45 protein-coding genes, 1 pseudogene and 1 other annotated feature are annotated in these 44,778 nt (G+C 57.7%); of the genes and pseudogenes, 13 read left to right on the top strand and 33 right to left on the bottom strand.

What is annotated here, in order from left to right; translation table 11 throughout:
• The first annotated feature begins 483 nt into the window (after nt 1-483).
• Nucleotides 484-1,245 (top strand): lytic transglycosylase domain-containing protein, encoded by a 762-nt coding sequence (locus AAC01S_RS10190; protein ID WP_067621590.1) that lies wholly within the window; start codon nt 484-486, stop codon nt 1,243-1,245.
• A gap of 21 nt (nt 1,246-1,266) precedes the next feature.
• Here the strand turns inward: AAC01S_RS10190 and AAC01S_RS10185 are convergent, their stop codons facing one another.
• Entirely contained in the window at nt 1,267-2,151 is an 885-nt protein-coding gene (locus tag AAC01S_RS10185; RefSeq protein WP_067621589.1) for a LysR family transcriptional regulator, read from the bottom strand.
• 96 nt (nt 2,152-2,247) lie between these two features.
• Here AAC01S_RS10185 and AAC01S_RS10180 point away from each other — a divergent pair, with 96 nt between their 5' ends.
• Nucleotides 2,248-3,327: a citrate/2-methylcitrate synthase gene (locus AAC01S_RS10180; protein ID WP_067621588.1), complete on the top strand. Its 1,080-nt coding sequence runs from the start codon at nt 2,248-2,250 to the stop codon at nt 3,325-3,327.
• On the opposite strand, the gene gpr is transcribed toward AAC01S_RS10180, so the two are convergent.
• Complete coding sequence (gene gpr / locus AAC01S_RS10175; protein ID WP_370670821.1) at nt 3,317-4,360, bottom strand: GPR endopeptidase; 1,044 nt, start codon at nt 4,358-4,360, stop codon at nt 3,317-3,319. The two genes, AAC01S_RS10180 and gpr, sit on opposite strands and share 11 nt — an antisense overlap.
• 117 nt (nt 4,361-4,477) lie before the next feature.
• Between gpr and rpsT the strand changes: the two genes are divergently transcribed.
• The gene (rpsT, locus tag AAC01S_RS10170; RefSeq protein WP_067621587.1) at nt 4,478-4,750 is read left to right on the top strand and encodes a 30S ribosomal protein S20; all 273 of its coding nucleotides are present in this window, start codon (nt 4,478-4,480) and stop codon (nt 4,748-4,750) included.
• A 14-nt stretch (nt 4,751-4,764) separates the two neighbouring features.
• Here the strand turns inward: rpsT and AAC01S_RS10165 are convergent, their stop codons facing one another.
• The 5 genes from AAC01S_RS10165 to AAC01S_RS10145 form a co-directional block, all read right to left on the bottom strand.
• A complete protein-coding gene (locus AAC01S_RS10165; protein ID WP_067621586.1) occupies nt 4,765-5,082 on the bottom strand; it encodes a small, acid-soluble spore protein, alpha/beta type in 318 nt (105 codons plus the stop codon).
• A 36-nt stretch (nt 5,083-5,118) separates the two neighbouring features.
• Nucleotides 5,119-6,132: a DNA polymerase III subunit delta gene (gene holA, locus AAC01S_RS10160; protein ID WP_067621585.1), complete on the bottom strand. Its 1,014-nt coding sequence runs from the start codon at nt 6,130-6,132 to the stop codon at nt 5,119-5,121.
• Between the two features lie 107 nt (nt 6,133-6,239).
• Entirely contained in the window at nt 6,240-7,421 is a 1,182-nt protein-coding gene (locus AAC01S_RS10155; protein ID WP_157071123.1) for an NAD(P)/FAD-dependent oxidoreductase, read from the bottom strand.
• A 115-nt stretch (nt 7,422-7,536) separates the two neighbouring features.
• Complete coding sequence (locus AAC01S_RS10150) at nt 7,537-9,216, bottom strand: ComEC/Rec2 family competence protein (RefSeq protein WP_083511679.1); 1,680 nt, start codon at nt 9,214-9,216, stop codon at nt 7,537-7,539.
• Entirely contained in the window at nt 9,138-9,932 is a 795-nt protein-coding gene (locus AAC01S_RS10145; RefSeq protein WP_067621583.1) for a ComEA family DNA-binding protein, read from the bottom strand. Before AAC01S_RS10145 ends, AAC01S_RS10150 begins: the two co-directional genes overlap by 79 nt.
• A gap of 229 nt (nt 9,933-10,161) precedes the next feature.
• On the opposite strand from AAC01S_RS10145, the gene mntR reads away from it, so the two are divergent.
• Nucleotides 10,162-10,569: a transcriptional regulator MntR gene (gene mntR / locus AAC01S_RS10135; protein WP_174520846.1), complete on the top strand. Its 408-nt coding sequence runs from the start codon at nt 10,162-10,164 to the stop codon at nt 10,567-10,569.
• 24 nt (nt 10,570-10,593) lie between these two features.
• On the opposite strand, the gene AAC01S_RS10130 is transcribed toward mntR, so the two are convergent.
• From AAC01S_RS10130 to AAC01S_RS10100, 7 genes are all read right to left on the bottom strand, one after another.
• The gene (locus AAC01S_RS10130; protein ID WP_067621580.1) at nt 10,594-11,319 is read right to left on the bottom strand and encodes a class I SAM-dependent DNA methyltransferase; all 726 of its coding nucleotides are present in this window, start codon (nt 11,317-11,319) and stop codon (nt 10,594-10,596) included.
• A 1-nt stretch (nt 11,320) separates the two neighbouring features.
• Nucleotides 11,321-11,683: a ribosome silencing factor gene (gene rsfS / locus AAC01S_RS10125; protein ID WP_067621579.1), complete on the bottom strand. Its 363-nt coding sequence runs from the start codon at nt 11,681-11,683 to the stop codon at nt 11,321-11,323.
• A 73-nt stretch (nt 11,684-11,756) separates the two neighbouring features.
• The gene (gene yqeK / locus AAC01S_RS10120) at nt 11,757-12,338 is read right to left on the bottom strand and encodes a bis(5'-nucleosyl)-tetraphosphatase (symmetrical) YqeK (RefSeq protein WP_245630164.1); all 582 of its coding nucleotides are present in this window, start codon (nt 12,336-12,338) and stop codon (nt 11,757-11,759) included.
• A gap of 9 nt (nt 12,339-12,347) precedes the next feature.
• Entirely contained in the window at nt 12,348-12,971 is a 624-nt protein-coding gene (nadD, locus tag AAC01S_RS10115) for a nicotinate (nicotinamide) nucleotide adenylyltransferase (RefSeq protein WP_245630163.1), read from the bottom strand.
• 50 nt (nt 12,972-13,021) lie between these two features.
• Nucleotides 13,022-13,864, bottom strand: a complete 843-nt coding sequence (locus AAC01S_RS10110) for a shikimate dehydrogenase family protein (protein ID WP_067621577.1) — start codon at nt 13,862-13,864, stop codon at nt 13,022-13,024.
• Nucleotides 13,861-15,057, bottom strand: a complete 1,197-nt coding sequence (yqeH, locus tag AAC01S_RS10105; protein ID WP_067621576.1) for a ribosome biogenesis GTPase YqeH — start codon at nt 15,055-15,057, stop codon at nt 13,861-13,863. Before yqeH ends, AAC01S_RS10110 begins: the two co-directional genes overlap by 4 nt.
• Nucleotides 15,047-15,607: a YqeG family HAD IIIA-type phosphatase gene (locus AAC01S_RS10100; protein WP_245630162.1), complete on the bottom strand. Its 561-nt coding sequence runs from the start codon at nt 15,605-15,607 to the stop codon at nt 15,047-15,049. The genes yqeH and AAC01S_RS10100 overlap by 11 nt, the downstream gene beginning before the upstream one ends.
• 217 nt (nt 15,608-15,824) lie before the next feature.
• On the opposite strand from AAC01S_RS10100, the gene AAC01S_RS10095 reads away from it, so the two are divergent.
• Nucleotides 15,825-16,226 (top strand): PilZ domain-containing protein, encoded by a 402-nt coding sequence (locus tag AAC01S_RS10095; protein WP_067621575.1) that lies wholly within the window; start codon nt 15,825-15,827, stop codon nt 16,224-16,226.
• Nucleotides 16,227-16,363: 137 nt separating this feature from the next.
• On the opposite strand, the gene sigK is transcribed toward AAC01S_RS10095, so the two are convergent.
• The 8 genes from sigK to AAC01S_RS10055 form a co-directional block, all read right to left on the bottom strand.
• Nucleotides 16,364-17,095, bottom strand: coding sequence for an RNA polymerase sporulation sigma factor SigK (sigK, locus tag AAC01S_RS10090; protein ID WP_067621574.1), 732 nt, complete (start codon nt 17,093-17,095; stop codon nt 16,364-16,366).
• Between the two features lie 111 nt (nt 17,096-17,206).
• Nucleotides 17,207-18,241 carry a sensor histidine kinase gene (locus AAC01S_RS10085; RefSeq protein WP_067621573.1) on the bottom strand — a complete coding sequence of 345 codons (1,035 nt, stop codon included), beginning with the start codon at nt 18,239-18,241 and terminating at the stop codon, nt 17,207-17,209.
• Nucleotides 18,231-19,673, bottom strand: coding sequence for a penicillin-binding transpeptidase domain-containing protein (locus tag AAC01S_RS10080; protein WP_067621572.1), 1,443 nt, complete (start codon nt 19,671-19,673; stop codon nt 18,231-18,233). The genes AAC01S_RS10085 and AAC01S_RS10080 overlap by 11 nt, the downstream gene beginning before the upstream one ends.
• Before the next feature lie 141 nt (nt 19,674-19,814).
• A complete protein-coding gene (mltG, locus tag AAC01S_RS10075) occupies nt 19,815-20,897 on the bottom strand; it encodes an endolytic transglycosylase MltG (protein ID WP_067621571.1) in 1,083 nt (360 codons plus the stop codon).
• Between the two features lie 11 nt (nt 20,898-20,908).
• Nucleotides 20,909-21,340, bottom strand: a complete 432-nt coding sequence (ruvX, locus tag AAC01S_RS10070) for a Holliday junction resolvase RuvX (RefSeq protein ID WP_245630161.1) — start codon at nt 21,338-21,340, stop codon at nt 20,909-20,911.
• Nucleotides 21,303-21,581 (bottom strand): IreB family regulatory phosphoprotein, encoded by a 279-nt coding sequence (locus AAC01S_RS10065; RefSeq protein WP_083511676.1) that lies wholly within the window; start codon nt 21,579-21,581, stop codon nt 21,303-21,305. Before AAC01S_RS10065 ends, ruvX begins: the two co-directional genes overlap by 38 nt.
• A gap of 58 nt (nt 21,582-21,639) precedes the next feature.
• Nucleotides 21,640-24,279, bottom strand: a complete 2,640-nt coding sequence (gene alaS / locus AAC01S_RS10060) for an alanine--tRNA ligase (protein WP_067621569.1) — start codon at nt 24,277-24,279, stop codon at nt 21,640-21,642.
• Between the two features lie 83 nt (nt 24,280-24,362).
• Nucleotides 24,363-24,573 (bottom strand) — a binding site (T-box leader).
• Nucleotides 24,574-24,645: 72 nt separating this feature from the next.
• Complete coding sequence (locus tag AAC01S_RS10055; RefSeq protein ID WP_067621594.1) at nt 24,646-25,707, bottom strand: AI-2E family transporter; 1,062 nt, start codon at nt 25,705-25,707, stop codon at nt 24,646-24,648.
• A gap of 203 nt (nt 25,708-25,910) precedes the next feature.
• Between AAC01S_RS10055 and crcB (AAC01S_RS10050) the strand changes: the two genes are divergently transcribed.
• Together crcB (AAC01S_RS10050) and crcB (AAC01S_RS10045) are read left to right on the top strand one after the other, a co-directional pair.
• Nucleotides 25,911-26,312 (top strand): fluoride efflux transporter CrcB, encoded by a 402-nt coding sequence (crcB, locus tag AAC01S_RS10050; protein ID WP_067621568.1) that lies wholly within the window; start codon nt 25,911-25,913, stop codon nt 26,310-26,312.
• Nucleotides 26,309-26,686 (top strand): fluoride efflux transporter CrcB, encoded by a 378-nt coding sequence (gene crcB, locus AAC01S_RS10045; protein WP_067621567.1) that lies wholly within the window; start codon nt 26,309-26,311, stop codon nt 26,684-26,686. Before crcB (AAC01S_RS10050) ends, crcB (AAC01S_RS10045) begins: the two co-directional genes overlap by 4 nt.
• Before the next feature lie 128 nt (nt 26,687-26,814).
• Here crcB (AAC01S_RS10045) and AAC01S_RS10040 read toward each other — a convergent pair whose 3' ends face one another.
• The 6 genes from AAC01S_RS10040 to hisS form a co-directional block, all read right to left on the bottom strand.
• Complete coding sequence (locus AAC01S_RS10040) at nt 26,815-27,006, bottom strand: YrzR-like zinc ribbon domain (RefSeq protein ID WP_067621566.1); 192 nt, start codon at nt 27,004-27,006, stop codon at nt 26,815-26,817.
• Nucleotides 27,007-27,264: 258 nt separating this feature from the next.
• The gene (locus AAC01S_RS10035; RefSeq protein WP_245630160.1) at nt 27,265-28,416 is read right to left on the bottom strand and encodes a cysteine desulfurase family protein; all 1,152 of its coding nucleotides are present in this window, start codon (nt 28,414-28,416) and stop codon (nt 27,265-27,267) included.
• Nucleotides 28,417-28,438: 22 nt separating this feature from the next.
• Complete coding sequence (cymR, locus tag AAC01S_RS10030) at nt 28,439-28,849, bottom strand: cysteine metabolism transcriptional regulator CymR (protein ID WP_083511675.1); 411 nt, start codon at nt 28,847-28,849, stop codon at nt 28,439-28,441.
• On the bottom strand, nt 28,846-30,126 hold the full coding sequence (locus AAC01S_RS10025) for a replication-associated recombination protein A (protein ID WP_067621565.1): 1,281 nt from the start codon (nt 30,124-30,126) through the stop codon (nt 28,846-28,848). Before AAC01S_RS10025 ends, cymR begins: the two co-directional genes overlap by 4 nt.
• A 193-nt stretch (nt 30,127-30,319) precedes the next feature.
• Entirely contained in the window at nt 30,320-32,086 is a 1,767-nt protein-coding gene (gene aspS / locus AAC01S_RS10020) for an aspartate--tRNA ligase (RefSeq protein ID WP_174520845.1), read from the bottom strand.
• Between the two features lie 57 nt (nt 32,087-32,143).
• Nucleotides 32,144-33,403, bottom strand: a complete 1,260-nt coding sequence (gene hisS / locus AAC01S_RS10015) for a histidine--tRNA ligase (protein ID WP_067621563.1) — start codon at nt 33,401-33,403, stop codon at nt 32,144-32,146.
• A 716-nt stretch (nt 33,404-34,119) separates the two neighbouring features.
• Here hisS and AAC01S_RS10005 point away from each other — a divergent pair.
• Nucleotides 34,120-35,421 (top strand): glutamate-1-semialdehyde 2,1-aminomutase, encoded by a 1,302-nt coding sequence (locus AAC01S_RS10005; protein ID WP_067621561.1) that lies wholly within the window; start codon nt 34,120-34,122, stop codon nt 35,419-35,421.
• Between the two features lie 107 nt (nt 35,422-35,528).
• Here the strand turns inward: AAC01S_RS10005 and trxA are convergent, their stop codons facing one another.
• The 5 genes from trxA to AAC01S_RS09980 form a co-directional block, all read right to left on the bottom strand.
• Entirely contained in the window at nt 35,529-35,849 is a 321-nt protein-coding gene (gene trxA, locus AAC01S_RS10000; RefSeq protein ID WP_083511674.1) for a thioredoxin, read from the bottom strand.
• A gap of 65 nt (nt 35,850-35,914) precedes the next feature.
• A complete protein-coding gene (locus tag AAC01S_RS09995; RefSeq protein ID WP_245630167.1) occupies nt 35,915-37,018 on the bottom strand; it encodes a sodium:calcium antiporter in 1,104 nt (367 codons plus the stop codon).
• A gap of 55 nt (nt 37,019-37,073) precedes the next feature.
• Nucleotides 37,074-37,913, bottom strand: a complete 840-nt coding sequence (locus tag AAC01S_RS09990; protein WP_245630166.1) for an ABC transporter permease subunit — start codon at nt 37,911-37,913, stop codon at nt 37,074-37,076.
• The gene (locus tag AAC01S_RS09985; RefSeq protein WP_067621557.1) at nt 37,913-38,845 is read right to left on the bottom strand and encodes an ABC transporter ATP-binding protein; all 933 of its coding nucleotides are present in this window, start codon (nt 38,843-38,845) and stop codon (nt 37,913-37,915) included. Before AAC01S_RS09985 ends, AAC01S_RS09990 begins: the two co-directional genes overlap by 1 nt.
• Before the next feature lies 1 nt (nt 38,846).
• Nucleotides 38,847-40,874: a DUF8725 domain-containing protein gene (locus tag AAC01S_RS09980; protein ID WP_067621556.1), complete on the bottom strand. Its 2,028-nt coding sequence runs from the start codon at nt 40,872-40,874 to the stop codon at nt 38,847-38,849.
• 1,146 nt (nt 40,875-42,020) lie between these two features.
• Here AAC01S_RS09980 and AAC01S_RS09975 point away from each other — a divergent pair.
• From AAC01S_RS09975 to AAC01S_RS19715, 5 genes and pseudogenes are all read left to right on the top strand, one after another.
• Nucleotides 42,021-42,560, top strand: coding sequence for a hypothetical protein (locus tag AAC01S_RS09975; protein ID WP_067621555.1), 540 nt, complete (start codon nt 42,021-42,023; stop codon nt 42,558-42,560).
• A 66-nt stretch (nt 42,561-42,626) separates the two neighbouring features.
• Nucleotides 42,627-43,019, top strand: coding sequence for a hypothetical protein (locus AAC01S_RS09970; protein WP_067621554.1), 393 nt, complete (start codon nt 42,627-42,629; stop codon nt 43,017-43,019).
• 127 nt (nt 43,020-43,146) lie between these two features.
• Nucleotides 43,147-43,689 (top strand): GNAT family N-acetyltransferase, encoded by a 543-nt coding sequence (locus AAC01S_RS09965; RefSeq protein ID WP_067621553.1) that lies wholly within the window; start codon nt 43,147-43,149, stop codon nt 43,687-43,689.
• A gap of 343 nt (nt 43,690-44,032) precedes the next feature.
• Nucleotides 44,033-44,404, top strand: a pseudogene (locus AAC01S_RS09960) (RNA polymerase sigma factor); the annotation flags it as partial.
• Nucleotides 44,385-44,778 (top strand): hypothetical protein (locus tag AAC01S_RS19715; RefSeq protein WP_217997827.1); only part of this gene is annotated, 394 nt, incomplete at its 3' end. The pseudogene AAC01S_RS09960 and the gene AAC01S_RS19715, both read left to right, overlap by 20 nt.

The raw sequence follows: 44,778 nt of genomic DNA, 5'->3' as shown, positions 1-44,778 counted from the left end.
TCTGGGGACGCTTATTTGCCTCCTCTGCCTCCTCTGCCTCCTCTGCCTCCTCTGCCTCCTCTGCCTCCTCTGCCTCCTCTGCCTCCGGCTCCCGCGACCACCTGGCGTCACTTTGCGGGAAACCCTCGACAGCCGCGCACCCTATCCGCCGCCACGAGAGAGAGGCGCATCAACCTGCATCAACCAAATGAAAAGGTCGAATGAATTGACTGAACGACTCGCCCGACTACGATCCCACCCAGCTTCTATCTCCTTTGCCTCTATCCGTCCCCGCCTTCGTGTACTCGTATGATTCTCCGCACGTTCGATCGATGCGAGTGCAGGAAAGTCGTCAGTGGAGGCCGAATTTGAAATTAGGTGAATTACGTCCATCCAACCACTTCGCTACATTGATTTCCGAGATTTCGGCGAGCCGAATTCGCCAGTTTACATTCTTGAAACGCATTCTTGAAATACATTTGTGAAACGCGAGGTTTTTGGACCATGACGACCACAACGGGGATTGGCGGCGTCGGATCGACAAACGCCATCCAAACGGCCCCTTCGAGTGTGCAGGGTACCGCTTCCGACACAGCGTTTGACGAGTTGCTTGCGGAGATTGTCGATGAGATGATGCTCCAGGACACGGTGTCCCTTGCGTCTTCCATCGGCCAAGGGGGCGATGGGTCCGACGGCATGGACGGAACGGACGGGTCATCGTCGTCTTCCAGCCTGTTGGGCAGCGATGCGCAATCACTCTCATTCTCTTCGATCGCGCCGCTGTTATCGATGCTGCCGAACTATTCTGGAACAGCCGGAGCGGCGACCGACACGGCGACGGCAACTTCGCCTGGCCTTGAGACGGCCTCGCCCGATGGCGTGGAGGCGTTGGTCGCGTCCGCTGCGTCGAAGTACAACCTGCCTTCTTCGCTGTTGAACGCTGTCATCCAGCAGGAATCGGGGTTCGAACCGGACGCGGTGTCGAGCGCGGGCGCTATAGGGTTGATGCAGTTGATGCCGAGCACGGCGGAATCGCTCGGGATCGACAATCCGCTGGATCCGGCTCAAAACATCAATGGCGGCGCCAAATACCTGTCGCAGCTGCTGAAGGAATTCGACGGCAGCGTGCCGCTCGCGCTGGCCGCCTACAACGCTGGCCCCAACGCTGTCAAATCGTACGGCGGTGTTCCGCCGTACAGCGAGACGCAGCAATACGTGCAGAACATCTTGGCCATGAGTGGTTTGACAGATACAAGCACCATCTAGCTGCGACATGTGGCGTGGTCGTCAACGCCCACTCATGTATGTCCGCACAAGCCCGCGAAAGGAGGACGCCGCTTCGCGGGCTTCTTCGTGCCACAGCATGTAGGTATGTGTCATTGGAAGGACCAGCCCCGATGACTCGATTTCCACCACTCTCCCCAGCGACAACGAACTCCGGACGACGCTGAGCGGCAGGATCGACGCCGCCAAGCCTTGCTCGACGAAGTGCAACGTAATGTCGGTTCGACTCACTTCCATCGTGCGAAACCATGGAAACCGTCGACGCAACTGAGCCAACACGTCAGGCCAGATCAACGGGTGATTGCCTGTGACAAGCGTGTATCGCTCCAGAACGTCGGCCATCGTGATCAGCGGCCCGTCGTGGTCCCACGCGTCGGCCGGAGCGACGAACACCGTCGGGTCTTCGTACAGCACCTCGGTGTGGATGGAGGCGGCCTGACCGCCGCGCCGGGCAAATCCGATGTCTGCGCGCCGGGAAATCACCCTGTCCCACACGTCGTCCGATTCGGCCACCTGGACAGCCGCCTGAATGTGCGGCAATTGCGCATGCAATCGATGAATCCAGCGCGGCAGGTATGTGTGCGCCACGATGGGCGAGGCGGCGATGATCAGGCGATCTCGATAGCGCTCACGCCACATGGCCAGTGAAGACTGGCTGTCTTTGAGCGCGCTCAGAATTTGCTGGGCAAACGGCACAGCTTCGACGCCAGCGGCGCTCAAGCGAACGCCGCGGCCGTCGCGATCGAACAACCGCACGCCCCAGTACGCCTCCAACTTGCGAATGTGCAACGAAACAGTTGGCTGCGCGAAATTCAACCGCTCGCTGGCGCGATGAAAATTTCCTTCCTCGGCTGCAATCAAAAACGTTTCAATCCACTCGATATCCATAGGATTCATCCAATCACGATTCATAATCAGTTAGATAATTTTTAATCATTATACATTTCTATTTCTGCGATTTACACTTGGAACGAGGTGATGGAGATGGTTCAAGTTCATTCGCTGCGCGACGTGATCGCGGCAGAGACAGCGTTGTCAGACGTGGATGGCGAACATGGCCGGCTGACGTATCGCGGTCGGGCCGTCGGTGATTTGGTGGAGCGCCATTCATTCGAAGAAGCTGCGCATCTGCTTTGGACGGGACGGTTGCCGACCGCCGAGGAGAGCGAGTGGCTGCGAGCGGCTTTTGCGAAGGGGCGGAGTTGGGCTGCGGAGGTGTTCCCCGTGATCGACAGGCTGCCGACCACAGTCAACGCCACGGACGCTGCCTCCGTCGGACTGCTCAGCCTGCCTGAGCCGAACGCGACGACGAACCAAGTTGAACAGGCGGCGATGCACTGTGCGGCCTTGGCAACGTTCGTCTTGCGTCACTTTGGGAATCAACACGGCCAGGACTATCGGCCGCCTGAGACAGAGGAAGGTTACAGCAGCGCGTTCCTCAGGGGATTGCATGGGGTGAAACCGTCGGCGTCCCAGGTCACAACCTTGGATGCGTACTTCATCTTGACCATGGAACACAGTTTGAACGCGTCGACGTTTGCGGCTCGCGTGACAACATCGACACGTGCGACGATGAACAGGGCGTTGGTCTCCGCGATCGCGACAATGAGCGGGGAACTGCACGGCGGTGCGCCGAAGGAAGTGATCGGCATGTTTGAAGCCATTGGCACCGCCGACGCGGCACCTGAATGGATGGAGCAGCAGCTCGCGCAAGGAAAGCGAATCATGGGTTTTGGGCACCGGGTTTACCGGACGATCGATCCACGCGCCGCTGCCTTGAAACACATGCTGCTCTCCGAGCGCCCGGACGATCCCGAAGTGCGCTTTGCCCTTTCCGTCGAGCAAGCAGCCCAGCTTGCGCTGCAACAACACAAGCCGGGCCGTTCGCTGTATCCAAACGTTGAGTTTTGGGCCGCGTGCCTCTTGCGATCGCTCGGGATCCCCAAGTCGCTGTACACGGCGACGTTTTGTTGCAGCCGCGTCGTCGGCTGGACGGCCCACATCATGGAGCAGGCCGCCTGCGATACCTTGATTCGCCCCAAGGCCGTGTACGTCAATGCGTGACCAAATCGGCATCGTCCATCGTCATCGATGGATGAAGCGCCACATTGAGTCCTTTGGCGACCACGTACGCCACATCGTCCATGAAGTCGTCCACCTCTTTGGGCGTGACCACCAGATTGTTCTCGACAGGTTCCAGGACCTCCCGCACCAGATGCCACTTTTCGGCTGACGACAGCTGATCAAACAGCGCTGTCGCCGCGTTGCCAGGCACTTGCTTGCGCAATTGATGCAGGACCAGTTCGATGGCGTCCCCCGCAATCGTCGCCGCTTCCACGACAGTCGGGACACCGACGGCGATGACGGGGATGCCGAGCGTTTCAGCGTCCAAGGCCTTGCGGTTGTTGCCAACGCCGGCGCCGGGTTGAATGCCCGTGTCCGACAACTGAATGGTGGCGTTGACCCGCGACAGCGATCGCGACGCCAACGCGTCGACCGCAATCACAGCGTCGGGTTTGACGCGTTCGACGATGCCTCGAACAATTTCACTGGTCTCGATGCCAGTCAATCCGAGCACGCCGGGTGCAATGGCCGCGATCGAACGATAACCGTCGCCGCCCCCAAGGACTTCCGGCATGTAGTGAAACAAATGACGGGTGACAAACAACTTGTTGACCACCATGGGGCCGAGGGCGTCGGCAGTGACGTGCTCGTTGCCAAGCCCAATCACGAGCACGGAAGCGCCAGCAGGCAAATTCAGAAGGCCTTTGAGTTCGTTGGCGAAAATCTCTGTGACACGTTCCTGCAAATCGATATCTCGATGGCGAAGCCCCGGCACATCGAGTGTAATGTAGGTGCCTTTACGCTTCCCGAGTTTGCGTTCCGCGACCTTGGTTCGCACTTTCACGCGCGTCACGGTGATTCCGTCGAACTCTTCGCGCGTCTCGTCCACCCCTGTCATGGTGCGGCCCTTTCGGGTTGCAAGCTCGTGCGCTTCCATTGCCAGGTCGGTGCGCGGACTGTATCGCGTCAGGGACTGATGTCTCTCCTGAAGTGGAACTCGACGCCAGGTCGAGCAATTCACGTGCAGTTTCATCGACTCACTCCTTATCGAATAACGAGCGTTCTCCAGTTGCGGCGACGTCCAGACTGTGTTACACTCTCATTCGTCTGTAATGGATCACGGTTAGGTGCCCTGGGAGGTGAACCACAGATGCCAAATATCAAATCCGCTAAAAAGCGTGTGCTGATTGCAGAACGTAACGCGTTGCGCAATACGTCCATGAAATCCGCACTCCGCACGACCATTCGCAAGTTCGAAACCTCCTACAGTGCTCAGGATGTCGAACTGTCGAAGGAAACCTTACAAAATGCGCTTCGCGCTTTAGATAAGGCTGTCACCAAGGGATTGATTCACAAGAACGCGGCAGCTCGAAAGAAGTCGCGTCTGACCAAACGCTTCAACGCGTTGGCAAACAACGGCTAAATCGATATCGACGTTTAGGACATCGGCGACTCGGACGAGTCGCTTTTTCTTTTCCGTTCAAGCAGTTCATCCACGTGCGACTTGGCCATCTCCGTTCTCGCCAACGCCACCAGTTTGGCCACCATGGGACCTCCCAGGTGCCCGCCTATTTCTCCGGCTTGTTTGGACGTCATCTCGCCGTTGTCGCCTTCGGCCGCATATGAAACATGAAGTTTCTCAGCAACCAACTGTGCAGCCGACGGCGCTTCTTCCGGCGCTGTGAACGGAACGACCCGAATCTGGCCGTCGCTGCCAATGGTCTTCACCGTTCTTCCACGTTGCGATTGAACCACGCCAACGCACCCCCTGACATTTAAAATGCCCGAGGGTCACCCCGCGTACTCCTTGCGAGCCGCTTCCTTCGAAGCTGTCAGAATCAACAACTCGAGTGCATGAATCCCATCTCTGCGACCGCGTTTGATGTCGTACTCACAGTCCGCAGCCAGCAGCAGCAAGCGCTCCAGACCTCGCTCGGAAAACGCGCCAGACTGGCGTATGGCCACCTTCATCGCGAACGGGTGGACTTTGCCGATCTTCGCCATCTCCTCTGGGGACACGCGGCGCGCGGAAAGCTCTTTGGCCAGGCACATCATGCGGATTTGCCGAACGAGCATGGCGATCAGCGCCAAAGCGTCATAGCCCTGTCGCGCAAGCGACTGCAAACTGTTGATGGCTGCGGCGACATGGCCTTGCACGACGTGATCCACCCAGTCGAACACCGTCTCTTCGATGGTCTGCGGGACAAGTTTCTCGACATCTGCCGCTGAAATCGTCCGCGCCAAAGCGTACACGGAGAGCTTCTTCAATTCACTGAGACACTGCGTGATGGTTTGACACTTTCGCCAGAGCGTTTCGACGGCAGCGTCGTCGATGGCGATTTGCTGCCGTTTGGCTTCCCGTGCCAAATAGTTACGGGCAATGTTGCCCTTTGGCGTCTGGCATTGGATCAGCATGTGACGCTTTGCTTCCTTGGTGATTTTTTTACGCTCGTCCAATTTATCCGCGGCAGCCGTCAGCACAAGTGTCCGCCCTGGTGCCGGGTTGCTCAGGTAGGCAAGGAGTTCATCCCCTTGTCCCGATGTTTTTCCCTGGCTCAAAAATGCAGTGCAATTTCGAATCAAGACAATGGTCGGTTCAGCGAACAACGAGAACGTATCAAGATCCAACAGAGCCTGCTCGACCCCGTCTTCCTCATAGTCGTAACGGCTCACGCGTTGCGCGGGCGATTGTTCCACCAGACGATTGACAAACATATCCATCAAGCCAGTCTCCGTTCCGTACAGGACGTAGACGGAAGCCAGCGAAGCTGCTGAAATCTGTTCGTAAGCCTGAAAAAAATCCAAAAACGACGCCCCCCAATGACCAGTATACGGTCTTCGGGGAGCGTCGTCGAATGCGACATCCGAACAAGACAAAGTCTGTCCAGTTGGAAATCTTTTCGGACCCGTTCTTACAGCTTCATCACTTTCTTGCCGCGGTTGCCAGCCAAACGAACGCCACCGAGTTCCCAGAGGTATTTCGCCTTGCTGCCTTCCTTGGCGAGTGCACCCATGACACCCTTGATGGGAACACCCATGAACGAACCGACGCCGACTTCCTGGCCCAATGAACACAAGGTACCCCAATCGCGCGGGTTGAACGGCTCCATCGGACGGCGGCGTTCGCGCAACAGAATATTTTTCGCAGCCAAGACGCCCATTTGCTCAGCGTTCTGAGCGGTTGGAGGATACGGACGACCCTCCGCGTTTTCTGCCCATGCACTGTCGCCAGCGATGAAAATGACTTCGTCGTCAACCGATTGCATGAACTCGTTCACTTTCGCGCGTCCACGGCGATCGACCGTAAATCCAGCGTTGGTCAGCAACGGGTTCGCGCGAACACCACCTGTCCAAATGATGGTGCCTGCTTCCACTTTCTCGCCGCCGTCGAGATGGACGACGCCAGCGGTAACCTCGTTGATCTTCGTGCCGGTCCGCAACTTGCCGCCCTTTTTGGTAATCGTTTCGACGACAAACGGGCGAAGGTGTTCCGCAACCATCGGCAGGATGGTCGGCATGGCTTCGATGCACTGCAGATCCACTTTTTCAAACGGAATGTTGAGCGACTTGCAGAGCTTCGGAAGATAATCGAGCAATTCGCCCATCAACTCGATACCAGTCAAACCAGCGCCGCCAAGGGCGATACGAAGATGTCTCTCGTCCCCGTCTCGCGTGTACGCCTCAAATTGCCCTTTGATATGTTCGTGAATCTGAATTGCCGAATCCAGATTGGTGATGCTCATGCTATGTTCGTCGAGGCCCTTGATGCCGAAGTATTCTGAAACCCAACCGAGGCTGTAGATCAAGTAGTCGTAGGAAATATCTCCGGTCGACGTCTTGACCGTGCGGCTCGACTTGTCGATTCCAGTTACTTCTGCAACGACCAGTTCCGAGGTATCCTTGCGGAGCACTTCCTTGATGGGGATTGCGTAGTTTTCTCCCGCATCGCGTCCACCTGCGGCTTCGTGCAACAGGATGGTTAGATAGTGGTAATCGTGGTTGTTTACGATGGTAAACGGGACGCCCTCTCTGTCCAGATGAGCGGCAGCCATCATACCAGCGTAGCCGGCGCCGACAATAACGATTTTGCTCATGCTCGTCCTCTCCACTTCCGAATATCCTAGATTCAGTTGCTCTCAGTTGCTCTTTGAGCCTATCACAGTCCGCTCCGGCATGCCGGAGACCGACATCTTCCAATATCCAATCATATCATAACGTTTCTCGTTTGACACGCTCTCTGCGCATCACATGGGGAAAATGATGGGGAAGACGAACTCTCCGCCATGCGGCCATCGCAAGAAACATCCCGACTGCCATAGAAAATGGCAAGTTCGGTAGAGCAATCAGACTGTCGCTTGACGCGGCGATGACAGAAAGCCCGTCGGTCGACCACCCCAGGCCGCGCACGGTCATCTCCCCAAAACCTTTCGCCAAATCCAGCAGCAAACCGTTGCCAAGCAGGGCGGCCAGCCAGGCTGCCGTACCCCAAGCGATGGTCAACGGGATCAAACACGCCACCACAGGCTCCATGAACGCGGTCGACAGTGCCCCAAAGGGTGTGATTTGGCCAAACATCCACCAAGTGATCGGCAGCAAGTACGCGTCCACAATCAAACTGAGGAGAAAAAGTTCCTTGGTCCGTCGAGCCGCGATCGCCGCCAAGCCCAAGCCCTTCGTCAGAACCCTGCGCAACCTCTTCCTGTGAGTGGGCTGCTGCGCACCGCGCCTCCTCGGCCATGTTTCGTCGCTTCCCTGCGACAGCGAACTTGCCTCGAACACAGCGAACGTCGCGATCAGCGACAACAGTCCACTCGGCTCAAACAAATCGATGGGGCGCGTCACGGCAAAAAAGAAACTGGACACGGTCAGGGCGACCAGGCCGCCAACGGATCGACCAACGGCTCGGCCAACCAGGAGATATGACGTGAACAGAGCGGCGCGGACGATGGGTATCGTGCTGCCGCACAACACCACAAATCCCCACAGAAGAGACATGAGTACCGCACAGTCGATCCAGGGAGCGAGCGGCGACGAAATCCTCCGTATCGGCCGCAGCAAGATGCTCGCGCTGCGTACGACCAACGCCACATTTGCACCGCTCGCGACCAACAGGTGTGTAACGCCGCCTTCGAGAAACAGCTGCTGAATCGATGCCGGCAGTCCGAGTGACCTGCCAATGACCATGGAGAGGGCGAGATCGACATTGGCTTCGTTCGCAGGGGCGACGGTTCGGAGCATATCCTGCCGAACCGCATCCACCTTCGACGCCATGCCCTGGTGATTCTGCGCCTGCACAGTTCCTTCAAACAGCCAGATGGGGGCCAATCGATCCAGTGCTGTCGACGTCTCAGTGGACTGGATGTATATGCCCGAAGCCTCGACCGTTTCCCCACTCGCCAGCAGGCTTGCATTCGACGATCGCGCCAGGACAAGCGCGTAAAACGCGCATCTCCATCTCGTCGATTCCTGCCGCGTGACGCGGACCACGTACTCCTCTTCCGAGGCTTTGTGTTTCACGCTCTGCAGTTGACCGACGATCGTCGTTTCGACTCCAGGCGTCACCGCTGGCCGCGAAGGGCAAAACCACTGGTACCACACGCCATACGCCCCTCCGAGTACCGCGACGAGGACGATCCCGAGCCAGTGCGTGATCGCGCGCCGCACGCCCGTCCACCGCATTCGTATCATCGCGATGCTGGCCGCAGCGAGAACGAACATCGCCGCAACCGCGACAGCCGGGCCGATGCGATACGCATACTCTTCGGCGCCGACAAACAGCGCTGCACCGAGACATACCCGAGTCGAACGGTTCACTGGCGCCCAGATCCGATGCCAGTACCCGTTGTCGTTGGCGCCGGCGAGTCGCTGAAGATGAGCAGGTTGCTCCATTTTGCGAGCGTCTTCGGCCCAATTCCGCGGATGTTGCCCAGTTGTTCCAGCGAGGAGAATGGCCCATTCGTTTGACGGTAGCTGAGAATGGCATTGGCTCGTTTCGGACCTACCCCGGGCAACGTCTCCAGCGTCGCCAAATCGGCTGTGTTGATGTCGATCCGCTCTGAGTCAGCCGTGGGCAAGTCGTCCGTGGCCGGATCTGCCGTCGAGCTGTTTGTCACCGCATTCTGGGCGTTCGACACCTGTTCGCCACCGGATGCGACAGGCGACGGGACATCCACTTCCTGCCCATCCCACAACACGCTCGCCTGGTTGACGACAGCAGCGTCCTGCGCGTGGACGAAGCCGCCTGCCGCACGAATGGCATCCGCCACCCTGTCGCCTTGGGCCAGCGTCACCACGCCAGGATGTCGGACGTCTCCGTGGACGTCCACCTCGATCTCGGAGGTAGAACCGTTCGTGTCGCCGCTCCCTGACACGTTGTTGCTCGCAGCGACAGACGTGGGCGAAGCAGGTGACTGCCCACCTGCTGGCTGGCCGCTTGGCGACTGACCTCCGTGATTCTGAACGATGCCAATTGCTGCGGCCGCGCCAGCGATCACCAGGATGCCGCATATCCGCCCCCAACGATTCAGCACCCGCAGATACCAACGCCGTTTGCCCGGCGGGTCTGCCGCCTCACCGTCCTGCACCAACCAGAGATGCTCACGCATGTGGATCGCCTCCGTATACGCTTTTTGGAATACGTCAAAACTTCGCGATCGACCGCTGCTGAGCCTGTTCCCTGGCGGCAAACATTCATACAATGTTGTATCAGACGGAATCCGAACCAGCATGGGGCAACTGGAGGAATCTCACAAAAATTCATTTGTCGAGTGCCTTGCAGGTCGTGTAAACTGAGATTGATTCGACGATGGAGGTATTCACTTGCTTACACCCAGCATGGAAGATTATTTGGAAAAAATCTATGAATTGATGAACGAGAAGGGTTATGCTCGTGTTTCCGATATCGCGAGTTCCTTGGCCGTGCAGCCAAGTTCCGTCACCAAGATGCTGCAGAAATTGGACGAGAACAAATACGTGAGTTACGAAAAATACAGAGGCATTATGCTTACTGCGAGAGGTCAGCGCATGGGGCGCCTGATGAAGGAGCGGCACGCCATGTTGGCAGAGTTTCTGCGGATGTTGGGCGTCGCGGAAGAGACCTTGCAGAAGGATGTCGAAGGCATCGAACATCACGTGAGTCCGAAGACGCTGGAATCGCTGCAGGCGCTCGTCGTCTTTTTCCAAGACAACCCGAGCGCGCTGGAAGCATTTCTGGCGTTTCAAAGCCGCACTTCGGAGAGTTGACCCAAGCGCAGGAACTGCTGAATCTCAGGTTTTTCTGGCTATGCATACGAGGCGGTCCGCCTCGTCGACCGCCGATTGACCAAAATCCCCAACGAACTGGACATCGCCAAAACCACATTTGGCCAAAAGCCCATGGAGTTCCGAAGTCGAATAGTATCTCTGCTGGTGACACTCCTCGATCCGGCGATACAGACCGCTTGGATCTTGAATAAAACCGGTAACGTCGTGCGTGATCAAGCGTGCTTCAACGTCGGTTTCGTGTAAAATCACAAACTCGTCATCGATGATATGCCAGTATCCATCCTGCAGCATCCGCACACGCGACGGACCAATGACGTCGAACGCCAGCCGTCCGCCCGGCTTGAGACTCGCGATAACCGCCCGAAACGACTGCTCAAGCGCCTCCGGCGCAGTCAGATAATTGAACACATCGCACGTTGCAAAGGCCAAGTCGACCGGATTGGACATCCGGAAACGGGAAATGTCCTGCAGCATCCAGGTGACTTTCACCCGCGCGTCGAAGGCCCTGGCTTGGGCTCGAACCAGCATTTGTTCGGACGCGTCCACCCCAGTGCAGGTGCGGGCCGCCTGAGCGAGCCACACGGTTAACACACCTGTGCCGCAGCCGAGATCGACCACGTCCATGCCTGACAGGTCGAGGTGCTCCGCCAGCCACGTTTTCCATGCGTCGTACGGGGCGTCCGACATGACGAGATCGTAAAGCTCCGCGAACGAATCGTAGATGCCCATATCAGACGCTCGTTTCACCAAGTGTGACGATCTCAGCGTCACCCCAAAGCCGCTCGATATGGTAAAACTCGCGTTCTTCAGGCCGGAACACGTGAACGACGACGTCCCCGAAATCGAGCAATACCCAGCGGGCCTCTTCCATCCCTTCGACGCCTCTGCACGACACGCCAACGCTTTCCAAATCGTCGCGAACAGCTCTCGTCACAGCCTCCACTTGAGGTCTGGATGTCGCCGAACAAATCACAAAAAAATCCGCCATCGGCGTCAACGCTTGAACATTCAGCACCACGACGTCCGTCGCTTTCTTATCCTGCGCCGCAGCCGCGGCCTTGCGGGCAATTTGTTCGATTCGCTCTATCTCCATGCGCATGCCTCCTAAACCCATGTAGGCCGCCGATCAGCGACATCCATCGCTGCAAAGCGGCCTCATCGCAATGTCAGGCTTCTCGCAGTTCCGCGCCTAACAGGCTGTTGCGCGCCTCCACAGTCAACCGCACGATAGGCCGCTTGGCGTCCAACATGAACCGCAATGTTCCGTCTATACTGATCCGAGCCGCTTCCTCCAGACTTCGCTGTGAAGCTTCTCGTATTTCTTCCACACCACCGTAGGTTCGGCCAGGTTCAATTGCGTCCGCTACGAATAAGACCAGATCTAAAGGCGTCATGTTCGGCCGCCCTGTCGTGTGATACCGAACCGCGTCGAGGATATCCTCTTCTAATATGCCAAACTGGGTCTTGCCAATATGCGCCGCAATGGGCCCATGCAACAGAGCTGGGACGTCTTCGAAACCGTCTGGAAGCGGGAATGTTCGGACGGTGGACAGCAATTGTTCGCGAGGCCACTCGCGAGCGAGATCGTGCAGCCATGCCGCAGTCCTTGCCTTGCGAACGGAAACGCCGTACTTTTGCGCCAACTGCTCAGCCGATGCGACGACACCTTCAACGTGTTGAAACCGTTGGACAGAGAGCGTTCGCTTTAACTCGCGAACCAGAGCATCGTCCACACTTTGTTCAGGCATCGCAACGCTTCACTCCATTCCCTTTGGACCAACGTGCCAAACGTCAAGTACTTGCGGCGGAATCAAATGACACACGCTTCGCCCCGTCTCCAGACGCTGGCGCAGCCAAGTCGACGAGATGTCAAGCAGAGGCATTTCAATCCCGCGGATCCGGATGGACGGGAGCTCCCTCATCACTTGCTCAATCGTGTCCGTGCGCGGAAAACCCTCACGGACCGCGACAACGAAATCGATGCGTTGACTCAGTTCCTCGGCCCCGTGCCATTGCGGTAACCCCGCGAGGGCGTCCGTGCCAAGGAGGAACGAAAACTTCACCTGCGGATACCAAGTCTGCACCGCCCGAACCGTATCGATGGTGTAAGACGGTCGTTTCAAAAATGCTTCGAGCGGCATGGCCCGCAATCCCTTGCAATCGGAGATCAAGGCTCCCACCATGCGGAGCCGCCACTCAAACGTGTCATCCGACACATCCAGCTTGTGCGGCGGGCTGGGCGCAGGCAAGAACCATACTTCGTCGACGCCTGTCTGTTCAAGCGCAACCTGGGCCATCGTCAGATGGCCTACATGAGGCGGATCGAACGTGCCGCCGTACAGCAAAACCGTCTGAGCATCCGTCGGTGGTGGTTCCGTCATCGCCGATCCACGATCTTGGCCATAAGTATACCACACGTGATCTTCCCCGTTCATAACGCCTGTTCCTTTCGCAACGCCTCATAGACCGTCGATGCCATGACATCGGCCGGCGCCTCGCGGCCCAACCACCATTCGTAGGCGTCCACGCCTTGGCCAATCAACATCGTCGCACCGTCGATCACCCTCGCGCCGCCGCTTCGCGCGCACGCCAGAAATCGGGTCTCGAGCGGCCGGTACACGATATCCTGCACGACTTGCCCGGGCTGGAAGACGCCTGCGTCGTCAATCGCCGCTTCGTCCACTCGCGGCCACATTCCAATGGGCGTGCATTGAACGACGACCCACGCTTTGGCCACCGCGTCCGCGCGCTTCTCCCATGCCGCGTGCCGAATGTTCAGACTGTCGGCGAAATGCGCCTGAAGGCGCGAAACCGCCTCCGCATTTCTGGCAATCACCTCGACGACTGCCTCTGGACGATGCATGCTCAGTGCTGTCAGAATGGCTTGAACCGAGCCCCCTGCCCCGAGAATGGCGACATCCACAGGCCCTTCCGGCACTGCGTCGGCAATTGATCGCCACCATCCGCTCACATCCGTGTTGTGCCCGACGGATCCGTGCTGATCAAAGCGGATCGTATTCACAGCGTTGGCCGCGACCGCTTCGCGCGTCCGCGAACCCACCCAATTGAACGCGGCGATTTTGTGGGGAATCGTCACATTGACACCCTTCGCGCCAATCGCTCGCAATCCACCTAGCGCGATCTCGACCTCGCCCGCGTCGACGCGAAACGGCAAATACACCGCAGGTTCACCTTGCGCGCGAAACGCCGCGTTCATCATCGCGGGCGAGATCGAATGTCCAACCGGATCGCCGATGAGTCCAAAGAGATTCACAGGACGTCACCGCCTTGCCCAACTCGCCGTGAAATGTCGCCAATCAGCCGCGGCCGGGCCACCGCGTGCAGCCAGTCAGGGATGGATAGCACGCCTTCAAACGCGGCCCCGGAGAGTGTAATCCAGCCCAATCCCGGGATCACGATGTCGGAACCTCTACCTGATACCGCGATGCTGCCGGGGGCCGCTTTCTCATCTCGCCGAAGGCGCTTCAACCGATATTGGCGCCAACGTTCAAACGTCGGCCGACATTTCTCGCAAGGAACCTGCAGCAAATCGTCCCGGTGCCTTTCCCATATATCGTCTGCGCGCGACAGCTTCGTCCGATGGATGGGCAGCTCGTTGCTGACATACAGCACCACAGGCTGTCTGTCGCCGCGAACGAAATCCAGTCTCGCGATACCCGCCAAAAAAAGCGTCTGTTCAGGGTTCAACTGATAGACCTTCGGCCGCAATCGATTTCTTGGAATCACCGTCGTCAAACAATCCGAGCAAAGTTTCTCGACGACGCGCGCTTCATACATCAATCCAGGCGTGTCAAACACATGAACCGGCCCGCGCGGGCCGTCCAGGATCAGTTCGGACAACGCGAGCGTCGTCCCCGGTTGCCGCGACACGGTGTACGGCTCGGCGAGCGTCCTGTCGGCGCGGGCCGCGATCCCGTTGAGCAGCGTCGACTTCCCGGTGTTCGCCATACCTACCACGTAGACTGGCGAGTCGACCCGATCAAACACGAGTTGCAGCAACTCGTCCATTCCGTGTCCTCTCGCCGCGCTGACGAACAGGACATCGTCAACAGGCACGCGGGTCTTCTCCACGCGAGATCGAATCCAGTCGCCAAGGCCCTCGTAGGACACGCCTTCCGGCAGCAAGTCGACCTTGTTGACCACGACGACCACATCGCTGCTGAGGACGAATCGGGCCAGGTTGGGCACGAGGCTGCCAGCGAGATCGAACACGTCGATCACGTAGAGAACCAAACCGGGCTGGTCAAAGATACGGGCGACTTGCGCCTGATAATCCGCTTCCGTGACGGCAACCGGCATAAACTCACCGTAATGCCGAATGCGGAAGCAGCGGCGGCAAAGTATGTTCTCCTTCTCCATGGCGCTTGCGGGTACGAACCCTGGCTTGGCCTCGTCGGTTGTTTGCAAGGCCGCGCCACATCCTCTGCAGACTCGCTCATCTGCCAAAACCGCCACCCCCTTGTTGTTGTCGGTGTGGCCGTTTCAGTCCGCGCACGCGGAGCATCGCCAATGCTACAGCTTCAAAAATCCGCAGGATCTTCGTGCCCCACCACTCCTTGGTATGCATCGGCAGCACAAGAATGCTGTACAGGCCCAACCGATTCGCGCCGTGGATGTCCGTGAACAGCTGATCGCCAATCATCACGGCCGCATCGGCATCCATCTGGAAGCGTTCGAGCGCTTGCCGAAAACCTCGAGACCTTGGCTTGCGGGCCGCCCCGATGGCAAACAGGCCAGACACCCGGGAGAAATCGTGAACGCGCTGGCTCCGGTTGTTGGAGATGATGCACACTTCAAATCCCCGATCCCGGGCGCGCTTGAGCCAATCCTCCAACGACTTCGGAACCCATGGATGGTTCCAGGGCACCAGCGTGTTGTCGAGATCGGTCAGGATCAGGCGTTTGCCCATCCGCCAAAGCCGCTCCAGATCAATATCGTAAATGGAATTCACATATTCATTTGGCATGAATTGCAGAAATCGACCCAATCCGCTCACCGAGTTTCGTTAGACTCCTCAGATTGACGTTCTAATGACGGTAAAAAATGATAGCATAGCAACCTCACGATTGCATAGTCGAGAGCAAAACTCCGTCCTGGTTCGGTCTTCTGGAATTTTGAGGCGGAGCCATCGTTCGACAACATCTGACACACAGGATGCCCTACGATAGGCGAGTACTCAAACAGACATCTGGAGTGGAATGGAGAGAACGGACATGGCTGCAGTCCTAACCCCTGCAAACGCGACCAGTACCAATCGACGCCGATACCACCGATTCTCAGTGGTAAGACCGACGCGCATCCAATTCTACAAACTGGACGACGACATCGGGACATCCTGGCGCGCGTGTCGGCTCATCGACATATCCGGCGGCGGTTGCAAAATCATCAGCAAAATGGCCATGCCTGTACTACCTGAAACCGTCGTGCTCAACATCTGTCTGGGTTTTCTCGGATTCGAACCGATACATGCCCGCATCATGTGGAGAGGCGGGAGCTGTGACGCGGGAAATGTGTATGAGTACGGACTTCGTTGGATCGGAATTGAGGAAGCTCGAAGAGAACAAATCATCGCCTCGCTCGCACGCGCAGAACTCGCTCGCGGACAAAAAGCGTGAACAAGCAATTTGGATGCCGCGCGAAAGTACGATGCGAAAGTGAGATTCTGATAGAAGCTGAACCAAGGTAAATGTGAGGAGGTTGATGGCTGGGCCGGGATCGGCATCGTCCATCAACCTCTTGACGTTGTGGCAGGCTACGACAGTTGCGAAGGCGTTTCCGACCCGCCGTGCACCGCGCCGCCGTGCATCGTTTCGTACAATTTCACCAAGGCGCGGTGCTCAATCCGAGACACATAGCTTCTGGAGATGCCCAATTCCTTGGCGATTTCGCGCTGCGTCCGTTCCTCTCCGTTGGGAAGCCCAAACCGCTTGCACAGCACTTCGCGTTCCCGCTCTCCAAGCGCCGGCAGACTTTCGTACATCTTTCTCTTCTCCCACGCAAAGTCGACTGTGTCGATCACGTCGTCGGGATCGGAACCCAACAGATCCGAAAGCGTCATTTCGTTGCCGTCCTTGTCGGTGCCGATGGGATCCGATAGAAACGCGTCGCGCCGATGTTTCTTCGAACTGCGCAAATGCATCAGAATTTCGTTTTCGATACAGCGAGCGGCGTACGTGGCCAGCTTGGTACCCTTGCCTTGGCGGTAGCTTTCCACGGCCTTGATCAGGCCTATCGTGCCAATCGAGATGAGATCCTCCGGATCCTCGCCTGACGATTCATACTTCTTGGCCAAATGTGCGACGAGGCGGAGATTGTGCTCAATGAGTTGATTTCGCGCGGTCATATCTCCCTCTGCGTAACGTTCCAGAGCAGCGCGCTCTTCCTCGGCCGACAGTGGTTTTGGAAACGCGCCGTTTCGGACATAAGAGACGAACACCGAAACGTCTTTCAATACAAGCGCAAGCAGCGTCAGAATCCCAGACAGATTCGCTCACCTCCGTCGACGATTCTTGGTGACGCTGCTATCTCTATGCGCATAGGACACCAAATCTGTTCGAAGGACCTATGGGACGCAGGCGGCGACCATCCAGAGGTGTCAGTGAAGGGGAAGCGTGAGACGGATACCGAGGCCATGGAGATCGGCGATGAACAGCTCGACGCGGCCCGATTTCAACAGGGCGAGCTGCCGGATGGATCGCAGCCCAAATCCTTCTTTGACGGCGTCGACACTGGTGATCCGCCCATCGTCGCGAAACTCCATCACGGCGTGAGCGTTGTGCTCTCGGAATTCGATGTGGATGTGCGTCGCGTCCGCGTGGCGGAGCGCGTTCGAGAACGCCTCCTGCACCACGCGATACATCGTGGCCAGGATGGGAAGCGGCCAGCCGCTGCAGTCAGCCTGCCATTCCACCACCACTTCCATCGGCGAATCGTCGGCAAACTGGTCAATGACCGTCTTCAGGGCCTCCGCGGCGAGCTCTGAGGTGATGGGCTCCCGCATGGGACCATCGTTTCTCGCTTCGAGCGCGAGATACGCCAGGCGTGTGAGGGTTTCCTTCTCCAACTCCTCGTGCATGCGGAACAGATCAGCCTCTTCGATGCGCCGCAAGCGAGCGGAGCGCATGGCAAAGTACAGCGCGGCCAATCCCGCGCCGACAACGGCTTCCACGATGGGCGACAGATGGCTCATCAGAACGACAATGAGACCGACGATTCCAAATAGAACGGAAATTTGGAGGTCCACGGCCTCCATTACCGTCAGAAGCCAAAATACCAGAGGCCAAAGCAAGTCCGTCGCATTGGCGGCAGGCTCCGCGCCCAATAAAATCATCGCAAGGCAAACCGCCAACGCGACAATTGTGACATACTTCGCAAGTTTGCGACCGTCAATGAGCCGGCCAAGCAAGATCAAGACAGATTGTCCAACAAGCAATACATAGTACAACGCCTGCACCACGGCAGGGCCGTGAACAAGCCGCAGATAGACAACCAGCATCACGATGACGCCAAGCCAGCGGCGTATCCACGATCCAGTCTCCGTCGACGACCAAATTTGTTGTATGCCAACTGCTGCGCGCGAATACCAGTGTCGTTTGCCTTGTCGAGTCTCCATGCGCACATCATAGCGCACCGAGCCAACCCTTTGCCAGTTGGATCAGATCCCGGTGAGCTTGCCAACTGACTTCGTCGACGACAGAAATGGCAAATTCGTCCGTCGGCTTGCCGTCTCGCAGCCGATACCCAACCAGCCAAGCGTTGACCCGGCCGTCAGGCAGTTCTGCCGTGCCGCTCTTGGCCGCGACTGGAAATTCATGAAGCGCGTAAAGTGTCCCTCGCGGGTCGTGAACGGCTTGCCACATCCCCGTTCCGATCACGCTCGCAGCAAAGCCGCTGCAAGCTCGCGAGGCCTTCGCCTGTGCGAACTTGTGCGTGGAACCGCCGCGCGAGACGCCAATCGCCAAACGAGCTGGTCGGTATACCCCGTCTTCCGCGATTACCGACGCCAATAAGGCCCCTTGCAGCGGCGTAACGCGGACATCTTCCTGACCGATCGCGGTGTTGGCCAAGAGTCCCGCATCTTCACCCGCGGTCCGGAACACGACGGCGACATCGGCGTGCACAGTCCTATGGGCCAATGAATCGAGGCCAGTCCGGCCAAGGCCGAAACGCTCTGACATGCGCTCGAACGGGACGCGCCCCATCTCTACTCCAATTCGTGCAAATGTGCTGTCGCACGATTGCGCGATGGCTTGCACAATGTCCAAAGGCCCGTGCGCTCGCCAACACCGCATGGATACATGCGGAATATGCACCACCCCATCGCACACGAAGTGCGTCCCGGTCGTCACGGTGTGGCTGTCGATGGCGGCCGCAGCCGTGATGAGCTTATAGACCGAGCCAGGCGCCACTGCTGTCAACGCGTCGCTGCGATCACGGTGATCCGCCGACGCCATCGCCAAAATCTCATGCGACTTTGCGGCCAAGTCCACGATACTGCCGTGGTGGACGCCCGCCTCCAGCAACAATTGCTCGGCTTTGCTCTGCAGACGCGCATCGATGGAGGTGACGAGATCATCGCCCGGCACCGACGCAATCTCGAACGTCTTCCCCGGCGCCCCAGCCGCCTGCGGCATCCCGTCCGGCATCTCCAACCGTCCAGTGAGCCCTGGCCGCGTTCCGCGAAGGAGATCATCGTAGGCTTCCTCCACTCCGCCGCGCCCTTGCTCCGCCACCACGCGCTGCCGACTCGGCCAAACGTCAGGTTTTCCGATGGTACCCAGCAGTTCCGGCGCGAGCTCGCGACCTGTTCGACGCACTGACCACGGTGTGCCGTCGCGGAAGCGAACCACGCCTCGCCCGTCATCGATCATCGCCGTCCGAAAATGCTCTTCGTCGATTCGCCACCTGCCGCCTCCCGCGCGCGCACCGTGATCGACGACGCCCGCCGGGGATAAGGCAAGCCAAAAAAGCCGCACCAACAGTGCGGCCAACATGGTCAACCAGATTGTGTGAACGACGAGCAATCGGCGTGATCGCTCAGTCGAAAGTATCGATTCTCGCATGGTTTCGACCCCCGAAACGGACGTCTGCGCATCATCGTCAAGGAAAGCGTCGAGGCGAACGCGTCGCAGTTGCCAGTCGCAGTTGCCAATCCATTCCCCATACTGATACGGTTTCCAATTCGAGAATCGATATGTATCCCGTCACGAGTGTTGCTTTTTGAGGTTTTCCTCGCGCAGCATTTCATTGTGAAGCTGCTGTGCATACGTTCTCGCAAAGTAATCTGTGCCGCTGCCATCGCCTTTTGCGACATAGTACAGATACTGCGTCTTCGCAGGATGCAGGACCGCCTCGATGCTCTTCAGCCCAGGATTGCCGATGGGCCCCGGCGGCAGGCCGGCGAACAGATACGTGTTGTACGGCCCTTTGGCATCCAGGATGTCGGCGTCCGTCACCACCGTCAAGTGGTGCCCGATGGCGTAATCCACGGTCGCGTCAATCTGCAGCTTCATATGCGCCTTCAGGCGGTTGTCGATCACGCTGGCGATGAGCGGCCGCTCACTGTCGACCTTGGCTTCGTTTTCCACCAACGAAGCCTCCGTGATCGCCTGATTCAAAGTCAGCCCGTCCGCTTTCATCGCCTTCACGTTGGCAGGTGTCAACACCCGAGCCGCAAAGTCGTCGAGCATTTCGTTGATGACCTCCGCCGGTTTTTCACCGCGCGTAAAGTCGTAGGTATCCGGGAACAAGAACCCCTCCAGGCGATAGCGAACCTGCTTGCGGCCAACCAACTGTTTGAGGAACGGCTGCTTGAATGTGTCCTGCTGGGTTGCCGAGATGAACGCTTGCGCAGGGCAAATTCCCGCCTGCTGCAACTTCGCGGCGATGTCCTCGAGATCGAAACCTTCAGGAATGGTCACCGCAATAGCGGTCTGCACAACTTCTCCGCTTGAGATCTTCTGCATGATCTGCTGAACGCTCATACTGGGACTGAGCGCATATGTGCCTGCGAGAATCGGCAATTGTGCGCGATGGAGCCTGTAATACAGCAAAAATGCCGTTTCACTGCGAATCATACGATCTTTCGCGAGTCGATCCGCCACCGTGCGAACGGAATCGCCGCTGGCGATGGTAACATGAGTAACCCGGCCGCCGACCGAGACTGGCGTCAACGCTTGGCGATACCAGCCCCAACCTGCCAACAAGATTGCGAGAACAGCCAGGATACCGATGCCAACATAGACAAGCGGTCTCCGGAGGCCGCGTGTCCAGTGCTTGAAATTCATCGTGTCACCTTCTAACGTCGCTGCGCGTCCAGATAGTGCTGTAACAAGATGGTCGCGGCCACCGCGTCGACGACGGTCCTCCGCCGCTTGCGACTTACGTCGGCCTCAATCAGCACGCGCTGGGCGCTCACCGTCGTCAGCCGCTCGTCGAACAGTTCGACCGGAACTGACACGTTCTTCTCAAGCGTATCCGCGAACGCTTGAACGATTTGCGCCTTACTTCCGGCCTCGCCCTTCATGGTGATCGGCAAACCGACGACGATGTGTTCCACCTCGTACTCGCGGACAACTTGCGCGATTTCGTCGATCACCTGCGCGTCGTCGTTCCGCGAGATGACTTTTAACGCCGACGCAACAAGCCCTGTCGGATCCGACAGGGCTAATCCGATACGCCGTTCACCGTAATCAACCGATAATGTTCGCATCGCCGTGAAGTGCGGCATACGCCCGCACAAGCTCCTCGATCAAGTCGTCGCGCTCGATTCGACGAATCGTGTTGCGCGCCTCCAAATGGCTGGTAATATAGGCAGGATCACCAGAAATGAGATAGCCCGCAATCTGATAAATGGGATTGTAGCCCTTCTCCTTCAAGGCGCGATAGGCCACTTGGAACGCGTGGCGCGCTTCGGCATTCTCCGATTTCGTTTCAAAACGCATCGTGCTATCAAAATCCTGATTTGTCAAAGCCCGCACCTCGCTCGTGCGTCTCGCGACGCCAGTATTGCTCGTCCCTTAGTTCTGCTCACGCCTGCACATTTCCTGCGATGGACGCGACAATTTCATCAACTTTTTCAATTGCCGCTGTCAATTTGCCGGGATCGCGCGCGCCTGCCTGCGCCATGTCTGGGCGCCCGCCGCCGCCACCGCCGGCGATTTGAGCCACTTCTTTGACGATGTTGCCGGCGTGGAATCCCTTCGCCTGTAAATCTTTCGAAATCGCAGCCACAAATTGGACTTTCTCATTGTGCACGGAACCCAGCACGAGCATGTAAGTCGTCAACCGATTTCTCAATTCATCCGCCAATTGCCGCAATCCGTCCATATCGATGTCCGACAGCGCGGCTCGGACGACCGGAATGCCGTGCAGATGTTCGATCCGGCCGAGCAGTTCGTCGACACGCCCGTGGTTCAAACGCGCTTTCGCTGACTCCAACTCGCGCTCCAACACCCTCATGTCGGCGAGCATTCTCGCCACCTTGTCGACGACATTGGCCGGTCCCGCTTTCACCAAGTCGCCAATCTGGCGCAGTTGGCCTTCGCGGACGCGGCCAAGTTCGTACGCGTGCCGACCGGTCACCGCTTCGATGCGGCGCGTTCCACTACCAATGCCCGTCTCCGATACAATTCGGAACTGGCCAATCAAACCCGTCCGTTCCACGTGGCAGCCGCCGCACAATTCGATGCTGTCACCCGCTTGGACGACCCGGACTCGCTTGCCGTACTTTTCGCCAAACAAGGCCATCGCGCCCAAGGCCTTGGCGTCGTCGATATCCATCTCGCGAATGACCACGTGGCTGTCCTTCCAAATGTCTTCGTTGACGAGCGCTTCCACGCGCTCGATCTCGTCTTCGGTCATCGGGCCGAAGTGAGAGAAGTCAAAACGCAGCCGATCCGGCTCCACCAACGAGCCCGCCTGAGCGACATGCGTGCCGAGGACTTGACGCAAGGCCTTGTGCAGCAAGTGCGTGGCCGTGTGATTCTTCACCGTGTCCTTGCGCTTCTCCGCGTCGACGTGCGCGCGCACTTCTTCGCCCGTATGCAGCGATCCGTCGGTCACCTGAATCGTCATCACATGCTGTCCATGCGGCGCCTTGCGGACATCGACGACCTCAGCCCGGCCGTTGGGGCTGACGATCTCGCCCTTGTCCGCCACCTGGCCGCCGCTCTCCGCATAAAACGGCGTCGTGTCGAGAATAATCTGCGCCTCGTGACCCACGCCGACGCCGTCCACCAGCTCGCCATCCTGCACAATCGCGACAATTTGAGCGTCGACCGTAAGTTCGCCATAGCCGACAAACGTGGACGGGGTCGTGAGCGTTTCCAGCGCGCCGCGTTGGCTGCTCATTCCCTCGTTCGCTTGCCGCGCCTGCCGCGCGCGCGTCCGCTGCGCTTCCAATTCCGCTTCGAACCCGTCGCGATCCACCTCGAAACCGGACTCGTGGGCGATCTCGACGGTGAGATCGATGGGAAAACCATACGTGTCGTACAGCTTGAACGCGTCGCCGCCAGAGATGACCGTCGTTCCCGCCGCCTTCAGGGCCTTCATCGACTGCGCCAGCAACGCCTCGCCCTCGCTCAACGTCTCGTGGAAACGCTCTTCTTCCGTCTTGACCACGCGCTCGATGAGGCTCCGCTTCTCGCGAATTTCGGGATAGTCGTCGCCCATGATTTGGTCCACGACTTCGACGAGTCGGTACATGAACGGATTTTCGATGCCAAGGCGGCGTCCACTGCGCACCGCCCGGCGAAGCAAGCGCCGAATGATGTAGCTTCGGCCTTCGTTCCCAGGCAGGACGCCGTCGCCGATGGCGAACGCAACCGTCCGCAAGTGGTCCGCGACAATTTTGAAGTGAATATCGTCCTCTGCCGAAACCCCGTACTTCCGGCCGGCAATCTCACCCGTCTTGTCGATGATGGGCTTGAACAGGTCCGTCTCGAAGTTGTTCGGAACGTTCTGCAAAAGCGATGCCAGACGTTCCAGCCCCGACCCCGTGTCGATGTTCTTCTTCGGCAGCGGCGTGTACTCTCCGTCGGCGTTCTTGTTGTACTGCGTGAACACCAGGTTCCAAATTTCCAGGAAGCGATCGCAATCGCAGCCAGGTTGACAGGTGTCGGAACCGCAGCCAAAGGCTTCACCGCGATCGTAAAAAATTTCGGAGCAAGGCCCGCACGGTCCCTCACCGATTTCCCAGAAATTGTCGTCGGTTCCGCGGTAGATTCGCTCTTTGGGCAGGCCCACCTCGCGGTGCCAGATATCGAACGCTTCCTCGTCGTCGACGTGGATGGTGACGGAAATCTTCTCCGGCTCCATCTCCAGCACGCCGGTGAGAAACTCCCATGCCCAGGTGATGGCTTCACGTTTGAAGTAGTCTCCAAACGAGAAGTTGCCCAACATCTCAAAGAATGTTTGATGGCGCGCGGTATGCCCGACTTCTTCGATGTCGTTCGTGCGAATACACTTTTGGGCATCGACGATGCGCGGGTTTTCCGGGATCTCGCGCCCGTCGAAATACGGCTTCAAAGGCGCCATGCCCGCATTGATCCACAGCAGGGTCGGATCGTCGTGCGGCACCAGGCTCGCACTGGGAAACACACTATGTCCACGCGCCGCAAAAAACTCCTTGTACGCACGGCGAATTTGTTGGCCTGTAAGTGATTTCATGCCTGATTCTCCTCATTGGACAAGTTCTGTGTACGATTCTGTGAACGAAAAGAACGAACCGATCAAAAAATGCCCGTCCCCTTGTCAGGGACGGGCATTAGCCACCCGCGGTACCACCCTGGTTACAGCGCGTTTGGACACGCTGTCCCTCTTCGCTGTAACGGGCGCAGCCCGGCGTGAGTTCATCACGCGCTTGGAAGTAGCTTCTGCCTTGCCTTCGAGGCGTCTTGCACCAAGTGACGCCCTCTCTGAACGAAGGGGGTGAGGCATACTCGTCTTCCGCATCGCTTTCATCGAATGTGATTCTATACGTTGTCGCATAAAACTGTCAAATGTTGCGAAGCCCTGACAAAATCGGCGAGGTGTTCAGCGGCGGGCGGATCGTCGTTCATCGGTCAGTTGCATCCACACGACTTTGAGGACCGCGAGCACGGGCACGGCCAAGATCAGACCGACAAGGCCCGCCAGTTCGCCGCCAATCAGCAGCGCCGCGACGATCGCCATCGGATGCAGTTTCAGCGTTCGCCCCATGATCTGCGGCGACAGCAAGTTGCCTTCACACTGCTGGACGATGATGTTGACAATGACCACCTTGATGAGCAGCGCCGGACTCACCGTCAACGCAATCAGAACGGCCGGCGCGATGCCGATGATCGGTCCAATGTATGGGATGATGTCGGTGATCGCGAGAAACAGCGCCAATAGAAGCGCATAGGGCATGCCGATAATCAGATAGCCGATGAAAGCGAGAACGCCAATGGCCAGCATGACCAAAAACTGACCGCGAATATAGGAGCCTAACGTTTGATCGATCCCGATGAGCAGCGCCCTGGTCCGATGCTTGTATTTCTGCGGAACGACCCGAACGATGGCGCTGCCGATCGTTCGGGCGTCTTTCAGGATATAGAAGACCAAAAATGGGACCATGAACGCAAGGAACACGGCGTTGATGGTGCTCGAGATGAACGAGAACACACCCGTAGGCGCCGTTTCGAAACGATGTTCAACCTGCGCCAGCGCGTTCTCCAAGCCAACTCGAACGGTATTCGGGAGGTATTGCTTTTGGCTGTTCATCATGTCCATCCAATGGCTGATCTGCGCCGTGATGGCGGGCAAATTATTCGCCAGCTGCGTCACTTGGCGCGTGATCACCGGAACGGCGTTCAATGCGGCGACCACAACCAGGATGGCAAACGTCATATAGATGCAGAAGATGGCGGCGACGCGCGGCATCCGGCGACGATGCAGCAATTCAACCACAGGCTGCAGAATATAACTGATAATGAGCGCCGCGAGAAACGGATAGAACACCGTTCGAACGACACTCCACACGTCCATGAACAGTCCCCGCAGCAGGCCAAACAGATACAGACACAAGAGTGTTGCGGCAACGGACAAAGCAATCCGAAAATAGCGGCTGGTTGGCACGGCGGCCAAGCACCTCCTTGTCGCTCCCCTAGGTTCGGAAGACGCCCCACGTCTCATGGCAAGATCCGGACAAGGCCTTCTCAGTATATGCAGTTTCTTGTTCCATCATTTGCTATATCGGCGAACATTTCTGAAATCCCGCCGAAATTTTTGTATACTCGAGTCAAGCGGCTCGAACGGACAAGCCCAAGGAGGTTACCCATATGCCATACCTTGCGGTGGCGATCGGCGGTTTTTTTGGCGCAATCCTCCGCTACGCCGTCAGCGAATGGATCGGCGCCATCAACGGATTGAACATCGCCACGCTTCTTATCAATTGGGCTGGCTGTCTGTTTCTCGGCTGGCTCAACACGATGACGACGGAACGACTTCCGATTCACCCGAACGTGCGGCTCGCACTGGGAACTGGGTTGACCGGTGCATTCACGACGTTCTCGACATTCACGGTGGATGCCTGGAAACTGTATCAGAACGGGCAGGTAGGATTGGCGCTTTTGTACATCACATTGTCGGTACTTGGCGGTTTAGCATTTTCCTATGCCGGCTACCGTTTCGCCGACGGCTGGTTTGGAAGGCGTTCGACAGCAGGGAGGAACATCGGGTGACCTATCTGTGGGTTGGCATCGGTGGCATCGTCGGTGCCGTCTTGCGCTATCAAGTGACCAAATCCATCAACCGCCGAACGGACTCGACGTTTCCATGGGCCACACTCTTCATCAATTGGAGCGGATCGTTTCTATTGGGATGGTTTACACGGGATCTCCACCGCTTGCTTCCGCAGTGGCACAACGTGCCGTTCCTGGTACTTGGCGTCGGGGTGTGCGGGGCTTACACGACCTTCTCGACCTTCTCCTACGAAGCGGTCAGTCTCATACGAGCGCGGGAAGAAATGCGGGCCGTCGCATATGTCGTCCTGTCGTGCGTCGGCGGATTCGCCTTGTCGGCCATCGGACTCTACGGTTTTCCGAAAGGCTCGTAAGCCGGGGCTTGCGCCTTCACGGCGAAACAAAAAAGAGCTGTCCTCCAGCAGTTTCCACCGCCTTCGGTACAGCCCCGTCTATACTTGCCGCATCCTGGTACTTGCATGAAGACCTTCGAGAGGACCGATTAAGCGCCCGTTCCAAACTCCAGTTCGTTCGGATGGTGGTGATCGATCACGACGAGCGAACCGTCTTCTGCCACTTCGTAAACGCGAACTTGCTCGCCTGACACATTAAATTCCGCATAGCAACTCCAGCAATAATATTGATTTGCGCCAATCTTCCCAATATCTCTACTCGTACAACTTGGACACCTCATCGGCCGGGCCTCCCTTCGACGACAAATAGAAAGCGCCTTTCCAGCGCCTTACTCTCGTTTGAGATGTATTCCAAACTAGCGTTCCCGTTTCTGACACTTTCAAACCCTGCTGACAGGAAACCCTCGCCTGCTTCGACTTCAGCGAAATTTCCAGTTCCGAAATATATGTCAAACGAGATTCTTTGTCAATCGTACCCCTTGGTTTTCGCTTTTGCAATGCAGAAACTGGATATACAATAAAAAGCGGCTTACAAAATGTCATGAAGTTGTGAAACGTTCGCGAATCTCGCGAACTTGGGTCTCAATGATGCCTGCGGCGTGATCGATCTCTTCCAACGTGTTCTGAACGCCAAAGCTGAAGCGGACGGCTTCGCGGATGTAGGCGTCGCCCTTGGCTGCTTGAATCACGTGGCTCGGTTCCAGGCTCCCGGCCGTGCAGGCGGAGCCGGCCGAAGCTTCGATGCCAGCCAAATCCAGACGCATCAGCAGCATGTCGTTGCGTACACCGGTAAACGCCACGTTGAGAATGGTCGGCGCAGCGTCGTCTGGGCTCAGCCGATGACAGCCTGGGACAACGCGCAGGCCTTCCCAGAGTCGATCCCGGAGTGTCCGGATGTGCTCGACATCGCGATCGAACGCTTTCCCCAATTCTTCGACCGCCGCGGCAAATCCAATGGCGCCTGCGACGTTTTCCGTTCCGCCGCGGCGCTTCGCCTCCTGATTGCCGCCGTAGAGATACGGCACCCACGGGGTGTGCTTCCGGATGTAGAGCACGCCAATCCCTTTGGGCCCATGGATCTTGTGGGCTGAAAAGGACGCCAGATCGATTTCGCTCCCGTCCAGCGAGATACGTTGCGTGGGCAATGCTTGCACCATGTCGCTGTGCACCACGATGGCTGGATCAACCTCTTTCACAGCCTTCGCGATCGCGTCGACTGGCTGTACGGTCCCCAGTTCGTTGTTGACAGCCATGACGGTCACGACGGACGTCGTGGGCCGGATCGCCGCAACGACGTCTTCCACATGCACCCTGCCGTCCGAATCGACGGGAAGAAACGTGACCTCTGCCCCAAGCGATTGGAGAAACGACAGCGTATGCAAGACTGCGTGATGTTCGACAGGACTCGCGACGATATGCGGGCGCGTCGCGCGGCGAGCCAAAAACGCGCCGGTCAGCGCCGCGGCATCCGCCTCCGTGCCCCCGCTCGTCCAGACGAGATCGTGCGGATCCGCCTCCAGCCATTGCGCGACGGTTCTGCGGGCGCGTTCCACGGCTTGCCTGGCCTTTCTCCCGACCTCATGCGTGCTCGACGGATTGCCAAACTGGTCTTCGAAAAACGGGCGCATCGCAGTCCGCACCGTCTCAGACAGCGGCGTCGTTGCGGCATTGTCTAAGTACACCACGCCCATGCGTCCCATTCCCTCCGTCCAATCAGATATAGAACATGTACCCGTTGTCTTGCTTGCCGCGAAGATCGACCAAATCTTGCAGCGTGATCGCCGAGAGCACGTCGGTGATGGCGTCGCGCAGCCGGGTCCACAGAAAATCCAGCCCGTCGTCGAGATCGTCGTCGACGATTGTGATAGGGCCCTCCAGCGTAAAGATGACGTCTTTGATCACGATGTCCTGTGCACTGCGCGCGAGCACATACCCGCCATAAGCGCCGCGGATGGAACGGACGAATCCACCATTGCGAAGCGGAGCGATGAGTTGCTCCAGATAGTGCTCCGACAAATTCTGGCGCTCCGCCACAGATTTGAGTGAAATCGGCGTTTCGGTGCCTTGCTGCGCCAAGTCGACCAACAGCATGAGTCCGTAACGCCCCTTTGTCGATATCTTCACCGCTCCCCATCTCCTTCGCGATAATACTTCTTCGGTTCCATGCCAACAGGCCAATAGTTTTGCTCCACGTAATGGCCAGGATAATCATGTGGGTATTTGTAGCCGATGCCGTGCCCCAACTTCTCCGCGCCGCGATAACCGGTTCCTCGCAAGTGCGGCGGGACAATCACCGAAACGCCGGACTTGATGTCGTCCATCGCCTCGTTGACAGCCTTGTAGGCCGCGTTCGATTTCGGGGCCGTTGCGAGGTAGGTTGTCACTTGGCCCAGCAGGATACGCGCCTCTGGCATGCCAATTGCCATCGTTGCCTGCCAACCTGCCACGGCCAGCGGCAAGGCGTGCGGATCCGCGTTGCCGATATCCTCCGCGGCAGAAATCATCAGTCTGCGCGCGATAAAGGCAGGGTCCTCGCCGCCCGCGAGCATTTTGGCCAACCACAACACGGCCGCGTCGGGATCGGAACCGCGAATCGATTTGATGAACGCCGAAATCGTGTCATAGTGTTCGTCGCCCGACTTGTCGTAGCGAACGCCACCAGTCGACTGCAACGCCTCTTCCACTTCCGCGAGGCCAATCACGCTCTGACCGTTCGCATCGAGCGGAGCTTGCAGCGCCGCGAGTTCGAGAACGTTTAGGGCTCTGCGGGCGTCGCCGCCGCTCTGGCGGCAGATGAGCTCTTCCGCGTCCGAATGCAACTGCAGGTGCATTCGCCCAAGCCCGTTTTCCTCATCGTGGATGGTCCGTTGCAACAGTAGCCTGATGTCGTCCACGGAAAGCGGTTCTAGGCGAAAGATGTGCGATCTCGACACCAACGCCGAATTGACTTCAAAATACGGATTTTCGGTCGTCGCCCCAATCAAGACGAACAGCCCGGCCTCGACATGAGGCAGCAAGGCGTCCTGCTGGCTCTTGTTGAAGCGGTGAATCTCATCGAGAAACAGCACCGTCCTTCGGCCGTACATGTTTCGCTCTTCCGTCGCTTGTTCCACCGTCCGGCGAATATCCGCGACACCGGCTGTGACCGCGTTCAATTTCTCGAAGCGGGCTTTCGTCTGGTTGGCAATCACTTCCGCCAACGTCGTCTTGCCCGTTCCTGGCGGCCCGTACAAAATGATCGATTGCAGCCTATCCTTTTCAATCATCTTCCGCAACAGCCCGTTAGGTCCGACAATCTTCGATTGCCCGACGACCTCGTCCAACGTCTTCGGACGCATCCGATAGGCAAGCGGCGCAGCGTCCAAACGTTCGTGTTGAGAAGCCATCGAAAACAAGTCCATCGAAAACGCCCCTCTTGGGAAAAACAGAGAATTCCTAGTCCTTCACTCGACTTTCCCCCATTATACACCAATGTGCAAAATATCGCCCAAAAAAGAAAGGACAACAGCCCATGCCAGAGAACTGCACACGAGGCTTGTCGCCCTTTCCTTGTATCGGTGTATCCAACGACGGCCGCTTAGAGACGTTGGTCCATCAGCTCTTGCGGCGAACGCTCAGGTGCAGCGTCTTCAGTTGCGCTTCCGCCACTTCACTCGGTGCGTCCATCATCAAGTCCGTGCCGCTGGCCGTTTTCGGGAACGCGATCACGTCGCGCAGCGACTTCCCGCCTGCGAGCAGCATGATGATTCGATCCAGCCCAAACGCGATGCCACCGTGCGGCGGCGTACCGTATTCGAACGCATCGAGCAAAAAGCCAAACTTGTCATACGCCTCTTCCGGCGTAAATCCAAGCGCCGCAAACATCATCTCCTGCACGTCGCGGCGATAGATTCGCATCGAACCGCCGCCGATTTCATAGCCGTTCATCACCATGTCGTAGGCCTGCGCCCGAACGCGTCCCGGGTCCGTGGCGAGGTACGGGAGATCGTCCTCGCGCGGCATCGTAAAAGGATGGTGTTCCGCGACGAACCGCTTTTCCTCCTCGTCGTAGGAGAGCAGCGGGAAGTCTGTCACCCAAAGGAACTTGTACGCGTTGGGATCGGCAAGACCCAGCTCGGATCCGAATTTGGTCCGCAGCGCCCCAAGGGCCGGCAGAACCTTTTTTCGATCCCCCGCGCCGATCAGCACGAGATCGCCCTTCTTTGCGCCAGCGTGATGGGCCATCGCTTGGAACTGTTCTTCGGAGAAGAACTTGCTGATGGACGATTTGATGCCGTCGTCCGTCAGCGCGAAATACGCCAGGCCGCCGAGGCCGTAGGTTTTGACAAACGCGACGAGATCGTCCGTCTGCTTGCGACTGAAGTGGGCGCAGCCCGGCACGACCAAGGCCTTAATCACGCCGCCGGACGCAAGGACGTCGGCGAAGACGCGAAAATCGGTGCCTTCGAGGACAGGGGCGAGATCGACGAAGGCCATGTCGAAACGCAAATCCGGCTTATCAGATCCGTACTTGTCCATGGCCTCGTGGTACGGCACGCGCTGAAACGGCCGCGGAATCTCAACGCCGACGACGTCGCGAAGCACCTTGGCGACCATCTCCTCCATCATCTCCTGCAAGGCTTCCTGCGACAGGAACGAGGTCTCGATGTCGAGCTGCGTGAACTCGGGCTGCCTGTCCGCACGCAAATCCTCGTCGCGGAAACAGCGGGCAATCTGATAGTACCGCTCCATCCCCGACACCATCAGAAGTTGCTTGAAGATCTGCGGCGACTGCGGCAAGGCGTAAAACTCGCCCGGCTGCAGGCGGCTTGGCACCAGATAGTCGCGCGCGCCTTCCGGCGTGCTCTTCGTCAGGATGGGTGTTTCCATCTCGATGAAATCGTGATCGTCCAGATACGATCGGAACGCGCGAATGATCTGATGGCGCATCATCAGCATCTTCTGCATCTCGGGCCGGCGCAGATCCAGATAGCGATATTTCAGACGCACGGTCTCGTCGACCTCAACCCCGTCCTGGATGTAAAACGGCGGGTTTTTCGCCGTGTTCTCGATCACGACTTCGTCCACGACGACTTCGATCTCGCCCGTCTCAATTTTCGGATTGATGGTGTCGGCATCGCGCGCTTCAACGCGCCCCCGCGCGACAATGACGTACTCGCTGCGCAGCTTGTCCGCCGCTTCCATCGCCGCCTCGGACGTGCCGCGGCTCGGATCGAACACGAGCTGGACGAAGCCGGACCGATCCCGCAGATCCACAAACACGACACTGCCGAAGTCGCGCCGACGATGCACCCACCCCGACAGAACGACCTGCTCACCCATCTCCACTTGCAGGGTGTCTTTGACGCGATGGGATCGCATCAGTTTTTTGGGCAATTTCTCCTCCGATATCACGTTATCGCTCCTCCTAGGTATTACCTACCGAATCCCCTGCTCGATTTCATCGGCCAATTGCGGGAACGGAATTTCACGCTGCTCGCCGTCGTCCAAATTCTTCACAGTCGCTTTGCCGGACTGGAGTTCAGATTCCCCAATCACGACGACGTAGCGCGCTTGCAGTCGATCCGCCAACTTAAACTGCGACTTGAGCGATCTGCCCTGATAATCCCGATCCGCCCGGATGCCGCGCCCCCTGAGCGTCTCCAGCACCACCATCGCGGTGCCTTCGCCGCCCTCGTCCGCCACTGCGACAAACGCGTCGAGGCGTTCGCTGCTGCGCAGCGTTCCGCCTTGCTCACCGAGCACCCACAGCGCCCGCTCGATCCCGCCGGCGAAACCGATGCCCGGCGTCGGCGGTCCGCCAATTTCCTCGACGAGCCCGTTGTAGCGGCCGCCGGCAGCGATGGTCGTGAACCCTGGCGAAGTGATTTCCCAGGCGGTTCGGGTGTAATAGTCGAGCCCGCGCACGAGCCCTTTTTCGAGACGAAACGGCACGTCCATCACTTTCAGATAGCGCTGCACCGCGTCGAAGTGGGTTCGGCAGTCGTCGCAGAGGACATCGACGATATAGGGTACGTCCGCATCGCGAAGAATCGCTTGACAGCGGTCGTTCTTGCAGTCGAACAACCGCAGCGGATTTTTCTCCAGCCGATTCTGACAGTCCTGGCACAGCTCATCTTTGTGCGGCGTCAGGCGTTCGACCATCAAAGCGCGGTGCACCGGCCTGCAAACGGAGCAGCCGACCGAATTCAACTCGACCGTCAGATTCTTTAAACCAATCCCGACCAGAATGCGCAGGCTCAAGGAAATGACCTCCGCGTCGATGGCCGGCTTTTCTGAACCAAGGACTTCGGCACCGTACTGGTGGAACTGCCGGAACCGCCCTTTCTGAGGCTTTTCGTAGCGGAACATGGGACCGTAGTAGAACAACTTGGAGACGGTCCCTGTCCCATATAATTTGTTTTCGACATACGCGCGAACGACGCCAGCCGTTCCTTCCGGCCGCAGCGTCACGCTGCGCTGGCCGCGGTCTTCAAACGTGTACATCTCCTTGGACACGATATCGGTCGTGTCGCCCACACCTCGTTCAAACAACTCGGTGTGCTCGAAAATCGGCGTCCGAATTTCCTGATAGTTGGCTGCGCTCAGGATCTTCGTCACAATCGCTTCAAGTCGTTGCCAATCCTCCACCTGACCGGGAAGCAAATCTGCTGTACCGCGCGGCCGTTGCATTTCCATGGCAGTCCCTCCTTAGATATCGTCGCGAACGGGTGCGGGATCACACCTGGCACGTTCATCCCGCAGGCACAACTGGTCAAACGGGGCAGCAGCCTTGCGACGGATGAAAAAACGCCCTTTCGTCGATGTCGGTTCATCTACCGACAGGGACGAAAGAGCGCTTCCGCGGTGCCACCCTGCATTGAACAATCATGTTCCACTCTTGGCGTAACGCGCACCCACGCAGCAACCGCCCAAACGTCGAACAGCTGCCGATTTCCGAAGCCGTCTTTCCACACGAAGGTTGGACGCGCTTGCAGCCACGGCGCAATCTCTCTGGAACAACCCGAACCGCATGTACTCTGCTTCATCACAAATCTTGACGATATGCGTTTGTATTTGGGGAAAATTATACGGAACGGCGGACATGAATGTCAACGTGCAACGACGCGGCAGGGACGCGAGGCGTGCCCCGGACGTTTTGCCATTCGCACATCGTCTGTTCTCCGTGCAGTGCGCCTTCCCGCCTGCTGTCCCCGAAAGGACATGCGAGAAACCCCTGCGACCGCTGAATGCTGTTCTGTGTTACTCGCATCAGGCCGAGCTCCCTTCCTGCTTCCACTGTATTCTTGCCGGGACACGTCGGCGACATGCGCCGAGATCGGACCTGTTGACCCGGGGCAGGCAAGGTGGAAGAATAGTGAAGGTCATTGTGAAAAGAAGGAGATGCTCACGTTATGGCAACCAACCGAGCGCAGTCCGAACAATGGTTCGCGCGGGCTCAGGAAGTGATCCTCGGCGGTGTGAACAGCCCGTCGAGATCGTACAAATCCGTCGGCGGCGGCACGCCGATTGTCATGGCGTATGGCCGAGGATCGAAGATGGTCGACGTTGACGGCAATGAGTACATCGATTACCTGGCTGCCTATGGCCCGTCCATCCTTGGCCATGCCCATCCGGCCATCACCCAGGCCATCGAGAAAGCGGCGGCGCGCGGCGTCCTGTACGGTACACCCACCCCTTCCGAAGTCGAGTTCGCGGAAAAACTGCGAATTGCCATTCCTGATCTCGAACGCGTCCGGTTCGTCAATTCCGGCACAGAGGCGGTGATGACGACCATTCGCGTCGCGCGCGCTTACACAGGAAGATCGAAAATCGTCAAGTTCGCCGGCTGTTACCACGGTCACTCGGACGCCATGCTGGTCGCCGCAGGCTCTGGGCCGTCGTCCATCGGCGTCCCTGACAGCGCAGGTGTCACGCGCGCTGTGGCGAGCGAGATCGTGACCGTTCCATTCAACGATCTCGACGCGCTCAAGATCGCTTTGGACCTACACAAAGACGATGTCGCGGCCGTGCTGGTCGAGCCGATCGTCGGCAATTTCGGCATTGTCGCGCCGGAAACGGACGACTATTTGTCCCGCGTGATCGATCTCGCCCACCAAAGCGGGGCGCTCTGCATTTTCGACGAAGTCATTACCGCGTTTCGTTTCCACTATGGCAGCGCCGCACAACTGTACGACGTCCATCCCGACCTGTACGCCCTCGGCAAGATCATCGGCGGCGGTCTGCCGATTGGAGCCTACGGCGGCAGACGGGACATCATGGAACAGGTTGCGCCGCTTGGCCCTGCGTACCAAGCCGGCACGATGGCGGGCAATCCGCTGTCGATGCACACCGGCATGGCATGCCTCGACGTGCTGCGCGATCCGGCTGTGTACAGCGACATGGAGCGCAGAGCGACGCGCTTGGCCGCAGCTATCGACGAAGCCGCGAAACAACACGGCGTCGCCATCACCATCAATCGCGTCGGCGGCGCGTTCACGGTCTACTTTGGCGACGTGATCGTCCGCAATTACGACGACGCGATGGCGACAGACAGCGAGATGTTCGGACGCTTCTTCCACGCCCTCGCCGACGAAGGCATTCTGATTGCGCCATCGAAGTACGAAGCGTGGTTCGTCTCCGCCGTACATACCGACGAGGATATCGATCAAACCATCGCCGCGGTGCAACGCGTCTTCGAACGGATCGGCCGCTGACGCCGCCTTCCCCCGCAAACAACCACAAGGGGCTACTCCTGTCATCCGCGGATGACAGGAGTAGCCCCTTGTCGATGAAAACTTCGTTGCCTTCTTCCGAACGTCCGTTAGCTGAGGACGTCGCTCAACTGCGCAACCAAATCGTCTTTCGGCTTGTAGCCAATCAATTGGTTGACGACCTCGCCGTTCTTGAACACGAGCAGCGTGGGAATACTCATGATACCGAACTGACCTGCAATCTGCGGGTTTTCGTCCACATCGATTTTGCCGACCACCAGTTTGTCCGCAAACTCTTCCGATACCTCTTCCAGCACAGGCGCCATCATTTTGCAAGGACCGCACCATGTGGCCCAGAAGTCGACGAGTACGGGTTTATCGGATTGGATAAACGACTGAAAGTCGCTGTCTGTTACCTTATGTGTTGCCACGGGCATACACTCCTCTTGTACGTCATGTCGACCGTATTATACCACATCTGCCATGGCGACATGAATCAGCGAAGACGAGTCGCGCGGGTACGTCGAATCGTGAAAGCCGCCAGCAGGAGGATCAAGCCAATGACAGAGCCGAAAATCCAGTAGACTTGCGGCTGATGATAGCGTGCGGCGAGTGTCTGCATAGGCAGTACGAAGTACAGCGTGGAGGCGATGAACAATGCCCACGGTTCGAGAATGCGGCGAATACGGTACACGACAAAGGTGAAAAGCGCCGCCGCGAGCGTGAGTCCTGCTGTAAACAGCGCGACGCCAGTCAGGTTCCAAGGCGTCATCCAGATGCCCAGCGCAGGGACGAGCGTGCTCTGAAAAACCATGGCCCCTGTGACATTGCCAATCGCCAAGCTGTCTTTGCCCTGCCGGATCCAAACCACCGAATTGAGCGTCTCGGGAAGTTCCGTCGCAAGCGGGATGATGAGCGCGGACAGGACAAATGTCGGCAATCCCACGTGACGGGCGATACTCTCGACACCGCTTGTCAGGAAATGAGCGCCGCCAACGATCAGCGCAAGCGAGATCGACAATTGGATCATCACCAGCGTCAACGTGGGCTCGTTCGAAGACGGCTGAATATAGAGCGGCTTCAGGCTGCCGTCGTTGCTCAGATCCGACTTGTCGCGAAGCGTGAGAACGACAAACACGACGTACAGGAGGACAAGGCCAACCGCAACCGTGTGGTGAATCGTTTGCGAATGAAAAAAGGCGGGAACCATCGAGAGGGTGTAGGCAATCAGGAAGAAGATGGTGTCGCGGTTATACGCGCGCCTTGGGATGTGCAACTGGTACAGCGAGTGCCCCCAGCGAAACGTGAGCGTCGCGACAGCAATCACGAACGCGCCCAACGTGGCGAGCAAAAAGGGCGCTCCAAGGATCCCGCCAATGCCGACCTGTTGCGCTTCGTTGCCGCCGCCAACCAAGATGGCGGTCACAGGTACTGCCGTCTCTGGCAGGGCCGTTCCAATCGCTGCAAGCACGCTGCCGACGGCGCCTTGGCCAAGGCCGAACTTGTTTCCGAGCCATTCGACGGCGTTCGTGAACAACTCCGCTCCAAACAAGACCATCGCCAGTGAAAATAGGATCTGGACGACAAGAATTGCGCTCACCCCCAAACAAGGCACGTCCATACACGTGTACGTGTCTCGTCCGAGGATTATGCAATCACTGATACTGTTTTTCCGATCCCGACGGACGAACCGACAGCCGCGCGAACCACTGCGGCCGTAGCCTCCACAGGCTGGGAATGAGCAGGATCAGAATCACCACAGCGTAAAACTCGGTGAAGGTGAGCCAAATGGCAGGTTTGGCGGATACGGCGCCTTGCAGGGCCGCCTCGACATACAATGGATTGAGGGCATAAAAGAACTGCGACCAATGCAACGTGAACAATTCGATCGGATTTTGCTGATACAGCGTCTTGAGGCCGTAGCCCAAGGCGCCGAATACCACCATCATCATGCCGACCGTGCCGTAGGAAAACACGGTGCTCCAGGTGGATCGAAGCGCAATGGTGGAAAACAAGACACAAATCGTCGCGATCACGACGATGGTGAGCAGTTGAAATCCAAGGACCGCCAGGACCTCCTGCGGCACGGCGCCGCCGAACAGGAAGACGAGACTGTACACCGGCAGTGTGACGACGACCAACAGGACTAGCAGGGCGCTCGACGACAACACTTTGCCGAGCAACACGCCAAACGGGGACAATGGCGTGGTCAACAGAACCGTCAAAGTCCTTCGCTCCCGTTCTCCGCTGACGCTGCCAGCGGAAAACGCCGGCGTCAGAAACGCGACGACCGTCATCTGCAGCAGGCTCAACAGCACGAAGACCTGCTGGCTCTTCGACGGTTGCACCAGATAGAGCTGACCTTGCACGTTTTCATACAACATGAAGAACGTCAGGACGACCATGCCGAGCAGATAGACCGTGATCACGATGGGGGCCCGAGCCGTGCGCATTCTTTGATGAAATTCCTTGGCCAACAGTGGGTTGATCCGCATCACCATGTTCCCTCCTGGACGGCTGACAGCCGGAGAAAGAGCTGCTCGATATCCGTCGGCTGTTCGCGAAATTGAGACACGACCACGCCCCCCTGGACGAGCCGCTGGAGCAGTTCCGCCTGTTGCGCGAGCGTGCCTGCGTACAGCACTTCCCAGCCGTCCGGCTGCTCGCAAACTTCCAGCACGTGTTGATCCTGGCTGAGCAGCCTCTTCATCACGCCGTGCGGAGCGAAGCCCTGAATCCAGATGGTCCGGTACGCGCTCGAGTGCTGCAACATGACCTGAATGGCAGCGATCACGACGAGCGATCCCTTTCGCAAGATCCCGACCTCATCCGCAACCTCAGCCAACTCGTTGAGGATGTGCGAACTGATGAGAATGGTCTTGCCCATGTCCCGCAAATTCTGCAGCACGCCGCGCATCTCGAGGCGGCTTTTCGGATCCAGGCCGGACGCAGGCTCATCGAGAATCAGAACAGCGGGATCGTGCATGAGGCACCTTGCGATTTCCAGACGCTGCTGCATGCCCCGCGACAAGGCGTTGACGTACGTATGCCGCTTCTCGGTCAGGTTGACCCGCTCGAGCAACTCTTCCGCACGCCGCTTCACGATGCGCCTGTCGACGCGATAGCAGTCCGCGAAGAACCGCAAGTACTCCATCACCGTCAGTTCGTCATACACACCGAAGGAATCAGGCATGTAACCGATGGATTGGCGGACCGATCTCGGATCGCGGCTCACTTCATAGCCGTTGATATAGGCATACCCGGAGGTGGGCATGGACAAGGTCGACAGCATGGACAGCGCGGTCGTCTTGCCCGCGCCATTCTCGCCGACAAGCCCAAACACCGTCCCGGTTGAAATCGACAGGTTCATCTCGTTGATGGCGACCATTCTGCCGTACTTCTTGCAGAGATTCTGCGTCAGAATCATCTCAATCACCGCCTGCCAAGGTCGTGACATCGAACAATTGCCGAACGAGCACAAGTGTCTTGTCCGAGGCGAGAGGCTGCCTGCCCTCCGGAACGGGAAGCTGAGGCGTGTGCTTTTCCGTCGTCGCAATCAGCATCGCCTGCGGCGCCTCTTGCCCGTTCCCTCCCACGCTCGTCGGAAGCAGCGAAAGGTAGGCCCCGAGCGATCTCCCGATACCGTGCGTCAACGCGCGGTTATATGTGCCATAGTCGGAAATCCAGGCGGACGTTTGCGTTTCCGCGGTCGGTACAATCGACTTCCGCTGTCCCGGCTTCAACGTGCCGAGATGTACGATACGTCCATTCCATATGACCGCCGCGTCGTCGAGGGTGTACTTCGTCTGGTTGACGACCGTGCCAAACAGCACTCCGTACGCTTCCGACAAATTCGCGTGCAGCGCTCCGACATCGTTTTCCTCTCCGATGGTAAACAGGTATCGCGCATGCCAGCGCGGGATATTCTTGAAGGTCGTCGTCACGAGACTGCCAACGTGAACGATGGTGTCGGTCAACGGTTGATCATCCACCGACATCGGCATCACCAGATTGTTCGCCGGGAGCTCAAAGCGAAGCTCTCCGCTCGCAGGCGACATCACTGCCTCCGCCGCATACGACACCGCGCTGCCGTTTCCCGTCAAATCCATCACGCCCACACCATTGACCAACAAACCGTTGGGACGTTCCGAACCGCCAAACAGGTATATACCCACGCTCGTCACGCCGCTCAACAACGGCAACAAGGCCCATGCCCAGGTTTGCTTTCGCCACCGTCGCAAAACAAGGAACACGACGGGACCGGCAATCAAGATGTACGCTGCAAACACGATACCAAAGAGAGACAAGGACGGCACGCGCAACGGCGCCAATGCGTCCCCCACCGAAGTCAGGGACAATGCCCCGACTGTCGTAAACATCTCTGGAATGCCCGAATTGCCGCTGCTGTCGCCGTGCTTGAAGATGGTTGTCCACATTTGCGCGTCGCCGTTCCAGCCAAGCAGCGACGGATCCATCGGCGAGAACGCGGTCTGCCACAATTGTCCGCGGCCAATCGTGTCACTCGCCAGCAGAGGTGTCGCGTTCGATCCCGCCCACAGCGTCGCGTTGGCCGAAATCCCGCCGACGCTAGCCGCGATTTGCCCCGCAGCCGACGACTCTTGCGCGAAATCCGCCAGAGGTTGGGCGCTGACCCAACGTTCAGCGCCTTCCGACAGGGGCAGCGTCGGCCATCCTGCCAGTTGCTCGCCCGTTCCCGCAACGACAAGCAGGCCGCCGAGTTCCACCCATGTGTGCAAAGCCTTTTGCTGCGCGACAGTCAGGGAATCCAGCGTAGGAACGGAAGCGACGACGGCCGACAGTCCGGACAAGAGATCCACCGAATCCGGAATCGACGACGGCGTGACGGCGACAGGCAAGACCGGCGTCGCGTTGTTGCTCGATCCCGCCAAAAACTGCGTGTCCTGCGGACTCGACGTGATCACGGCAACCAAGGAAACCCGCGACACCGCATTGCCCTCCAGGGAAACCGTATCAATCGTCTTGCCTCCGGCCGTCAACACCACCGACGCGCCTTGGTTCAAGACGCTCCCCGGCAGCGAAATTTGACGAGTCGTCCAGCCGTTCTTCGGCAGCGTCACCGACCACTCCAGTTTGCCATTGGCGCGCCGGCCATTGGCGAAGCGCTGATTCACTTCGACGACCAGATTCCCAGACGTATCGTTCCCAACGTGATGTATCAACAGGGTTACAGGCACCCAGTCCTCTGATTTGTAATAACCGCCATACCCCACTGTCGCGCCCATCCAGATGATCGGCTTGGTCGCCGCTTGAACTGTCGCGATCCCGGTAACCCCACTCAGCAACGAGGTGAGCACGAAGATCAAGAAGGCCAGCGCCGCTTGCCAGGGGCGTACCATATGTCTTTGCCGATGTCTCTGCCGCGATCGCCGGAAAGCGGATTTGCGCGATTCAAACCTTCGGCGCCCGTACGTCATACAATCGTCCCTTCTGCACGCCCAGCTCCCGACCTTACACTCCCGGACGATCCCGGACTGGAAGCTTCTCTCAGAGCAATCATATCGTCTCCATTGTAATCGTTCTGACAAGCCCGGCAAACTTCCGGCAAACTTGGCGATTCATCCAGTCATTTACTAGCGACTTGCTCCGTCCATCGTGATATCGTACGAGACGAAAGAACAAATCACATTCAGCCGCTAACGCTTACTCATTCCGAACACTCCTAGAATGGCTAGTGACCGCGGGAGTGTTCGGAGATACATAACGCAAGTTTCACAGTTGCGCATCGGATCAGCATGGCCGAGATCGGCAGAATAAGCGGAATCGAAGCCGAGGTCGAGCGAGATCGAGCGAGATCGGGCGAGATCGGCAGAATAAGCAGCCCAGAGCCGCTTATTCCACTGAAATCACACGAACCGACTCAAATAGACGGCCCACAGCCGCTTATTTGCCGGGAATCAGTCGGATCTGGCCCAATCACGCCCGAATAAACGGCCCATGGCCGCTTATTCCGCTGAAATCACACGAACCGACACAAATAAGCGTCCCACGGACGCTTATTTGCCGCGAATCAGTCGGAATCTCGCCCGGGCACGCCTGAACCTGCGGCCCGCAATCGCTTTTTCACCGCAGCTAACTCGGATGGAAGCCGATCGCGACCGAGTGAGCCGGATTGAGGCAGAGCATGAGCGAGATCGGCAGAATAAGCGGAATCGAAGCCGAGATCGAGCGAGATCGGCAGAATAAGCAGCCCACGGCCGCTTATTCCACTGAAATCACACGAACCGACTCAAATAGACGGCCCACAGCCGCTTATTTGCCGGGAATCAGTCGGATCTGGCCCAATCACGCCCGAATAAACGGCACATGGCCGCCTATTCCGCTGAAATCACACGAACCGACACAAATAAGCGTCCCACGGACGCTTATTTGCCGCGCCCACACGCCCACACGCCCACACGCCCACACGCCCACACGGCCCCCTTGCCACCCATTCACTCGATCGCTATCCATATGTGCACAATCGAATCGCGCCATTCACAAAACTGTGACAAAAGCTTCTTCATTTTGTTACAGCTTCGTATGAAGAAACCCTGTAGAGTAGGATTCGGAGGTGGGTCGCGTTGAATGAGACCACGTTGTACAAACGCGTTTTGACGCCTGGCATTCTACTGCTTTTGGCGTATGAGTGGCTGATTTCGGGATTCGACAAAGTATTCAGCGGTATATTCGTTCAACAGTTGCGAAATCAACTGGTATCGTCCTTATCTGGGTTGCAGTATCATTTTTACGATCACTTCTTGAAATCCGTCGTCGTTCCGCAGGCACACCTGTTTGCCGTGTTGGTGGAGATCGGCGAGATCTGTACAGGCATCGGCTTCGTGGCGCTGGCCGTTGCGCTCATTCGCGATCGAATGAACTCAGTCCTCGCCCTGGTCGGCATCTGGACAAGCATCATTTCCGCGTTCATGGCGCTCAATTTCTTTCTGTGGCAGGGCGGTTCATTGTTCCTCAACCCGAGCGACCCGTTCGACGAAGGCATCACCATCGATTTGATGCTCGTGTTGATTCAACTCTGGATGGCCATCTTCTTCTTCTCCGTGCGCAGAAAGTTCGCAGCGGAGCGGCAGCACGCACTTCGCAACTCGTATTCGCATGGATGAGTTCGATCTCGACGCAGTGATCGACCTACGCACAGGGATGAACATGCAGTTTCGGAGGTTGACGACATGGGTTTCGTCGCAGCACTGGACGGTTTCGCGCTCGATCACGTCGTGCGCGTGGTCGACAATCCCCAGGAAACGAGGCTCCGATTCGAACGCGAGCTTGGAATCCACACTGTGCCGGGTGGCGATCTCGACGGTCACGAACTGACGCACGGGCAAGCGATGTTGCCGTTCGTCATTGAGTGGGCCGATGACGATCAAACCCGTCTCCTCGCCCTTCGAGCAAGCGGCGCCGTTCCGGCAACCCAAGGACTGCAACTGGTTGCCCTTCACACAGCTACCGATCACGTTGGTTCATGGCCGGCACGATTTCTCGATTGTTATTTTCACCACACCGAATCGGAACGTGGTGAGGTTCTCCGTCGCGATCGAAGCGGCGTCACAGATATCGGGTAAGCATCACACGAGCCCTGGCGCCTTCACCGGGCCGCTCCTCCTCGACGGTTTGCGAATGGATTGGGTCTAAGGCGCCAGACGGATCCATCGCGAACCGTCAAACGGATGATCGAATGGAGGCCGCGAAATGAAATTGATGGGAAACCGAATTTACCTACGATTTTTAGAAGAACGAGATGCTGCCGCAAAATTGGACCTAAACTTGAGAAACCGCTCTTTCTTTGAATCGTATTTGACAACGCGTACCGCAGACTTTTACACCATGGATTATCAACTCCAGTCGATTCGGTCTGGCCTCGCCAGCAAAGAAAGAGACGAGGGCTATTTTTTTGGCGTATTTCTGAGCGAATCGGATGAACTGATTGGAATCGTTTCATTGACGGAAGTCGTACGAGGTCCCCTGCAATCGTGCTGGCTCGGATACTCCTTGGACCAGCATCACAATGGACGCGGATACGCGACAGAAGCGGTTCAGCTTGTCATTGATTACGCGTTCCACATTCTCAAGTTGCATCGTATTGAGGCAGGCGTCATGCCGCACAATCTGGCTTCCCTCCGTGTCCTCGAAAAATGCGGATTCGAAAAAGAAGGCCTATCCAAGAAAAATGTGTTCATCAACGGACAGTGGGAAGACCATTTGCATTTCGCCATCATCAATCCCGAAGACTAGTCGGATTCCATTCCGGTAACAAAGACGCTCCAGAGATAACAGGCTCCCTTTTCACGAGTCATCATGTTCCTTCTGATGGTGCGTTGTAAGCTAATCGCGGCTTCACTCGTCTAATAGAGTGAGCATTTTGCAGATGACCCGTTTGGGAGAGTTGAAAGAGGAACATCACCTAGAGCAAGCAAATCTACTGAAGCCTTGCTCCCAAACGCGCGCGATCTCACCCCTCTACGGGCGGGTGAAGCCTTTGATACCTTCAGCCCATGGCCCCACAAGGCTTTATCGCTCTGCACAACGCTCGGAGTAAACAATCATGGAGGAGTGAGGAGGTGACGCGAATCCGAAAACGTGGCTGATTTCCATCGCCCGATCCGTCGCAATTGACCATCAGCGAAAGACCCGTCGTGAACAATCCGTCGACCACTCCTTTTGGGCACGCATACCCGATTCGCAGTTGTCACTTCAAGAGGCAGTGGAATTGAACGAGTTTTACGAGCAGTTGCTTTATCTATTAACCAGCAGGCACATGAAGCAGAGCTATCGAGAAGTCATCGTTTTCCGAGCGCTTATGGATATGTCGGTGAAAGATACAGCCGATGCCTTGGGCTGGACTGCTGTTCGGGTGAATGTGACGTACCACCGTGCTTTAAAACTGATTCGCAAATTGCTAAGCACTCAAATGGGAGGTGTGTTGCAGCATGAGTTGGCAAACACGTGACAACGAATTGGCTCAACACTTAAAACGACTGCCCGATTTTCCGATGAACCCCGAGTCCAAAAGCAAGATGCTGACGGAATTGATTCGCGCGGAGCAAGCCATGGGGTCCACAGAATGGACCAGACCTTCCTTGAAGCGGGTATCCGGAATGGTTTTCACGAGCGCGGCTGGAATCGCACTATTTGTTGCAGCTTTTTTCGGATACGGTCGCTTGGGAACACAACACTCGACGAAGGGATTATCAACGAATGCCTCAAAACCGTCGACGTCCGGGCAGGTACGTCAGCCTGTCTATTTTGGATATCATGTTCCATTCCGGCCAATGCTCCCCAATACGATGGCATCAGGATATAAGCTTTCAGATTCATATATCT

It is taken from the genome of Alicyclobacillus acidiphilus NBRC 100859 (assembly GCF_001544355.1).
Taxonomy (GTDB): domain Bacteria; phylum Bacillota; class Bacilli; order Alicyclobacillales; family Alicyclobacillaceae; genus Alicyclobacillus; species Alicyclobacillus acidiphilus.
This window is presented reverse-complemented; position numbering and strand designations above follow the sequence as displayed.

Bases quoted from the DNA above. Each gene is read 5' to 3' on its own strand.
- AAC01S_RS10190 (WP_067621590.1), top strand. From the start codon at position 484: ATGACGACCACAACGGGGATTGGCGGCGTCGGATCGACAAACGCCATC.
- AAC01S_RS10185 (WP_067621589.1), bottom strand. From the start codon at position 2,151: ATGGATATCGAGTGGATTGAAACGTTTTTGATTGCAGCCGAGGAAGGA.
- AAC01S_RS09965 (WP_067621553.1), top strand. From the start codon at position 43,147: ATGAAATTGATGGGAAACCGAATTTACCTACGATTTTTAGAAGAACGA.
- AAC01S_RS10095 (WP_067621575.1), top strand. From the start codon at position 15,825: ATGGCTGCAGTCCTAACCCCTGCAAACGCGACCAGTACCAATCGACGC.
- hisS (WP_067621563.1), bottom strand. From the start codon at position 33,403: ATGGAAATGCAACGGCCGCGCGGTACAGCAGATTTGCTTCCCGGTCAG.
- rsfS (WP_067621579.1), bottom strand. From the start codon at position 11,683: ATGGAGATAGAGCGAATCGAACAAATTGCCCGCAAGGCCGCGGCTGCG.
- AAC01S_RS10035 (WP_245630160.1), bottom strand. From the start codon at position 28,416: ATGGGCGTGGTGTACTTAGACAATGCCGCAACGACGCCGCTGTCTGAG.
- AAC01S_RS09980 (WP_067621556.1), bottom strand. From the start codon at position 40,874: ATGACGTACGGGCGCCGAAGGTTTGAATCGCGCAAATCCGCTTTCCGG.
- AAC01S_RS10150 (WP_083511679.1), bottom strand. From the start codon at position 9,216: ATGGAGCAACCTGCTCATCTTCAGCGACTCGCCGGCGCCAACGACAAC.
- AAC01S_RS10130 (WP_067621580.1), bottom strand. From the start codon at position 11,319: ATGGGCATCTACGATTCGTTCGCGGAGCTTTACGATCTCGTCATGTCG.
- AAC01S_RS10145 (WP_067621583.1), bottom strand. From the start codon at position 9,932: ATGCGTGAGCATCTCTGGTTGGTGCAGGACGGTGAGGCGGCAGACCCG.
- AAC01S_RS10005 (WP_067621561.1), top strand. From the start codon at position 34,120: ATGGCAACCAACCGAGCGCAGTCCGAACAATGGTTCGCGCGGGCTCAG.
- AAC01S_RS09985 (WP_067621557.1), bottom strand. From the start codon at position 38,845: ATGATTCTGACGCAGAATCTCTGCAAGAAGTACGGCAGAATGGTCGCC.
- mntR (WP_174520846.1), top strand. From the start codon at position 10,162: ATGGAAGATTATTTGGAAAAAATCTATGAATTGATGAACGAGAAGGGT.
- ruvX (WP_245630161.1), bottom strand. From the start codon at position 21,340: ATGCCGCACTTCACGGCGATGCGAACATTATCGGTTGATTACGGTGAA.
- rpsT (WP_067621587.1), top strand. From the start codon at position 4,478: ATGCCAAATATCAAATCCGCTAAAAAGCGTGTGCTGATTGCAGAACGT.
- AAC01S_RS10180 (WP_067621588.1), top strand. From the start codon at position 2,248: ATGGTTCAAGTTCATTCGCTGCGCGACGTGATCGCGGCAGAGACAGCG.
- AAC01S_RS10040 (WP_067621566.1), bottom strand. From the start codon at position 27,006: ATGAGGTGTCCAAGTTGTACGAGTAGAGATATTGGGAAGATTGGCGCA.
- AAC01S_RS09990 (WP_245630166.1), bottom strand. From the start codon at position 37,913: ATGCGGATCAACCCACTGTTGGCCAAGGAATTTCATCAAAGAATGCGC.
- nadD (WP_245630163.1), bottom strand. From the start codon at position 12,971: ATGACGGAACCACCACCGACGGATGCTCAGACGGTTTTGCTGTACGGC.
- mltG (WP_067621571.1), bottom strand. From the start codon at position 20,897: ATGAATTTCAAGCACTGGACACGCGGCCTCCGGAGACCGCTTGTCTAT.
- AAC01S_RS09970 (WP_067621554.1), top strand. From the start codon at position 42,627: ATGGGTTTCGTCGCAGCACTGGACGGTTTCGCGCTCGATCACGTCGTG.
- AAC01S_RS10155 (WP_157071123.1), bottom strand. From the start codon at position 7,421: ATGAGCAAAATCGTTATTGTCGGCGCCGGCTACGCTGGTATGATGGCT.
- alaS (WP_067621569.1), bottom strand. From the start codon at position 24,279: ATGAAATCACTTACAGGCCAACAAATTCGCCGTGCGTACAAGGAGTTT.
- gpr (WP_370670821.1), bottom strand. From the start codon at position 4,360: ATGAAACTGCACGTGAATTGCTCGACCTGGCGTCGAGTTCCACTTCAG.
- yqeK (WP_245630164.1), bottom strand. From the start codon at position 12,338: ATGCCTGAACAAAGTGTGGACGATGCTCTGGTTCGCGAGTTAAAGCGA.
- aspS (WP_174520845.1), bottom strand. From the start codon at position 32,086: ATGCGATCCCATCGCGTCAAAGACACCCTGCAAGTGGAGATGGGTGAG.
- crcB (WP_067621568.1), top strand. From the start codon at position 25,911: ATGCCATACCTTGCGGTGGCGATCGGCGGTTTTTTTGGCGCAATCCTC.
- AAC01S_RS10025 (WP_067621565.1), bottom strand. From the start codon at position 30,126: ATGGACTTGTTTTCGATGGCTTCTCAACACGAACGTTTGGACGCTGCG.
- AAC01S_RS10080 (WP_067621572.1), bottom strand. From the start codon at position 19,673: ATGCGAGAATCGATACTTTCGACTGAGCGATCACGCCGATTGCTCGTC.